The organism is uncultured Capnocytophaga sp. (assembly GCF_937936315.1).
In the GTDB taxonomy this organism is placed as follows: Bacteria; Bacteroidota; Bacteroidia; order Flavobacteriales; family Flavobacteriaceae; genus Capnocytophaga.
This window is the reverse complement of record NZ_CALGWU010000041.1, coordinates 1-56,984: the sequence shown is the minus strand read 5'-3', so window position 1 is coordinate 56,984 and position 56,984 is coordinate 1. Positions and strand designations below refer to the sequence as shown.

The following is a 56,984-nucleotide window of genomic DNA, read 5'->3' as shown; positions in this document are numbered from 1 at the left end:
CGCTGAAATCATCGGGCAAAGCTAAAGAGAGCTTTTGCGCCATACCCCAAGCCGTTGCCCACGCTTTAAACTGACCAAAATCTTGGTCGTTTACGGTATGCAAAGGCAGCGCACATTCAGCTTGTGCAGTAGCCGACAAAAGTTGGTCTACTTCTTTGGCATATTTGCAGAAATCGGGGTAAGTATCAGAGCCAAAGCCGAGTACGCTATAAGCCAAAGGTTGTGCGGGGGGATATTTCACCCATAGTTGCGCAAAGTGAGTCGCATTGATAGGCGCCTCGCCATCGCCATAAGTGCAAGTAAATACAATGAGTTGCTCTGCTTTAGCAAAACGAGTGTAGGCATTCATATCGGTCAGGTAGGAACGCTTGCCCAAACGGAGGAGTTCGTTATGGAAAAGGATAGCAAATTTGCGGGTAGTACCTCCTTCAGTGCCTACTAACACGATATACTCACATTCGCTTTTATCAAACGGATTGTTGATGCCTTTCTTTCGTTTTCTCAGGGTCATCGCAAAGCCAGAGTAGAGGAAGAACAACAGCGCCATACACGAGAGCAACAAGACGGTCGCCCAGAGATAATGCCCTTTGCCGATGTGCAGGGTGCGCACCAAATATGCCAAGCCTTTGTAAGGAGAGGTGGAGGTGCTAATCACCTCGCCCGTAAATTGATTGACTACTATATTTTTATCGATGAAATCTACTTTATAGACCTCTTCTACATCTTCAAAAGCAGGGAATTCCACTTGGCGCACTTCGGCGAGAGACACTTGGAAGGCGGGAAAGTCTTTAGCGGGTTTTGCGGGTGTTTCTTGTAGTGTGCTAACATCGTAATTGTGTTCGGCTTTGAACTTAGGAAACACTCCCACTGTTTCGAGCATCATATACACCCCCGTGAGGGCAATGATAAAGATGGGCACGAGCGCCCAGCGCCCCAGCGCACTGTGGTAATGATTGTAGAATTTTTCTTGCGGGAGCTTGTGGAAAAACCTGCCCCAGCGTTGCTGTTTGCGAGCGATGAGCCATATACCCGACAAGGCTACTACACACAAACACAAGGCTGTAAGCCCCATAATCACCCGTCCCGTTTTGCCCATATAGAGCGAGCGATGTAGCGTTTTGACGAACTGTATAAACTTCGAGGGTTTATAATCCCCTTGGATTACCTCCCCCGATTGCGGATGGATAAAGAGTTTTTTACCCTCAGTCGTCTCCACCTGTACAAAGTGATTGCGGTCGATAGAGAGTTTGAGCGCATCTATATTCTTTTCCTTTAAAACAGCAATGGTTTGGGAAAGGGTAGTGCTTTCAAACGCTGCACTTTTGTAAGGCAACGTTTGGTTATACACCGATTCACCTGCCAAGATGGCCCCCGTGAGAGCTCCCAGCAATATGAATACCCCTGCTATCAGGGAAAGAATTAAGTGAAGTTTTCTTGCCATTTGTCAATTAGTCACATCTTGGTTCAACAGTTATAACAGCTTCTTCAATTTTTATTTCTTTAAGTTCAATAGGATTTTAGAAGTTTAATATATTTTTTCTCTACAAAATCGTATAAATACCAGATGTCCTTCTCAATTACTATAGCCGCATTTCCTCCTACGTAAAAAGCATAATCATTTTCAGGAGCTACAATTACTTCCCCTTTACGATTGATAAGCCCATAGTTCGCACTTCTCCACATAGCATTCTTGCGATATTTAGCTACACCATTTTTGAACTCTTCTACCTCTCCCTCAAATTGAAAAGGGATTACTATCTCATTCTTAAGATTTACATAACCCCATTTGCCATTTTTGCATACAGGGGCTAATCCTTCTCCAAATTTATTAGCAAGATCGTATTCTAATGGAATTACGAGTTTGCCTTTGGCATCTATGTATCCCCATTTATTATTTCTTTTAACAGCAAAAAAAGGAGCTACTTCATTTGATATAAAGCTATCATAAGTATCTAATAGTTTCCCTTGAAAATCGTAAATTAAACTTCCCTCATAATTACGTACAGATATGATTTCCATATCTGGGTGATCAAAAGTAGAATCTATCATATTTGAAAACCCTTCAACAATTTTTTCTCCTTTTGTGTTGATATAAAATCCTTCACCTTCATCATAATCACCTCCTTTTTCAAAACCAACATGGGCAAAACCTTTTTGGAAAGGGGTAGCATAATCATATATAGGAGCAATTATCCATTCATTTTGGATATTAATGAAACCTACTTTTCTCTCAGTAGTTTCTACACAGATAGGAATATTCTCATCAATTTCTTCAGCGATAATACTTCTGTACTGTATAGGGATAATCATCTCTCCTTTTGATGAGAAAAAACCTTCTTTCTTGTTGTTTTCTACTATGTAACCATTTTTAATAGGAAATATAGAATCGTATTCAAAAGGGATAATGACTTCTTCATTATCAGTTACCACTCCAAATCTTTCTGCTGCATTCACAACAGCATATTGTCCTTTAATTTTTGCCTTGCGGATATGGTCATATCTTCCTCTAAAAACAACGTTTAATTCTTGATCGTAAATAGTTGTAAATTCACCTTCAGTTGCATCAAAATAAGGAGGAAATTCAAGCAATGAATCAAAAACAGCTTCTAATGCCACATTGCCTTGTAAATCTACCAACCCTAGTTTGTCATTCTCTTCAAAAATAACATACTTTTGAGAAGAAACAGATTGTTCTGTACCTGTTGTAACTACACAACATAATAATGGGGTCTTTGTTAGTTGTCTCATATTATCGTTTTTAATAATTTACTAATCGACAAATTGGCAAATTGACAAATTGGCAAATCCTCTAATTGCCCAATTTGCTCATTAATTCAAATCGTATTTTTTTAGCATTTTTTAGCGCCTCGTGGCTGATAAAATAGGATTTGTAAGGTTTGTCGTCGATGTAAATGTTCTTAATGAAAATGTTCTCAGGCGAAGCATTACTTTCTATTACCAAATCACCAGCTGGATAGTATTGTGGGTTGCGTTTGAGAGTGATTTTGGTAAACTTAGGCGAGGTAAAAGTATAGTTAGGCTCAGCAGGAGTGATAGGGTAGAAGCCTGCCATTCCATAAATGAGCCAAGCCGACATTACCCCTGTATCTTCATTGCCTGGGAGTCCCGCAGGTTTGTTTTGGAAATACTCATTGATGAGTTGGTCTACTTTCTGTTGGGTCTTCCACTCTTTGCCTTTAAGGAAGTTGTAGAGATATGGATAAGCAATATCGGGTTCGTTTGCCATATCGTACTGTTTACTGTCGAAAATATGGTCGAGTTGCTTTTCAAAAGGTTTTTCACCGCCCATTAGCTTGATCATTCCTTTCACATCGTGAGTTACCATATACACGTACTGCCACGCATTGCCCTCGATATAACCCACATTTTCTTCAAAGTTAGCTCCACTTTCAGGGTTGAAAGGCGCATACCACTTGCCATTGGCGTGACGCGGACGCAATAAATGGGTTTCTTTGTCGAATAGTTTTCTATACGAATAGGCTTGTTTGTTAAACTTCTCGTAATCGGCTTTTTTGCCTAATTTTTTAGCAATTTGCGCAATAGCGAAGTCGGCAGCATTGTACTCTTGGGTAGTAGATACAGGTCCTCTTACCCCTCCGTCTACACTCAGGTAACCCAATTTCCAATACTCTTTCACCCCTGGGCGTATAGGGTTATTTTCAAGCGTATTTGCCCCTTTGAGCATCGCCTCGTAAGCCGTTTGTATGTCAAAATCAGTAAGACCGCGCAGATAAGTGTCTGCCAGTACTATGCTCGCAGGGTCGCCTACCATCGTAAAGGTTTCGGTAGAATTAAGTTCCCATTTAGGCAGCCAGCCGCTTTCTTTGTAGATGTCGAGCATCGTGCGCACCATTCGCAGTTGCTGTTCGGGGTAGAGCAGGGTGAGCAATTGGTGGTAATTGCGATAGGTATCCCAAAGCGAGAACACCGTATAACGCTGGTGATTTTTGCCTATTTTGTTAGTCTTGCTCTCAGGGTAATCGCCATTCACATCGTTGAGGAGATTCGGGTGAATAAGCGCGTGATAGAGCGCTGTGTAGAATATGGTTTTTTGGTCGTCGGTACCGCCTTCTACGGTAGCGCGGAGGGCATCGTTCCACGTTTGGCGTGTGGTGGTATACACCTCGTCGAAAGTGCGGTTGCCTATTTCTTTTTCAAGGTTTTCACGGGCGTTGGCAATGCTCACGTATGAGATACCCACCTTGAGTTCCACGACTTCCTCTTTATCAAATTTATAACGGAAATACGCCCCTATACTATCGCCTACTACCTCGCGGGCAAATTGTTCTTTCAGGCGAGTTTCGCCGTTGTACCACATCCATTGAGCTTCCACCCCTTGGTGTTTTTCTGGCTGATGCCAAACGCCATAAGAAGGGGCTACTTTGTTTACTTTGGCTACGAAATACACCGGATATGCCAGCTCCGGACTGTTATAGCAGAAAGTCCCTACCATACGCATTCCTTCCACTTCGGTAGGCGATACGAATTTCAGCATTGCGCCTTTCTCATTGGTGAGTCCGAGTCCGAGATTGATGAGTAAATTAGCTTCTCCTTTAGGGAAGTGATAGCGAGTAATACCTGCGCGGGTGGTAGCAGTAGCTTCGGTTTTGATGTTGTATTTAGTGAGGAAATTGCTGTAATAACCCGCTTTGGAGATTTCTTTTTGGTAAGTAGAGCCGTATTTTAGATGATTTACCTCCAATTTACCAGTGGTAGGCATCGCGATAATCACCCCGAGTTCTGGGCAACCAACACCGCTGAGGTTCACGTGGGTGAGACCTGTGAAGAATTTATTTTCATTTACATAAGGATTAGAAAGCCAGCGACTATCTTTTTCGAGCGGAGCTTTCACTCCCGTAGTGTCAAAAGCCACATTAAAGGGTGAAATGCTAAGCATACCGCGAGGAGCAATGGCTCCAGGGTGAGTAGCGCCAAAGTTAGAAGTACCAATCAGCGGATTGATATAATCCACTGGTTGTTGTTGTGCGTGTAGTGATAAAGCCACCCACAAAGTGGCAAAAGAAAGAAGTTTCTTCATTCGTTTAGAACTCTAAATGGTTAATCAGGCTACAAATGTACGATTATTTTTTGAAGTTACAACCTTGTAACCTTCTTTTTAGTAATTCGTAATTCGTCTTTATTTACTATCTTTGCCCCGTGAAACATTATTTTTTTAATATTATGACAGAAGTCCAAACACTCAAGCATATCATTACCTCTCGCAAAAGCGTGTATCCACCCGAATATAGCGATACCCCTATACCCGAAGAAGTCTTACAAGAGATTATTAGTTCTGCAGATGAAGCTCCTAACCACAAACGCACTAAACCTTGGCGATTAAAAGTGTATAAAGGTGATGAGAAAGTGCGTTTGGGAGAAGAATTAGTGCGTTTATACAAAGAAAATGTACCGGCAGAGAGCTTTTCTGAGATAAAAATGAATGAAATAGCGAAAAAAGTAGCTAAATCTTATGTCGTAGTTACTATCAGTGTTCATTTTAGTGGTAAAGTAGCCGAATGGGAAGAAATAGCTGCTACAGCAATGGCAGTACAGAATATGTATCTCACCTGCACTGCCCACGCGGTAGGCTGTTATTGGGGTACCCCTGGTTTTATGTTTCAACTGAAAGATTTTCTACAATTAGAAGAAAATGAACGCTGTTATGGTCTCTTCTTTATGGGAAAGAAAAGATAAAGACCTGCAATTACCTATTGTGTTACAATTGCTTGTCGTGCTACTACCAAAATCGTTTTACTTCTAAAGGTAAACCTTTTTTTCGTTTGTATAGAATAGTCCCAATGATTATCAGTACTGCAGGGACTGCTACAAAGAGCCAAGTGATATAGTGTAAGAGTCCGTCTCCAAAAACAAATGCTATGTAATAACTAATTAACAATCGCACCCCAAAAACCAACCAAAAATTGTGTTTCCACTCTACATAAAGCCAAAAATAAAAACAGGAAGATATAAAAATAACGCAGAAGTTAGTCAAATAGTTCAAAGCGTAATAAGGTAGAAAATCGGAGGGGGCTTCAATGATATTGTCTAAAGAAGAATAGATGAGAAAAGCTAAATAAATAACTGTATAAATCAAGGTATTGCGCAAAATTCCCCACGAGGTATAGTTGCAAAGATTGCGAAAAAAGAATACTCGCAAGCATATTTCAGCTAAAAAGATGTTCAATATCCACACAGTTCCTTTAGTGTTCAGAAAATGTAAGAAGTTGCTAAAGTTATAGATAAAAAAGGGAGAAAATAATAAAGTTAATAGTCCTGTAACTATCAGAGCCTCTTTGATGTTGCTACCAAGTTCTAATCGCTGCCAATAACTTTTTCCGTCGTTTAGTAACGCATTGCCCACCCATATTGGGGAGGTAATCAGTAAATTCGCAATACAGTTTGAAATGAAGCGCATAGATAGTATAAACTCTAAGTTTTTAACAAAAGTATGTAGATAATGGCTTAAACCTATATACAACCCAAAGCAAATGAGTATAATAATAACATTTTGATAATTATTTTTTAAATCTGTTGCGGTCATTTTTTTATGGTTTGGTGAAAAAAATCAAAATCTTTATGATAATCAATCACTTTTAGAGTATGTTATGTAAGGGCGTTTTGCAAACGCCCTTACAAATAGAACTTTTCAGATCTCTGAGCCTCTTTAAGTCTTTTTATATTAATCCACAAAATTGTTATAAGCGTTAATCAACTGGTTGTGGTGAGAGTTCAGTTCCATGTAATCACTTTCCGAAAATTCCTTTGCTTCTTTCGCATTGCGTATCAATTTGCGTGCTGCACCTAAATACTCTCTTACATTTTTATTGAAAAAATCAAAACTGCTTTTTTTTCTCACATAATCTTTGTCCTTAATTTCTAATTTTTCATTTTTAGCAACTTGTTCTTCAATAGCATTATACATATTTTGTAGTTTGTCAATGTCTAATCGATTGTTTTCAGCTTGAGTTACTACCTCATCTATAAAGCCTTCCGTTTGTGCAGCCAATTTTTTAGATGAAAGGATTTGATCTTTTAGCGGATGATCTTCTAAAGTGATTTCTTCAGCTTGAGTCACAGTAGGTTTCATTATGTCGAGAAGTGTTCTGGCGTTTTTGCTAAATTCTAAAGCTTGAGCCTCGGCTACTTTTTTGTTTTCTTTGAGTTTTTCGCCTTTGTCACCTTTGTAGTCTTCAGCATCTAAGTATGATTCGGTAGCATCGGCTAAATTGCGTATTGCTTGAACGTTGAGCTGCATACCTTCCATTGCTTTTTTGATAGCTTCTTGTTTATCGCCAAAACTTTTAGGAACTTCTTTATTTTCTTTAGTACGAGGAATTATCATAAAAACAGGGCTCAAAGGCTTGATAGCTATAGGAGAGTTTGCTGCTTTTCTCTCTATAAAAATCTGGGCGTTCTCTATGTACTTCATCCCTTCTTTGATGTACGAGTTATTATAAGTTCTATACAGATCTAAAGCGTTGTTATAATACTCAATGATCTCGTTGGCCTCTTGTAACCTTTTTTTTGAGTCTCCAAAAGGATTGTTGCTGTTATTGTTTTTGCAACCTACAAAAAATAGTGTTATTAGCGCCCATACAAAGGTAAATTTTTTCATGTTGATTTTATTTAAATGAATAATCCTTGGCAAAAGTAAATGAAAAATAGGAGATTACCAAAATTTATTTACGAGTTTAAATATACTCTATTTTAGTTTTGAACTCATTGTTAAAATCTACACTATATCTCACGCAAAAGGGTATTCTTTTCTCAGTTAGATAAAAATGTAATAAAAAAGAGTAAAATATAAGTTTTTTTTAATAAAATTGATTTTGAGATGAAAAATCATCAAAAAAATATAGTTTTTTATAAGAAATAGTAAATAATAAACCTGCTTTAAAAATGTTAAAAAAACTCTAAATACGTTAAATATTCGTTTTTTTTTACTCAAATAGTAGTGTAACACAAAAAAAATAAATATCTTTGCTGAAAATTTTGCGAATTATACCTATATATTAAAGAGGTGTTTTGCAAAATCAAAATTGAGTATTATAGCAATTTAATAGTTTAATTTTATCAACAATGAAAAAAATAGTTTTGTTTGTTTTAGCAGTATGTGCTTTTGCTCCAAAAGCCTTCTCTCAAGAGCTAAATTTACCACAACAAAATCAGTATTTGGCAGATAGCGAATTCTTAATCGCACCTACCTACGCTGGTATTGGTGACTTCGTACGTATTCGTCTCTCTGGGGTTACCCAATGGGTGGGTGTGAAAAATGCCCCCGATTATCAATCACTCGCTGGTGATATGCGCCTCGGTGAACGAAGTGGAGCAGGGGTGATGCTCTATAACGACCGCAATGGTTTTACTAAACAAATGGGTGGTAAAGCTACCTTCGCTCACCACCTTACTCTCGACCGCTACGACAACCACTTCGTGTCTTTCGGTATCTCTTACGCTTTGAATACCTTTAGAATAGATATAGATAAATTCGATAGAACCATATCAGGTAACGATCCCCATGTAACTAATGACCGCTTCACTGTAAACCACAACTTCGACGTAGCTGCCCTTTATCGTTATAAAAATTGGTGGATCAACTTTACCGCTCTTAATATCCTCAACAAAGATATCGAGCGTTTCTATAAAGAAGAACCTAAAGCACTCCGTAACTATATGGTATATGGAGGTTACCGCTACAAACGCGACAAAAATAGCCGTTTTGAAATCGAACCTTCTCTCCTCTATCAATACTATGAAAGTGACGGGCGTTCTACAACCGATTTTAATATCAAATTCCGTTGGCTTGATGTAGAAGATTACTACTGGGTAGGCCTTAACTATCGCTCTCTCAACGACCAAATTTTCCGCCCTCTCAATATAGGACCTATGGCAGGCGCTAAATTCGGAATGTTCTACGCCGCTTATTCTTATCAAGTTACCCTCAATGAACTTATAGGGTATAACTCTGGTACTCATATGCTTACTTTAGGTCTCGACTTGTTCCAAGGAGTTAGTAACTGTAAGTGTGCTCAACGATAAAAAATGGAAGAAATTATCCTAAAAAATATACGCCTCTACGCCTATCACGGCTGCCTTACCGAAGAAGGTATCATTGGTAGCGACTATCGCGTCGACTTGAAAGTATATGCCGATTTGAAAAAATCTATCCAAACTGACGAACTCGTCGATACTGTAGATTATGTACATCTGAACAAAATAGTGAAAGAAGAAATGGCTATACGCGCTAAATTACTAGAAAATGTAGCAGGCCGTATTTCCGATAAAATCTTCTCAGAACTACCACAGGTTCAGAAACTAAAGTTAAAAATCGCTAAGGTTAATCCGCCTATAGGAGGCGACGTAGCTCAGGTGATTATAAAAATAAAACGCAAAAGATTTGGTAGTTAAAAAAAATAATTCTACCTTTGCGCCCTGAACAATAAAAGGCATCGTGGCCGAGGGGTTAGGCGGAGGTCTGCAAAACCTTATACAGCGGTTCAAATCCGCTCGATGCCTCACTTATTTTTTCATTTAATAATTAATAAAAAAAAACTTACAAGACAATGACAAATGTTTTAGACAAATTCATTCAGGATATGAAAACCAACGTTCCTGGATTTATCGCTGTTTCAGTTACTGAAGTACGCTCTGGTGTTTCTTATGGAGCAGAATCAGTAGATCCTAGTTTCGACCCTAACTTAGCTTCTGCTTATAACCTAGAAGTAGTAAAGGCTAAACAAAACGCCCTCCAAGCGCTCGGTTTAGCTTCTAAGGAAAAAATCGTGGATATCCTTATTACCCTTACTGGCCAAATCCACATCATCGATATCGCTGCAAATGGCGGTTACTTCATCTACTTAGTAGTAGATTCTACAAAAGCAAACCTCGGTCTTACCCGTGCATTGCTCGCTAAATACAAAAAAGACTTGACAGCAATCTTTTAATAAAGATCTGTGACATAATAAAATTTTAAGATTAATACTCAAAAACCATCCCTAAAGGATGGTTTTTTTGCAAATTGTTAATCGTTAATCCTTAAGTGTTAATTGGAAAAGACTTACACCGTCCAAGAAGCTAAAACTCGTCTCGAAAACTATTGCGCCTATCAAGAAAGATGCCATCGAGAAGTAGTTGCTAAACTCCGTTCTATGGGGATGATCCCCTTAGCGATCGACGATATCGTTGTTCACCTCATTCACTATGGATTTCTCAACGAAGAACGCTACGCCCGAAGTTTTACCCGAGGTAAATTCTATAGCAAAAAGTGGGGAAAACTCCGCATACAGCGTGAACTCAAAGCTCGAGGGCTCACCGATTATAATATCGAAGCTGGATTGAGCGAAATTACCGACGATGACTACTACGAAACCCTTAATCTCTTAGCCGAAAAAAAACAGGCTGCCATCAAAGAAAAAAATCCTTATAAAGCCAAAGCAAAATTAGCCAACTTCCTCCTATACCGCGGCTTTGAACCCGAACTCGTCTACGAAATAGTAGATGAATTATACGACGAATAATATGAAAAGTAGAGCACAAGAATCCACGAACGCCATTGAGCGTATGTATGTAACAATGAGACACCTCTTCTCAAGAGGTTTCTATAAACCTATGGGCATCTCAGGCGAGGCGCTCCGCGAGTCCTTACTCGTTCTACGCCCCGAAATCTATGGCACTATCGCTGAAAGTAAATCTGAACTCAGCGGACTTATCTATGTACTCGACCGCCTTCCCGAGGGTATTGAGCAATGTAAGTACATCAACCTCATCGCCGATGAAGGGTATCGCCAATCACATTTCAAACCTATTATCCCCCCTAAACGCCGCCGTAATTGCTATCGCATTGATCCCGAGCAAATGAATATCGAAATTACTCGCGGTCGTTCCGATATCTACGATGTGCTTACGCACCTCACTTTCCTCTTTATAGAATCTCACAAAATCGCCGACCGTATTTTCTTAGACGATAATAAAATTTCACACGATTGGGCAAAACTCGAATCTAACATTCAAAAAAATAAACTTACCCTTGCCGAACGTGAGGCTACTTTCATACATATTGGTAATCTATTGGGGCGCACTTTTGAAGAGGTGCTCAAAGCCTACAAAGCACTAGCAACTCCCGCACTTCCCGATCGCTTTATCCACATCATCTACTGGTTGGGTAAATTGGCGTTCAATGAGCGTGTAAACGACGATAAGCGTGTGATTACTTTCAGTACCGTATTGCGCGAACGTATTGGTCACCACCTCCACGGCGAAATATGGGCGGAAAATATCAAACATATTCTTCTTAAAAACGGACTCTTAAACTGCCCCTTGCACATTATCAGTGCTAATATGCACAGCGTGATGAATAGCTTGTTTGCCGAAAAAGCTCTTGCAGGCGAAGTGAAAGTAAAATCACGTATCGAACTTTTTGAGCTGCTTAGCTTGCCAGAGAGTGAACCACTGCGCAAAAAGGTGAAGGACTATGCTCACAAACACGGAATGATTTCAGTAGACGATACTTCAGGTACCAATATTGATGTTCAACTCTTTGATACTGCCAAGATAGATTTTGATAATACTCCTTACAAAGTACATCATCTTGAAGAAGATCAAAAACCTGTGATTTTTGTTATGGATTACGCTTTTGGTGAACAGGCTTACGAAACTATCGATGAGCTACTAAAGCCTTATCACAAAGGAGGTAAAACCCATTTTCTCAATGTGATTTCTATTTCTATTATGGGGAAAGCAGGTATTTTGGAAGGCGAAAAAGGCGATTTGATGATTCCTACTTCTCATATTTTTGAAGGTACTGCCGATAACTATCCTTTCCACAACGAGTTTTCTAAAGCCGATTTTGAAGGTAATGGTCTCAAAGTGTTTGAAGGTACAATGGTTACAGTGCTAGGAACTTCTCTCCAAAATAAGGATATCCTGAAATTTTTCCTACACTCTACGTGGAATGCCGTCGGTTTGGAAATGGAAGGGGTTCATTACCAAAAAGCGATACAATCGGCTTCTAAAATACGCAAGAGCATACGCGAAGATGTGAAAGTGCGTTATGCTTACTACGCTTCCGATAACCCCCTTGAAACAGGTAGTACCCTCGCTTCAGGTGGATTAGGTACTACAGGCGTAAAACCTACCTATCTCATCACCTTTAAAATATTGGAACAAATTTTTAATTAACCCCAAAAAGGCTGTTTGATAATGTGTCAAACAGCCTTTTTAGATAAAAATAATTAGTGAAAATTATTTGTTAATAAATTCTTGGTCAGTATACATAGTGCGTATTAGAAATTTGAATGTCGTAGATCTCACTACTAATAACTTAGTTTTAACTTCTAAAAAATCAAAATATCAGTAGTAACTCTACATATTTATCAGTAAAAAACAAGTCTTGATGAGTTTGTTATCTTTTTTTGATATTTTCTTTTAGAGAGGCAATTTGTTCCTCTTTTTCCTTTAAGAGGTTTTCGTATGAAGCTATGAGCTTTTTTAACACCTCTTTATTCTCATTTTTTTCTGGTTCTTCTATATCTAATAGTTTCTTTATAGGAATATCTAAAACTGTTGCTATTTGAAACATTCTCTCTACTAAAAGTTTAGTTTCTCCAGTTTCTATTTTCCTATATCCAGAAGGGCTAAGAGCTAATTCTTCTGCCATATTTTCATAACTATAACCCTTTTTCTTTCTTTTTTTTGTAATTCTTTCTAATATTTTTCTGACCTCCATAATACTATCATTATAGTTATAGGGCAAAAGTAATAAAAAAATAATAATATACAAAATATTTTATACTATAAAAATATCTTTTTTCCCTGAAAAGTAATTTTTTTATTCTTAAAAGTAATTATTTTTCCTCAAAAGTGATGCTATTTTAGTGTTTTTAAGTTGTATCTTTGTCCCGAAGTTTTTAAGCAAGTGTACATAGCTTAAAAAATTATAGTCGGGAAAACCCAAAAGCGACGAAAAACAATAGAGTAGGTTTAAATCTTTAATTTTAATTATATGAAAAAAAGTAGATTTATTTTAGGATTAGTTCTTTTATTAGGACTATTATGCGTTGCAAACTTCTTTAATTCAAAAGAAGTAAATACAACAAATGTCACAGAAGTTCAAGTAGGTTGGGCTCTTTCAAGAGAAGTTGCTCATAATCCCCCTGGAGGTCCTTGGGATACAGCTATAAGAGCTGGTTGGACAGCTACAGGTGGGGTATTAGGAGCTAAATATGGAGCTGCAATAGGCTCTTTTGGAGGTCCTATAGGGCTTGTTGGTGGAGCGATGGTAGGAGCTCTTTAATCTTAAATGAAATAGGTTTGCCTACTTAATAGGCAAACCTATTTATTAATAAATTAATAATAGGTGGATTATGAAATATATATACTTATATATTATTTATGTGATTGCTATTTTTGCTTTGAAAACCTTCGTGGCATACCTTTCATTCAAAATAGACAAAAAGAGAAAATATGCTTTTACAGATCTTTTTATCTGGAAAGACGAGTTGTTTGACAGTGCTGTAGTTTCATTAATCATTATTCTTATAATGTTGTTTTTCAGTCATATACAGTTTGCAAATGCAATGGCTGTGATAGTGTTAGCACTCATCAATTCTTACTATTTTTTGATTGTACCTCTAAGGGCATTATCTCAAAAAAAGAAGTATTTAAAAAATGAAGAAATTGAGTCTTTTTTGCGCAATGAAGGCTACTCGTATCGTATACGCATCATTAAAGGAAAAATTGAAAATGCTTTTGCGACAGGTGTTTTTCCTTTTACTAAAACAATCCTTATAGGAGAACCTCTATGCGAAAAGATGACTAATAATGAACTAAAAGGGGTTGTTTTCCACGAAATAGGACATTTGAAATTAGGACATTTGTACAAAATGTTTTTCCTAAATATGGTAAGCTCTATTATTCTTGTTTTTTTACATAGTTTCTCTATAAATATTATTGAAAAACAGCATTATAGAGATACAATTATGGAACCTGTTATAGTAGCGTTAGTGGGTCTTATCTATGGAGTTATTGCTTTTATACTTATCCCTTATTTTTTTCAACGCCGATTAGAATATCAAGCAGATGCATTTGCTGTGAGAAAAGTAGGAGCAGAGCAATACGTTCAAACACTTGAAAAACTCAATGAAATCACTGAGAACAAGATGATGAAAGGAAGTGTAACTCACCCCTCTCTAAAAAATAGAATTAAAAATGCCTATGAAACTCGTTAGAAAGAACTTAAACAACAGTATTACAAAAGGAATATTATTCTCATTATTATTGTTTTCATTGGGTTTTTTGCATTATACAATTGCTTATAAAAATAACACATTCAGTAAAACAGAATTCTCAGGTAAAAATATAGGATTGTTTAGAACTGAAAAATATGAAGAACATGGAGCTATAGATATTTTTCTTAATAATATGCGAGTAGGATTCTTAATTTCTATTGTAGGATTTGCAACGGGAGGTATTTTAACAGTTCTTATTTTGTATTGGAATGGGTTTCTTATTGCTAATATATTTTTTACTGCAATAGATTTTATTCCTATTCGTACTATTTTTTATTATTTAAAACACGCTCCATTAGAAATTTTTGCTTTGACTTTATTCTCAGTCATTGGGTTTAAGGGTTTTTTCTTCTACAAGAAAATCTTTCTTAAAGAAGATAATCTAAATATTGTAATTCCTAAACCAAAAGATTTTTTACTTCCTACAATATTATTATTTATAGCATCTTTTATTGAAATCTTATGAACCAATATCAACATTTAAAACAAATAAGGTCTGAATTATTATATCTTACCATAATATTTTTCGTAATTTTAATTATTTCAGGAAGTACGAAAGTAGATGCTTCTTTAAAATTATTACCAGCTGAAATTTTAGAGACTACAACATTTCCAGCATACTTATCTCTTACTATTAATTGTGTTTTTTATATAGGGGTAATGACTATCTTATTTGTTATCATTAATTTTATAACTCAATACCACAAATCTGAAGAAGAATACTCTATTTTTCTTGAAGGAATATCCAATGTTATAATCACATTATGCTTTTTTGAAATAATAAAAGTTGCTATAACTTTTATGTTTTTTGATGAAGCTTTACAAAGAGTTACAGATGTAGAGTTAATAAATCAACAGATAAAAGGAAGTTCTTGGTGGAAATATGATAGGATGATAAAAATTATAACTACTATTATTTCTTCTTTGGTATTTTTCATTTCTTGTTATAAAAAGAAAAAAACAATGAAGTTTTTAGTAATGGCAACACTTATTTTTTTTGTTGGAACAATGTTAATTGTTTTACTTTAAATTATTTTGTTATATTACTGTAGAAATGGGATAAATAGTTTTAGTTTAGTCTTTAATGAATACTACCCTCTAAAAACTGGTATTATTTTTGCCTACTTATACTGTCATTAATAAAAAAAACATATATGAGCAAAAATGTATCCGACCAATTGGTCGAAATGTTAGTACAAGCAGGCGTAAAAAGAGTCTATGCTATTACTGGCGATAGCCTCAACCCTGTGAACGACGCCATCCGTCGCGATGGTCGCCTTGAGTGGATACACGTCCGCCACGAGGAATCAGCGGCTTATGCTGCCTCTATGGACGCCGAACTAAACGGCATAGGCTGTTGTATGGGAAGTTCAGGACCTGGACACGTACACCTTATCAACGGACTCTACGATGCTAACCGCTCAGGGAACCCCGTAATTGCCATTGCCAGCACCTGCGCTACCCATAAATTTGGTACCGATTGGTTCCAAGAAACCAACCCCTTCTTGCTCTTCCAAGATTGCAGTAAATATGTGTATGTAGCCAATACCGCCAAGCAATTTACCACAATGATGCAACGCGCCATACAAACGGCTATCAACGAGAAAGGCGTGGCTGTATTAGGACTCCCTGGTGATGTGGCAGGCGCCGACCTTGAAGAGGTTCCTACTGCTACACAAACCTTCTTAGCAAAACCCGTAGTGCGCCCTTCCGATAGTGAGCTTGACAAATTGGCAGCAGTACTCAACGACAACAAAAACAAGAAAATAGCCCTCTACTGCGGTCACGGCTGTCAGTATGCGGTGAAAGAAGTAGAACAGCTTGCCGAAACCCTTAAAGCGCCTATCGTGGCTTCTTTCCGTGGCAAAATATTCTTCGACCGTACCGATAGCCCTTATATAGCGGGAATGAATGGCTTGCTCGGACACCGTTCAGGTTATGATGCTTGCGCCAAAGCCGATGTGCTTGTAATGCTCGGCACTGATTTCCCTTATGCGGAGTTCTTACCTAAGAAAAGTACTATTATCCAAATAGATGAACGCCCCGAGATTATCGGGCGTCGTGCCAAAGTAGATTACGGCTTTGCAGGCGATGTGAAGGACACTATTACCGCCTTATTGCCTAAACTCACCCCTCACACCGACGATAGTTTCCTCAAAGATATTCACAAAGAGTATTTGGAACTCGAAAAATCATTAGATGATTACACCAAAAAGAAAACTGAAGAGAACCAAATAGACCCCGAATATGCGGCTAAACTTTTGGATAAATATGCTGCCAACGATGCTATTTTCACCGTAGATACAGGTATGAATGTAGTGTGGGCAGCGCGTTTTATCAAAGGTACGGGCAAACGTTACCTCACTGGCTCTTTCAACCACGGTTCTATGGCAAACGCCCTCCCAATGGCAATTGGCGCAGCAGCTTCTTCCAATGGCAGACAAGTGGTAGCAATGTGTGGTGACGGCGGTCTATCAATGCTCTTGGGCGACTTGGCTACTCTAATGCAATACCAATACCCTGTGAAGATATTTGTGTTCAACAACCGTTCACTCGCAATGGTAAAACTCGAAATGGAAGTATCGGGCTACCTCGATTGGCAAACCAATATGGTAAACCCACCTTTTGATAAACTCGCCGAGTTGATGAACATCAAAGGCTATGAAGTACGCAAAACCGAAGACCTTGAAGCCACCATAAAAGCAGCTTTCGAGCACGACGGACCTACTTTGGTGAATATCTACACCAATCGCGATACTTTAGCAATGCCCCCTCACATCACTTTTGAACAGATGAAAGGTTTTGCGACCAACATCATCAAAAAAATAGGACAAGGAGACTTTGCAGAAGCTAAAGACAGTATTGCCAACAGTATGAAGCACATCAAAGACGTGTTTTAGAAATTAATTTTGATAATAAAAAGCTGCTGAGCATCTCGCTTAGCAGCTTTTTTTGTTTAATAGGAAAATTATTTATACTTTTGCAAAGTATTAACAATCTAATATATAAATTTATGATAATTAAAAAATTAATTTTTCTGTTTTGTCTCTTAGTGAGTATGAGTATTTATTCACAAAATAGTCTTGAAGAAATGAAAGAACCTTATGTAAAGGTTGTTGAAAACAAGTTTGTTGTAGAGAATTACACTCTGTATACAGACAAAATCAATAGTAATTCATTACAAGTAAAAGTAAAGGCAGAAACTCCAAAGGATTTGATGCATCGCGATTATTTTGTAGGACTTGTTACAGCTACAGAATTGCTGGTTCTTTACCCAATTCTAGATGAGGTAAAAATAAATATAGAAAAGATGAAACAAAAAACACTTAAAGAACCTATAGGTCAAGTAGATATTGAAATAAGACTCATTTTCACTAAAGAGGGTATGCAAATGTCTCTTATAGGACCTAGTAGAGAAAGGATTAATCAAACAGTTACTTGGAAAGAGATTTTTGAACAATAAATTTATAAAAAGCTGTCTTTTTAGATAGCTTTTTTTATATATTAAAACAGCGATAACTGTCCAGTGAAGAGTTCTTTGTGCTTGTTATGGCTATTGGCGATGAGCAAATGGCGGAGTTTTGTGGGTTCCATAGTGCCTGCTAATGGGGTTGCCCCGCTGCAAGTAATGAAGTATTTGGCTCGGCTAAGGGTTACTCCTATCTGTTTGAGACTGTAATAGGTGAGTTTTTGAAAGGTACGTGCTGTGAGTATCTTCTGTACCGACCGAACGCCTACCCCTGGAATGCGCAAAAGCATCTCACGAGGTGCCGTGTTCACATCTACCGGAAAGAGGTGTGGGTGGCGCAATGCCCAAGCGAGTTTGGGGTCTATTTCTAAATCGAGAAAGGGCTGACGTGTATCTAAAATCTCATCGGGAGCAAAGCCGTAGTAACGCATTAGCCAATCGGCTTGATAGAGACGATTTTCACGCACTACAGGCACCTGAGAGTGAATAGAAGGCAATCGGCTGTCTTGCAATACCGGTACATATCCCGAATAGTACACCCGCTTCATCTCTAACTTATCATACATATAACTGGCGACTTTTATAATCTTCTGGTCAGTTTCATCAGTAGCGCCTATAATCATTTGGGTAGTTTGTCCGGCAGGGGCGAATTTTGGCGTATGCTTGAATTTCTTCTTTTCTACTGAGTGGATAGCCAATTCATTTTTCAGCTGCTGCATAGGGGTGAGCATCTGCTGGTGATCTTTTTCGGGTGCAAGCAACTTAAGTCCTTCTTTGGTGGGGATTTCGAGGTTGATAGAAAGGCGGTCGGCATAGAGTCCTGCCTCGTGAATAAGGGTTTCACTGGCACCTGGAATCGTTTTTAGGTGGATATAACCATTGAAACGCTCTTCTAAGCGCAACTTTTTAGCTACGCGCACCAATCGTTCCATTGTGGTATCGGGGTCTTTGAACACTCCCGAGCTGAGGAACAAACCCTCTATATAATTTCGGCGGTAAAAGTTGATGGTGAGGTCTACCACCTCTTGCACACTGAAGGCAGCGCGCTGTATGTCGTTACTGCGTCGCGATACGCAGTACACACAATCGTAGATACAATGATTGGTAAGGAGTATTTTGAGCAGAGAAATACACCTGCCGTCCTCGGTAAACGAGTGGCAGATGCCAAAATTGGCTGCGTTGCCCAATTCGCCTTTCACTGCCTTGCGAGAGCTTCCGCTACTGGAGCAAGAAACATCGTATTTGGCAGCATCGGCGAGGATCGCCAATTTTTCTTTGATACGTTCAAAATCCATATAATTAGGGGTTAGGAATTAGGGGATAGGAGTTAGTAGATTTTAGGATTCCATTGTTCAGGATATTTGGGAGTGATATCCTTGTAGTAATCCTGAATTTCCTGCATAATACTCTCTTGAGAGCGCGTTTGCAGGTCGGTGAGGGAGATGGTTTTGCCTATGTATATTTTCTTTTTCTTAAAATCGCCAGCCCCTAAAACCACAGGCACTTGGGCAGAAAGAGCGATGTGGTAGAAGCCCATACGCCATTTGTTTACGCGAGAGCGCGTGCCTTCGGGGGTTACCACCAAGCTGAAACTATCTTCTTTAAAGCGCTGAGTGATAAACTCAACGAGGTGATTGTGTTGAGAGCGGTCGATACCTATGCCCCCCAATTTGCGTACGATCCAGCCATACCACGCTTTGGTGTGTGCATCTTTGATAATGAGTTTGATAGGTTTTTCGAGCTTCCAATAAGCTAAAATTCCGAGAACGAATTCCCAGTTGGTAGTATGCGGAGCTACTACCAACACACAGCGATTAAGGTTTTCTTTATCGCCTTGTAGTTCTATTTTCCAACCCGTCACCCACAAGGCGAAAGAGCCAATCCATTTTTTAATCATAAACTGTCAATTTGCTGATTTATTGTATAACTTCTGATTTCTGAATCCTAACCCTTGACTCCTGAGACCTCTATTTCACACGCACGCGTGATGAGGCTACTAATGAGGCTAAAATGCCTAATACTACTATCGTAGCGAAAACAATTACTATATTTAGCGCTGTAATAGCAACGGGGTAGGGGAGGGTAGGACTTATCTTCACAAACTCAAAATGTTGTTGTAATAACACAATGGTTGCTCCTAATACAATCCCTAAAATAGCTCCTAATACTGATGCCATTGTACCTTGCCAAAAGAATATTTGTCGCATCTGCTGTTCGTTCATACCAAGGGCATAGAGTGTTTGTAAATCGTCTTTTTTGTCTAATATCATCATAATAATTGCCCCTACAAGATTGAAAAGTGCAATGATAAGCACCAAAATAAAAATGAGATATACTGCAATATTTTCGGTGTTGAGCATACGGTAAAGCGCATCATTTAGCTGTACGCGGTTCTTTACTATTACGGGTTCTTGAAAGAGTTTTAGGAGTTGTTCGGTTACTTCTTTTTCATTAGCATTAGGGGCTAATTTCACTTCTATAGCCGAGACTTGTTTCTTCTTCACTCCTAATAAAAATTGCGCCTGGTCTAAGGACGAAAATACGTATTTTTTATCTAAATCTTCCGTAAGTTGGTAGATGCCTTGCACTACCGAAAAGGCTTGTCGGTAAGGCATAGGGTCATTGAGGATACTGCCTTTTCCTGCTTTGGGGACGACAATTTGCAAAGGAGAAGATCCATCGGCGAGGTTCAAACCTAAGTTGTTGAAGATGGTACCTCCTACAATTACACTAGGGGGAGTGAGTTCCCAATTGCCTAATACGAGGATACTATCCACTGCATTTACTAATGGATACTCAGTATCCACCCCTTTGATATAGGCAATGTGGTTCTTTTGGTTATGAGTGAGAAAAACCTGTTCTTCTAATACTTTAGTGAAATGAGCAACTGAGGAAAGTTGGCGTAAGTTTAGAGTATCTTGTTTGGTAATCGATAGGTATTTGCCTGTTTTGGGGAATATTTTCAGGTCGGGGTCGAAGGTAGAGGAGAAGGAGAGGGTAAATTCTTTGAGTCCGGCAAATCCTGCGAGCACGATAAAGAGGGCAGCGCCACCCAGCACCACAACAAAGGCTGTAACCCTATTGATGATGTTGATAACGTTCTGTGAACTTTTGGCGAACATATAGCGCCTTGCTATGTAGAGAATGGGAGACATTTTTTAGGTAACAGGTAACAAGTAAAGCCAGCAAGGGCTCACAGCTAGGGTGTGAGTAATAATTGGGGCAAAGGTAGCAATAATTTGCTAATTGGCAAATAGCTAAATCAACTCATTTAGAAAAGCGTCTATACTACTCTGAAATATTCCATTACTGCTTTGTATTCATCTTGATTGTATAGCAAAAATCTATTTGAGTGCGGTGGTAGATACCGCCCTTCAATTGAGATGTTTGTTCTTGTAATAAGCGTTCTAAAAGCATATTTTATTCATAGTATGTCAATACACGAGTCTCTATTCTAAAAGGTTTTTTTATTCCTTCATAGTCAGTTAAATACATAATGCGCTTTGTCCAATTCTTATGTGTGTCAAAAGAAATGTATTGGTATTGTGTGGTCTCTATCAAATCACCATCTTCATAGAGTATTTCTTTTTCTAAATGTCCCTCTTTGTTATAAGTGTATTTAGTAATCCGCTGTCCTCCTGATAAATTAGCGACAATCAATCTTCTTGAAGAGTCGTATTTCAGACTAACGCTATAATCGATATCCTGCTTGCATTCCCCCACTCCTATAGATTTTTTCTCGATAGGGTCTCCTTGTGCGTTGTATTTGTAAGTATCAATACAACAGAGGTCTCCCAAATATATTTTTTCAATATATTTCCCTTGTGTATAACTATACTCCGAAGCGAGCGTTAACATTCCACCATTATTAGACTCTTGTTTTTTTAATTTCCTACCTTTTTCGTCGTAGAGGTATTTTTCTAAAGAAATAATATTAGCTATTTCTTTAAAAGTTAGTAGGTTACCATCTTTGTTGTAGAAAGCCTCTTTTGAGGAATTGTTTTTAGAATTGTTATCAAGCACTACTTTTCCATTTTTATAAATAACCTTATAGTAGGTAGTAACTGTTGTTTTTACCTTTCCTTTTAAATTTTCTTCTTGAAGATCAGTTCTCATTTTCTGTCCGAAAACAGTAAAAGGCACTAAAAATAAGCAAAATAGAAGTGTTCTCATACTAATCTCTTGGTTTTGATAGCTGCTTCTAACTGATATATGTAAAAAGGCTTCTTTTCTTTTCCTAAACCCAAAAACTTTATAAACCAAAGGTATGGAACCTTTGATTCACTATAAAAATAATCATCAAAAGGGAAGTCGCTGATGTCTACCTCAAAAGCCTCACTGAATGCGACCAACAAATCCTCAGCATCATCACCCTCAATATGCAGCTCTTTATTAAGGGCAGTTTGTGAAGAAAAAGGTTCTTTCCCTACAAACCTTTCAATGAGTTGTTGCAATTCATCCCTCATAACTATCGCCTGATTCCTATGTCATTTTTCTCTTGTAGAGCAAATCACGGTTTTCAATAGGGTTTTCTTCTTCTTTGAGTGATTGTTCAATACCCTCGATGTATTGCAATGAGTCATCTATATAGAAGAATAATTCCGGCATACGACGGAACTGGTGTTTGGTGATTTGCGAGAGTTCGTGTTTGATGAGGGGAGCGTTAGAAGTCACCCCTTTGAGCACCTCGGCAGCTTTTGCCTCAGGGAATACGCTGAGGTATACTTTAGCCACCGATAAATCTACGGTTACATTTACTTTAGTTACCGAAATGAGTAAATTTTGTTGTCCTGCATCGCGTATGGATTGCTGCAACACTTTGGCTAATTCTTCTTGAATAATGCCTGCTATTTTTTTCTGTCTGTTGTTTTCCATTGTATATTTAATTAATTTGTCAATTAGCTGATTTGTGGGGCTTTCACACCTTCGCCGAAAGTCACTTCGCTTTTGTAGATACGCATTTCGTCGTATAAACCTGCATTGATAAATTGTTGCAGGGTGTATGCGCCTCCTTCTACTATAAGGCTTTGGATATTGTGCTGGTAGAGCAGGTCACAGATTTGTTGAGGTACGTTGTGGGTGAAGTCGATGCCTATTATTTCTGTTTGTACCCCATAGTTTTTATCACTTACTTTTTCCTTGTTAGTTATGAAAAGCGTTGGTTGCAAGTCGTTCCATACTTTAAACTCCTTAGGAGAGCGCAGGTGAGGGTCGATAATTACCCGTAGCGGATTTTTGCCATACCAATCACGGGTGTCGAGCGAAGGATTGTCGGCTAATACAGTGCCCACGCCTACTAATATAGCCTGTTCTTCACTGCGCATTTTGTGTACTTCTTGGCGCGTATAGGCATCGGTAATCCACACGGGGGCAAGCGTATCTTTGTAAGCAGGAGCGATAAAACCATCGGCGGTTTCTGCCCATTTGAGGAAGATATAAGGGCGTTTTTTCTCGTGAAAGGTAAAAAAACGTTTGTTGAGTTCCCTACATTCTTTTTCCATCACCCCTACTGTTACTTCACAGCCTGCAGCCCGCAGTTTTTCAATACCACGCCCAGCCACTTTGGCAAAGGGGTCGGTAGTGCCAATCACTACGCGAGGAATGCGGTGTGTGATAATCAAATCGGCACAAGGGGGCGTTTTGCCATAATGACTGCAAGGCTCTAAACTCACATAGAGTGTACTTTCAGCCAGTAGCGATTTGTCTTTCACTGAGGCTATAGCACGTACTTCGGCGTGAGGTTCACCTGCTTTTTGGTGCCAGCCCTCACCGATGATTTTGCCATCGTGCACTATCACACAACCTACTAAGGGATTAGGGTAAGTAGTGCCAAGGCCATTATAAGCTAATTGAATGCAGCGTTTTATCATAGATATTAGGGGGTAGGATTTAGGGGATAGCGGTTAGAGTTTAAGGATTAGATGTTTTTGCAAAGAGTTGATGATTTTTCCAATTTCTTGAATGAGAGAAATTGATTTTTCAATATCTTCTGATATCTGACACCTATCCCCTAATACCTAAATCCTTAAAACAAATCGTTTTCGGTGATGCTCTTGTCGTGTTTGGTATAGGCGGTAGGACGTTTGGCAAAGAAATCGTCGAGTTCGTTGCTAAATACCTCTTCTTCAAACCACATCATAGGTTTAGCCTCATCACCACTGATGTTGAAAGGCTTGTCTAAACCGAGTTGGGTAAGCGAGTCGTCAAGGCGGTAACGCATATAGTTAGCGAGGTCTTTTTTGCTGAAGAATTCTAACTCGCCTTGTTCAAAAATCCAGTCGAGCATCTTGTCTTCTAAAAGGATGTAGTTGCGGATGAAATTAGTAGCTTCGCGCTTGGCAACGGTTTTCATTTCGGGGCGTTCTTCAAATATTTTTTTGAGGATATAAATACCAGCATTGGCGTGCAATTGCTCATCAATAGAAGTCCAAGCGATGATGTTGGCTACATTTTTCAAATAACCTTTGAAACGTGTGAACGACAAAATAGTAGCAAACTGACTGAACAAAGAGGCGTTCTCTATAATAAGGGTGAAGAAAAGGATGCGCTCCATAGCATTCTCGCGGTTTTTAGCGAGGTATTCTTTTAGTATGTTGTTGCGCTCTTTGAAGATAGGCACTTCAAGAAGATTTTCAAACTCGTTGTTGTAACCCAATACCTCTAATAAACGAGCATAGGCTTCGCTGTGGCGGAACTCACACTCGGCAAAGGTAGCGCCTAAGCCATTAAATTCAGGTTTTGGAAAAAGGTCGTAGAGGTCACCCCAAAAGGTTTTTACCGATACTTCTACTTGCGCAATACCTAATAAGGCACGCTTTACGGCTTCTTGCTCTACAGTTGATAAGTTGGATTTAAAATCCTGAATATCGGCTGTAAATTCTACTTCAGAATGCACCCAAAATGATTTGTGCATAGCGTTTACAAACTCCATAACCTCTGGATACTCAAAAGGTTTGTAGTTTTCTCGTTTGTCAAATATTCCCATTTCTATATAGCGTTTTTAATAAATATTTCTGGGGCAAAGATAGGTATAATTTGTTAATTAGCCAATTTGTCAATCAGTAAATAATGGCAAAATTAGCGCCTTATTCAATTTATTCTTGCAAAAATTCTTTAATTCATTCAATAAATCTATGCTCTTTTCATCTTACTTCCTAATTTTCAATTGCTACCTGTTGATAACTTTGTTAATAACCTGTTGATTTTAATTAATAACTATTTCATTGTTGTTTTGCATTTTCTTCATACCTTTGCCCTCGCAAAACAATAGAAAAGTCATTTTAATAAAAAGTTATAAAACTATGGAAGAATTTGTGAAACTAATCGAACAAATTTTGTATATGGAAAACTTCAATACTGAAGTTACATCTGATTTAAAAGAAAAATTTGTAGAGTTGTACAATAACTATGGAGGTAATGTGCCTGATAAATATAAAGGAGATGCAAACAGAATGTACAACAAATATGCTGCAACTACTAATGTAAGTAGTAATGCGTTTAGCTTTAGTTACTAATGAATGTGTTAGTAACAGGAGCTAACGGTCAGTTAGGCTCCGAAATACAAAACAACACACACCGTATAAGCAATTATTATTTTAGCGATGCCGACAGCTTGGACATTACAGATGCCCAAGCTATTCGTGCTTTTGTTCAACAACACGCTATCAACCTCATCGTGAATTGCGCTGCTTATACGAATGTGGACAAAGCAGAAGACGATTGTGCTACCGCCGAAGCTATCAATCACACCGCTGTTGCGCATCTGGCGAGTGTATGTAAGGAATTTCAGTTGCCCCTTATTCATATTTCTACCGATTATGTATTTGGAGGTACTAAAAATACGCCCTATCGTGAAACCGATGCTACTCAACCTCTTGGCGTGTATGGTCGTACCAAATTAGCAGGTGAACAAGCTATTCAAAATATTGGCATTGAACATCTTATCATCCGTACTTCTTGGCTTTACTCTCTTCGTTTTGGCAATAATTTCGTAAAGACGATTCAGCGATTTAGCGGTGAACGCCCTCAATTAAAAGTAGTAGCCGACCAAGTGGGAACGCCTACCAATGCTGCCGATTTAGCCGATTTTATAGTGCAAGCTATAGAAAATGCTTGGTATCGAGGTAAACGAGAAGTGTATCATTTTTCTAATGAGGGGGTATGCTCGTGGTATGATTTTGCGGTAGCTATTGTAGCTGCGACGGGCAACGCTTGTGAGGTGTTACCTTGTACTTCAGCCGAATTTCCTAGCAAAGTAACGCGTCCTTCTTATTCAGTGTTAGACAAGACCAAACTTAAAACCGATTTTGGTTATCGCATTCCGTATTGGAGAGATAGTTTTTTGAAATGATATTTCTCTATGAAGAAATTCCCTCTTATCATATTTGGTATTTTAGGTCTTTTGGCATTTACACTACGCCATAAAGACGATATTTTTGCCGACCCCGAATATATCGCTCAACTGCGAACGATGTATAGTTCTGGCGACCCTACAAAATGGGAAGCTCCTACCTTAGACAGCACTCTTGTAGCTGGTTTTCAAGATATAGGCTCTTTACCTCCAATGCCTTTTCCCGCTGATAATCCTTTCTCCGAAGATAAAAAAACATTAGGCAAACTGCTTTTTTTTGACCCTCGTTTGTCGCGTTCAGCACAAATATCCTGCGCCTCTTGTCACGATTCACAATTGGGCTGGGGTGATGGTCGCAGTGTGTCCTTTGGGCATAATCGCCGTGCAGGGGTACGCAACGCAATGACTATTCTCAACACGGGCTATTACACTTCTTTTTTCTGGGACGGTAGGGCTGCTACTTTAGAGGAACAAGCCTTAGGTCCTATGACCGACCCCGTGGAAATGCACTCTACCCAAGATTTATCCGTAAAACGCATCCGCAAAATTAAAGGCTACAAACCTTACTTTGTGAAAGCTTTTGGCGACGACAAGATTACTATCAATCGCATTATTCAAGCTATTGCTACTTATGAACGCACTATTGTGAGTGGCAAAAGTAAATTTGACCGCTTTATCAGTGGGGATAAAAAACGCTTCACCGATGAGGAAGTTGTAGGCTTACACCTTTTCCGCACCAAAGCACGCTGCATCAATTGTCACAATACCCCTCTGTTCTCCGATAACCAGTTTCACAATGTAGGGCTTTCCTATTACGGACGTATGTACGAGGATTTAGGCAAATACAAACACTCTAAAAAGAAAGAAGATGTGGGGAGTTTTAGAACGCCATCGCTTAGAGAGGTGGCACGCACTGCTCCTTATATGCACAATGGCTTTATGCCCGACCTTGAGGGGATTGTGGAGATGTACAACATAGGAATGCCACGCCCTGAACCTCGCGAAAACCAAAAGAAAGATACACTTTTCCCTACTACCGACCGCCTATTGCAGCCTCTGAACCTCAGTAGAAAGGAAAAAGAAGCCTTGGTAGCTTTTCTCAAAACACTTTCTTCACCAGCTTACCACGAACGAATGCCCGAACTCCCCCAATAATGACTACTATCGACCTACAGAAATACCAGCACTTTTCATTTGATATGTGGCTCACAATCATCCGCTCTCACCCTGCTTTCAAAGAAGAACGAGACCGATGGTTGCGCCGCTATTTTAGCATTACAGCACCTTTAGAAGAGGTGCACAATGCAATACGTACGGTAGATTTGCAAGCTAATGCCGAAAGTGAACGCACGGGGCTGCACATCCCTCAGCAAGTGCTTTTTGAGAGAGTACTCACGTTGCTGAATATTCCCATAGATGAAAAGATTGATTGGGAAGCGTGTTTTGCAGAACAGGAAACACTTTTTTTGCATTATATGCCTCAGTTGTTAGACCCTAAAATAGATGAGCTTTTCGCCAAAATTCAATCGCAAGGGAAGACCATAAGTCTGTTGAGCAATACGGCTTTCATTAAGGGGAAGACCTTGCATAAGGTATTGGCGTACTACGGATTAGCGTCCTATTTTTCGTTTGAACTCTATTCCGATGAGGAAGGGATTGCCAAACCTAACCCCGCGATTTTCCAAAAGGCTTATGAGCTTACTAACGCCTTGCGCCCCGTTGAAAAAACTCAGTGGCTGCACATAGGCGATAACCCTATTGCCGATATACAAGGTGCTACCAATGCAGGTTTGTGCGCCTTTCTTATCTCTTAACTCTTATTTAAATTAAATGAATAAACGTTTTAGTCTGCACTCTATAGAGAGCGCCGAGGCCTGTACTTTTAGCGAAGCCGCCTACAGTAGATTTAAATTTGGCGACACAGCTGTTGCCGAACAATTTGGCAAAGAACTCTTTGCAGGGTTTATCGCCCAACACAGTGATTTTATTTTAGTACAAGATGAAATTGTGCTTTTGCCAAGTCCGTATTACGCAATTCCTACAGCATCCGACTATCTGTGTCATTATTTTAAGAAAGAACTGAACTACTTTCTTTTTCAGCACGACCGCAAATCTTGCGTAACAGCCAAAATACACCGCAATCAAACCTACGTGCAGGATTATGGCAATATGAGCTACGAACAACGCGTAAACCTCATTGCCAATGATACTTATTACATTGATCGCACTTTTATTGAAGGGAAATGCTGCTTGCTGATAGACGATATCAAAATCACTGGTAGTCACGAGCACACCGTGAACCGCATTCTCAAACAATACAACGTACAAGGCGATTTCTTTTTCTTGTACTATGCTGAACTTACCAATAAGGATATAGACCCTAAAATTGAAAATCACTTCAATTATTTTGCTATCAAAACTCCTACTGATCTTATTGAACTGATGAAAAGTGAGCGTTTTGCTTTCAATACGCGCATCATTAAGTATATTTTATTACTTCCTGAAGCTGAATTTGACAAAATGTATAAAACTATAACCGAAACCCAACGAAAAGAGATTTTTGAATGGGCAATTAGCAATAATTATCACCAAATAGCTGAATATAGGACTAATTTACTAAAAATAGCGCCTTAATTTTGAAGATTTTAGTATACGATAGTACTTTTGAAGGCTTCCTCACAGCGGTTTTTGTAGTTTTTGAATACCGTTATGAGGAAGTTGCTATCGTTGCCCAACACCTATTTGCTCCCTCGCTGTTTGAGGAAGCAATAACCGTATACACCGATGCAGCTAAGGCTGAGCGCGTGCTGAACAAAATAGAACAATGTTGGGGAAAAGAAGGAAAAGCAGTGGTTTTGAGGGCTTTCCTATCGGAAGAAGAGGGGATGGAAAACAATCTGTTAGCCGCTATCCGGTTGATGATACAATATCCTGAAGAACAAGTGCTTGAAAACTATGGAAACACAGCTATTGCTGCCATACAAAAGGCTGCCAAAAGTGTAGGCAGAGAAGTACACCGTATGAAAGAGTTTGTGCGTTTTGAGAAGGTAGGCGATTTATATTTCGCCAAAATAGTTCCTGAGTACGATGTGCTGGCTTTGGTAGTTCCTCACTTCAAAAATAGATTTTCTGACCAGCAGTGGGTGCTCTACGACCCGCAACGCGCTTATGGTTTTGCTTACAATTTAAAAGAAGTCTTTCCCTTTACTCCCGCCGATAAACAATTTGGGAAGCTATCCACCTCCCTGTCCGACGGCTATGAAATGCTTTGGAAAACTTATTTCCAGCACATCAACATAGCCGAACGCAAGAACAGCAAGTACCAGCTCAGGAATATGCCTAAGCGTTATTGGCAGTACTTGCCCGAAGTTTAAAACGAAAGGGAAAGAGGTCTATCGGTAGAGAAAATTTGAATACCTTTTTGCGCCCATTCTTTGTAAAGATGGTCACCTTTAGTTGCTGCACGTTTGTCCAAGTTTCCTAAAGTACCCAAAATAGCAGGGATTTTCAGTTCGTTCAAACGTTGGTAGAGCGCATCGGGAGCTACTTTGATACCCGTGAAAGCTACCAATTTTTCTTTGGGGATACCTGTTTGCAATATGCGTTCTAATTCATCGTTGTTACGCACACTTACCGAGAGCAACATCTCTGGAGCCACTCTGTAGAGCGCTTTGGCTTGCTCGGTATTATAACTGATGAGCACCACTTGGGCTTCCATACCTTCAGCGCGTACTAAATCTACTACTTTTTGGTAAGAAATTCCTTTTTTGAAATCGAGCATTAGGTATCCGTGATTGGCTTTACACCACGCTAATACATCTTTTAGATAAGGAATTTTAAACTGAGTTACGTTGCCAAATTCATCTTTTAGATTTTCTTTGAGTAAATCGGCAGTAGACATAGCCGAAACTTCACCTTTGCCCGTTGCAGTACGACCTAAACTGTTGTCGTGCATCAAAAGCAAATCGCCATCGGCACTTTCAAAAATATCAATTTCAAAACTGTGCACTCCCTTAGAAGAAAGATACTGAATGCTTTCCAAGCAGTTTTCGGGGTATCCTTTGAGACCTTCCCCGCCGCCACCGCGGTGAGCCGATACAATAGGTTTGGCAGCAAAGTAGATTTGGTTAGTAATCTCTTGCTGAGCGATAATCTGTCCTGTAGCAGGAGCTGAAGTGTTTTTGCAGGCTATCGCGCAAAAAAGGAGTCCTATAAATGATAAAAATCTCTTCATCAGTGTTTATTTCTTCTTATTTTTCTTAGTAGTTTTAGTATTAGTATTTTGGGTATTTTTAGTATCTAATAAAGGAAGATATTGGCTATAACCTTCTTTTTCCATATCTTCTTTAGGGATAAAGCGCAACGATGCACTATTGATGCAGTAACGCAAGCCGCCTTTATCTTTAGGTCCGTCGTTGAACACGTGCCCTAAGTGAGCATCGCCTAATTTGCTGCGCACTTCGGTACGGGTCATATTGTGAGAAGTATCCGTTTTTTCAGCGATGAGCTTGTTGTCAATAGGTTTAGAGAAACTTGGCCATCCACATCCCGATTCAAACTTATCGGTAGAGACAAAAAGCGGTTCACCAGTGGTGATATCCACGTAAATACCTTCGCGGAACTCATCGTAATAAGCATTAGCAAACGGACGCTCGGTAGCGCTTTCTTGGGTTACAGCGTACTGTTCGGGGGTGAGCTGCTTGCGGAGGTCGGCTTTAGAAGCTTTTTTGAAAGTCTTCTCGGCAGGAGCGGGATTCGCTTGGCGAGCCAACTCAAACAAAGCGGGTGAAATATGGCAATACCCTTGCGGATTTTTGTCTAAATAATCTTGGTGATATTCTTCGGCTTTGTAGAAATTTTTTAGCGGAAGTACCTCTACCACTATGGGTTGGGAGTATTGTTTTGCCACTATGGCAATAGCTTTCTCGATAAGAGGTTTTTCAGCTTCATTTATGTAGTAGATACCCGTGCGGTACTGAGTGCCGTGGTCGTTGCCCTGTTTGTTGAGAGAAGTAGGGTCGATGATTTTGAAATAGAGGTCGAGTAATTGGTTCAGGTTGATGAGTTGGGGATCGTAGGTAACTTTCACCGTTTCGGCAAAACCTGTATCGCCCACACACACTTGGCGGTAGTTAGGCGCTTGCGAGAGGTTGCCATTGGCATAACCTACTTCGGTAGCGAGTACTCCGCGTATTTGCTTGAAGAAGTGTTCAGTGCCCCAAAAGCAGCCTCCAGCAAAATAAATATCGGTAGTATTGGAGTAATTTTGTTCTTTCATCTCGTTGTTGAGGTTCTTGTTGTTAGTTGAAACTTGTTGAGTAGCAGTTCCATTAGCGCATCCTAAAGTGAAGACACTTGCCAAAAGGCTAAAAAAAAAGGTTTTCATTTGCTGTTGTTGATTATTAGTTTTTCAGTTGGCAATTTCCTCAAAAACAATGCCAATACTAATTTTCAAAAACAAACTTTTTTCCGTCTTCAGCTAAAAAAACATTCTTAAAAACCTCTTGGGCTTCTTGTTTAAACATATTTACATCGGGGTAGCGAGAGGAGTAGTGCCCTAAAATAAGCGCTTCAGCCTGAGCATTTTTGGCGACAAGCCCTGCTTGGTAGGCGGTAGCGTGCATTGTTTTGGCAGCGAGTTCTTCATTGATTTTCAAGAAAGTAGATTCGTGGTAAATCACTCTTGTTCCTCGTATTTCGGTTGCCAAATCTTCTAAATAAACCGTGTCGCTGCAATAGGCGTAACTTTGCGGGCGATGAGGTTCGAAAGTAAGCTCAGTATTAGCAATAGTTTTACCATTCTCTAAAGTAATGTCTTTTCCGTTTTTGATATTCTGATAATCACATACTTCAATCTCGGGGTATTGAGCGATAGCATCCATATTCAGGCGGCGTTCACCTTCTTTTTCTTGAAATAGGAAACCATTGGTATAGACGCGGTGTTGTAGCGGAATAGTGCGCACCAGCACTTTATCATCTTCGTATAAGAGTTCAGGATTTTTAGAAGATAGTTCGTGAAAATACAAAGGGAAAGGCGTGTAAGCCCCACCGAGTTTGAGCACGAGTAGCACCGCTTCTTTGATGCCTTTAGGTCCGTAGATATGCATTTCGGCTTCACGACCAAGGAGTTGGAAAGTAGAAATAAGTCCGAAAAGTCCATAGAAATGGTCGCCGTGGAGGTGAGATATGAAGATGTGCTTGATGCGGGAGAATTTGGCATTGGCATTGCGGAGAGCGATTTGGGTAGCCTCTCCACAATCGATGAGGAACAGATGACCACGCATTTCCAGCAGTTGAGCCGAGGGGCGGGCATTAGAGCGAGGGGTTGCACTGTGGCAACCTAAGATAGTTACTTCCATAAGTCGCGTTCTATTTCGTCGAGTTCAATAAGGTCGTAGGCTTCTTGTAGGGTAGGGGCGATGTGCAGGCTGAGTTCAAAATCTTCGAGAGCCAAAGCGCGTTGTACCACCACCACTGATTTTGCTTGTTGCTGGCTGTACTGTTTTGCAAACGAAGCAAGCGGTTTGAGGTCTTTTTTGAGCCAGTGTTCCTCTTCGGGTAGTGTAATGATAATATGCTGAGGTTTTTGGGTAGCGCTGAATGTTGCCAGCCAAGAGGGGAGTTGTGATTTATTGAGGGTAATTTCGGTAGTTTCTTTCATTAGTACAAATTTCCCGCAAAATTATAAATAATATTTTAAAGGACAAAGGAATCTATTAAAAAAGAGGCAAGTGCGCAGATTATTAGAATGCAAGAGTGGAAGTTAAAAATGAATAGGAATAGAATTGAAAATATAAAGTCTCAAAATTACAATATACACTTTGTCAAAGTACTTAACGCTTGTCGTGTTAGAGATTTTAACAAAGCGTAATGATTTAAACTGTAAAACTTTATTGTTTTAGAGTCATTTCAGTGCTGGCATTGTCTATTTTAACTCTGTCTTTTCCCAATTGGTAGCCTATTGCAAAAAGCATAGTTATTGTGAAAGCAACAGAAAATACTAATCTATTTTTTTTGTCTTTAGTGGTTAAAGAATAGATTAGACATACAGCAGAAAAAATTGCGAGTATCCACATAAAATAATAATTTAAGAGGTTGTTTTTTTATTTACCTAAAAAGCCATTTACAAAATCTTGTGGGTACTCAATAACGCTAATAAGTAAATAAGCAACAAAGAGCCCCATAAGTATATGAAAACTTCGCTTTAATACTGATTTTTCCATAGAGAATAGTTTTAAAATTTGTTACAGAGATGGTTTATAATTATATGTTAGTGTGTTAGGTAGTAGATAAATTCTCCTGTAGCTTTTCCAAATTTATAGATAAAGAAAGCTGATAAACAAACGGCGGCAAAGCTTAACCATTTTTTTTTTAATATAAGGAGATGGACATTGTAAAGTTTTTGTGTAAACTTATCCATAATCCAAGTGATTTATAAATTACTTAGTGAGGTTCCCTATAAATTGCCCCAAAGCATAGAAAGCATTATAGAAAAAAAACCACATTAGGACAGCTATAAATACTGTTTTAGTTATGTTTATATTTTTTGTTTTCATATTATAAAGGTATTAATAATTCGCAACAAAGATAGAAATTCTTTTTTTACGAAGCAAGAAAAACTCGATATTTTTTTTCAGAATGAGATAGCTATACAACACAAATGAGATGAGAAAGCTAATTATCTTTTGTTTTTAGAGTCATTGTAAAAATTAAAAAATACAACAAAATTTAGCTTTGGGTATTATTTTCTTTCCTTTTAGTATCGAAATACAATTTTGAGAAAAGAATAACGAATAAGGCTCCTGATAAGATAGGGGCGATTTTTCCTTGATTGTAAAGGTATCCTATAACAGCATAAATGGTATAGCCCAAAGCGAGCAACAGCATTGTGATAATGAGAATTGGTTTTTGGGGATTCATAAAGGTTAAAAAAGGTTTTATAATGGATTAGTTTTTAATTGAAAATGGAGAGTATTACCGGTCTGTTTATCTAAAAACTTACCTTCTATATCAGTAAAAAAAGCGACAAGAGTATTACCTACAAAGAGTTTGCCCATCGCTCCTCCTAAGGCTTCAGCATCTTCAGGTGATAGATATTGCGTTGTATAATGCACAATATCTTCCCTTATGCCCTCTATAACCGATTTTATTTGAGTAATATACCCCTCATCGTTTAGGGTAACCATAAAATAACATTTATCGTTTTTACTTAACTGCATCATCTCTCTTGTCGCCTTGTCGGCACAAGTGAGTTTCCAAGTATTATCGGACACATAATAGGTTTTAAACTTTCCCTTATTATGTGCATCATATTGATAAAGAGAGCTATACATAGCGTTTGAGGTACGCACAGCAAATTTTAGTAATTCTTTAATCTGGTTTATATCTTTTATATTAGTAGGTTCTTGTTCGCTAAGAGTGCAATTTTCTATTTCGTACGTGTTAGAGGAAATTTTAAAATTCCCTTTACAACTTTTTTCGGTATTACCTGTTATTTGCATAGCAAAACTAATTTCTTTTCCATAAAAAACTAAATCTTTAAAATCTAATTTTTCAAAGAAATCTATTTTTTGTGCAAAAGAGGTATTCACTAAACATATTAGCGTAAATAAAAGATGTTTCATTTGAGAAAATAGAGTTACTTATGAACAAATATTATTCTTGTTGTCTTTCTTTTTGTAAAACAAAACCTATAGAAATAGCTGAAAGCAAACATACCAATGCTGTAAGGCTATTGCTTAATACATCTCTACCATTTAAATTTGCAAAACATAGAAAGGCTATTTCTACAAAAAATCCGATGGTTGCTAACACAAATAAGATGCTTTTTACATCTTTTCTTAAAAAAGGTTTCATAATAAATAAGGTATTAAGATTAAAAATTGAGATTGAAGTGAGTTAATACTTTTTTCTCTGGCTGGCAAAATAGCCAATAACAAAAATATTACTAACTAACACTGTGTATGACAATGCTATTAACCATTTATTGAGTTGATATTCAGCAAAACCATTCATATAAATAGGAATAAATGATATAATGGCTATAGTGAGCAATATATAACGTATGGATTTTTTCATATTATGAAGGTTTTAAAATTTCGCTACAAAATTTAGTTTGGATACAGTTACTAAAGTTATTTGATTTTCTTAACAAGAAGATAAACAAAGTAGTAGAAACATACAGTGCTTAAAATTAGCAAAATGTTACCAATAACACTATACTCTCTATAATCTATTTTGATGATTATTCCTGCTAAAGCAGTAAGGGTACTTAGTATAAGAGGAAAGAATAACTTCATAACAGATTAGGTTTAAAATTTCGCTACAAAGTTAGTAATTAGTTTTTTACAAAGCAAGAAAAAAAGGATATTTAACATTTTATCCGTGGTGGGATAGGCTTCTTTTTATTTGTTTTTTACAATATAATCCTGAAACATTGGGTAAAAATTTTCTTCAAAATATTTTCTTTCTTCTACGGTTAAGGATGTTAAAATTTCTTCGTTAATACAATTGTAAATATTGTAATAAACAGCCGTTTTCTCTTTCCATCCTGTTTTAAACGAAGGGGCATAAAAAACTTCTATAACACTCTGTTTCTTGATTTTATCCTTTAATGCTGCTAATGAAAAAAGGTCGACTTGTTGTTCGCTTATCAAAAGCAGATTATCACTATCTTTTATGATTTCACCCATATCGTTTTTGATTGTTTTTTCGTCTGTGAGCAAAGCGTTTGGCAAAGAATGATTGATGTAATCAATTATTGAAGAATCACCATATTTATAGGCGTTTTTAATGAAAAAATGAGGTTTATATAAGAAAAGTTGGTATAAATATAGATTGTAATCTTCTAAATAATAACCTAATGAATGGTCTTTAAAAATATGATTCAAAATATCATATAAAATAGCTTCATCTTTCTCTTGGATGCGAACTAACAATAGTTTTATGAAAAAAACTTGAGCATATTCTTCTTTTTCAAAATCTTGTTCTTTTAAAAAATTGAAAAACTCCAAGCGAAAATCCTTTTTTTGAAAAGTATCTAATTTTAAATCTTCAATATAGGTGTCTTTGTATTTGTATTGTTTTAATTCAATGTTCTTTATGAATGATGCTGAAGTATTTACCCCTTCAATAAGAGTTGAATTACTTATACTATTCTTTGGGGTATTATCGCCTTTCCCCATTGTACATTTTAAAGCAAGAGATAAAATGATGAAAATGGATATTTTGTAAATCATATACTTAATTTTTTATGAAGAAGCTGTTTTAAAAAATAAAAGTTCCCGAAAATTAGTAATTTGTGTTTGAAAAAAAAGAACACCAAAATTCAGGAACTTTATGCAAAGATACAATAAATCATTGGATTATTAGCTTTTTAAGGGTAGAAAAAAGATTTAGCTTTAATAAAGGAGCGCAACCAGATGTTTATTTTCTTAATGTAACTTGAAATGGGAGGTCATTTCCAAGTTGCTAAAAAACGATTAAACTCATTTATTATAAGATTCTATTTACCCAAGTTTCATTCATATGGGTGGTTATTTCATTATAATTTTCATTTTTGGGTGATACAATTTCAAAATCTAAAAACCAATTTTCTAAACCATCAACATACTCATAAATATGCAGTATATCATTATTTGAGAATCTAATGAAATAAGCTATAGCCTCATCTTCCTTTATTTCTTTTATATAAACATCATCCTTTTCTAACTCAGGATACTCTAACTTTGTCCATTTAGATGTTATTAGGTTTGATTTTTCATTTTTCTTAAACAAAAATTTACAAGAATCAAAGTATAAATATTCAGTATCTTCAAACTCTAATATCATTTTAAGTCCATAATGACCTTCTTCTACTAAGTAATAGATGCCTTTTACTTTTTTCATTACTTTAAAATATTCGTTCTTTTGGTGTTTTTATTTCAAACAACACATCTGGGACATTATCGTAATTTTTCTACATATTGTTTTAGTTCTTCTTCAGGAAAGTCAGATGTCCAATAGGCTTGTAATCCGCCACTATCTAATTTTTCCCAACAAAAATAACAATCATATCTCAATGCTTGTGGAGGAAACAGTAGGCTACATTCTAAAAAATAGAACATTCTACCTTCAAATTCTTGTTGTATGATTTCTTTTCCTCCTTCTATTAAAACTACAAAGGATTCTTCTTCAAAAAAATGTTCTTTCCCTGCTCTTAAATCAAACTGATATACTAAATCATCTACTATTTTATAGATCTTGTCATTTTCCAATCCATAGACATCAAAAAACACAAAACCTTTATAATTTACTTTAATTGTCGTGTCAGCTTCTTTATCATTGCTGATAAATATGAAGCCTTTATTATTCTCTTCCATTTTAATATATTTAGAACATTATCAACATACCACAAATGAAAAATCCAATTCTATTTCCTGCATTTCTTTTATCAAATATATAATATACGAAGGAAGCCTAAAACCTCCATTGTCATAAGATGATACAATAGAACAATATATATTTCCTTTTTTTACATTGAATTTTTTACAAAGCTGAATAATTGTATAGACATCTTCTTTGTGATTCATATCTATAATAATGTTTCTATGATCCTCATTCACCTCAAAGTCTAAATCTAAACTTACCATTGAATGTTGTATCTCAACAAATTGATCAAGACTCATATTCAGCATTCTGAAAGCACAATTCACTTCATCAATACCATTTTCTCTTTGTATATTCATCATAAAATTAATTTTCGCTGTATTTTTTGCACCTATTTGTGGAATATTGCTCATCTGGGATATTGCCTATTATTTAAAAATAGATAATATAATTAATACCAAAAGTATTATTATTAGTATAACTGAATCAAATACCCTCGCTATATTCATTGGGTAGTCATCATTTTTCTTCTTTCTTTTATCCTTTATATAAAAAAGTGTAAGAACTATTAATACAATATAAATAGGGATATATTCTTTTGCTATCATTTATTTTATTTTGAATTGTTTTGTCACTTTCTTTTTGAGTTCTTTTATTCTCAGTACAAGCTCCCAACGTGCATTGGCTGGGCGAAATTAGTTATCAATGGTTATTTTTTTTGAAATATATATTTTAAATTAGATAACCTATAATAGAAAAGTTCAAATGTAAAAGATAAAAGAGGAATAAGCATCAGTTGCCTTTTGTAAAAAAGGTTTTATAATGCTTTACTTTTTTACGAAGCAAGAAAAATTATCTTTTTCTCAATTTCAACAATCCATAAGTGAGCAACCCTAACAACAATGAGGCGCTAATTGCTAAAGTAAAACTTCCTACTAAATATTGTAACAAATTGTTTTGGATATATTCCATTGCTGTGAGGTCGCCTTGCGGCAGAATGGTGCCTCCTACAAAAAAAGTACCTATTTTAAGAGAAGAGAAGATAAGCACAGGTATCATTGGGGGGATACTCACATTTGAGCAGATAAAAGCTAAAGTTTTATTCAAATTGAAGAATACTGCCAAAGTGATAGTAAGTATGGTTTGAAAACCCCAAAAAGGCGCAATGCCAAAGAATACACCTAATGCTACTGAACCAGCTTTCACACTGTCGCTGCTGTCGCTTTCTAATATATCTTCTTTGATAAAGCGTTTAAGGCTCTTTTTTTTGGCATCTCTAAAGAAATTACGCGGCTTGATGTAGAAAAGCGCGATGAGTACCAACACGCTGTTGAGCAAGCTGATACGTATAAAATCGCGGAAAGGTCGAAAATGAGAAACGCGTTCCTCGGGGTCGTACAACACTTGTATAGGTACATTTTTTAGTTGTACCCCATTCCAACTGCTGCGCACTAATATTTCTATCTCAAATTCAAACTTTTCGGTATAATATTTTTTAGGGATGTGCTGCAAAGGATACAACCTATATCCCGATTGTGTATCGGGGAGATTGACCCCCGTTTCGAGGTGAAACCAGAAGTTAGAAAATTTATGTCCGAAGCTACTTTTCTTAGGTACGCCATCTTGGGACATATTGCGGCTGCCTACCAGCAGAGTAGGCTCATTTTCAGCTTCTATAGCGGCTATAAATACGGGGATATCATCGGGGTAATGTTGTCCGTCGGAGTCGATGGTAAGGGCGTAGTCGTAGCCTAAATTGCGGGCTTTGTCAAAGCCTATGCGCAGGGCATTGCCTTTGCCTTTGTTCTTGGGAAGATGAATAATAGTGAGCTGGGGGTAACGCGCGAGTATATCGGGAGTAGCATCGGTTGCGCCATCATTCACTATGATAATATGAGAGGTATAGCGCAACACCCCATCAATCACACGCGCGAGGGTTTTAGCATTGTTATAAGTAGGAATTAAAACGCAAATTTTATTCTTCTCCACGATATTCTTCAACTAATTTTTTAACAATATCCAAATCAACTGTATCATATTCTGATTTGTCATAAATAGAAATGAATGCCACCGACATAGTTTCTTGACAGTCTATTTCTACTAATATTTCGTGAGTAATTACTCTTGCTCCACCACTTTTTCCTTTGTTTTTACTGCTTATGTTTAGTCGTATTTTTCTCAATCCTTCACCTAATGATACTCCTATATTAGGATTTGTTTCAATTTCTTCTTTTAATGCCTCAAAATCCTTCTTTAAACTTTTGTGTTTTTTACATAAAGCCTTTAATTCCTTTGCAAAAGAAGGTATATATCCAAACTTATATTTCATTGAGTAAATCGTCTAAATTACCTAATTTTACTTTACCCTCTCTTGCTTCATTTAGCTCATTTAAAGCATTAAAAAGTTTTTTCTTAAACTTTTTCTGTTGTGGATTTAAAGTTTCTTCACTCTTTTTAATATTAGTAACTTCTATAAAATCAAGAGATTTTATAAAATTTATAAAAGCCTCTATTTTAGATGGTTGCGCATTGATATTTATAGTAAGTTCCATATTTTTATGAGTTTATTGCAAATTTAACTTCTTTTTCTCTTCATCGTTAAACACTTTCGACTTCTTCACAAATCCTGCTATATGTTTTTGTAGTTCAGGGGATTGCTGAGCGTAGTGTGCGAGTATAAAATCCTTATCGGCAGTGATATTGTTGCGATAAGGCACTACTTTGGGCAAGTGTTCTTGTACACTGAGGCGTATGAGGTGAAGTTCAGTATTTTGAGGTTGCTGTTTGAGGGCGTTTTCTAACAGCGGTTTGCCCTCTTTGAGTAGGGCAACTCTGCCACCTCCAAATTTAGCCAGTATCATTTTGCTCGCCCCTTTATAGGCACTTAGTACCACATCGGTAGTGGGAGCATTGGCTATCAGCTCTGCAAAAGCTGTAGCGTTCTCTTTGCTATCGGAAGCTGTAATATAGGCAGCGCGCACCTTTTCAAGGCTCTGCGCTTGCAGAGCCCCCAAACTCAAGAATAATATGATGAAGTAGATGTGTTTCATTTAGTCTATAAGTCTTACCTCTTACCTCTTACCTGTTAAATATTGCTCTATACAAGTCGCTACCATTAGCATATAGCAAGATAGCTATGAGGATTACAAATCCTACCATTTGAGCGTATTCTAATACTTTTTGATTAGGAGCTCTACCTGTTACCATTTCGTAGAGGAGGAATACCACGTGTCCGCCGTCTAAAGCAGGTATAGGCAAGATATTCATAAAGGCTAAAGCGATAGAGAGGAAGGCAGTGATTTGCCAGAAAGAAAGCCAGTTCCAATTATCTTGGAAAAGTTTGCCTATAGAGCCAAAGCCTCCTACTTCACTTGCTCCTTTTTTGGTGAATACAAATTTAAATTGAGAAACATAGTCGCGCAATACATTGTAACCATAGGCAGTTCCGTGACTTAAGGCTGCTCCTAAAGAGTAGTTTTTATGCGAAAGCTGTATTTCGCCTTCTCGTTGTCCTGCCGAAATTCCCATTTTTTTCTTTTCGCCGAGGACTATTTTTAGTTCTTTGGCTACTCCATCGCGTTCTATCGTCACACTCACGGGAGTACCCTCAGGAGCCATTGTAAGGGCTGGAGGTACGTCCGAAAAGTAGTAGATAGGTTCTCCACCAATGTTTACCAGTTTGTCGCCTTTTTGCAAGCCTGCTTTAGCTGCTGGCATTTCGGCTATAACGGTATCGATAATAGCTTTTGTTTTGATGCTAAAAGGAGCGGTTTCACCGTGTAAATAAAGAGTTTTACCTATATTTTCGGGGAGAGAAAGAGTGCGTGTATTGCCGTCAATGCCTTGTACTGTAATCTGTTTGGGGTCGCGCAACAAAATGTGTTTGCTGGCTTCCAATACATTCTCCAAAGGCTTGCCATCGATAGCGGTTACAATGTCGCCATTTTGGAAACCATAAGTGCGCATAGTGCGAGTAACTGCAAAACCATCTTTCACACCTTCGGGTTTGAGGTAATCTTGTCCCCAAGCGAAGAGAATCATTGAGTAAATAAAGAATCCTAAGAGCAAATTCACGGTTACCCCACCTATCATAATGATAAGGCGTTGCCACGCAGGTTTAGAGCGGAACTCCCACGGCTGTGGAGGTTGTGCCATTTGCTCTTTGTCCATACTCTCATCAATCATACCGGCAATCTTCACATAGCCACCCAGTGGTAGCCACCCGATGCCGTATACAGTTTCACCTATCTTCTTTTTGAAGAGGGAAAACTTCACATCAAAGAAAAGAAAAAACTTTTCTACTCTTGTTTTGAAGAGTTTAGCAGGGATAAAATGTCCTAATTCGTGTAGGACTACTAAAATTGAAAGACTCAGAATTAGTTGAGCCGCTTTTATTAAAAATACTTCCATGTTCAGGTTTTAGGTAACAGGTAAAGTTAGTGAGTTGGCGTAGCTGGATATGTGATAGATTCTTATGACAATAAGTGATGCAACACAAATGTTATACCACTTTTCACTCTTCACTTTTCACTTTCTTATTCGCTAATTGTCCGCAGGCAGCATCAATATCTTTACCGCGTGAGTGTCGCACGGTTACAGTAATGCCTGCTGCTTCAAGCATTGTTTGGTAAAGTTCAAGTGCTTTAGGGTCGGCTTGTTGAAACGCGCCATCATCTATGGGGTTGTACTCAATGAGATTCACTTTAGAAGGAGCAAACTTACAGAATTTTATCAGCGCTTCTACATCCTTTTTCTGGTCGTTGATACCCTTCCACACCACATACTCGTAGGTGATGCGGTTTTTAGTTTTTTGATACCAATATGCCAAAGCGTCGCGTAGTTCTTCTAACGGGAATTGTTCATTGAAAGGCATAATACCTGTGCGCACACTACTGATAGCCGAGTGCAAAGATACAGCTAATTTGAATTTAACCTCATCATCAGCCATCTTTTTTATCAATTTGGGTATACCCGAAGTGGATAACGTAATGCGTTTAGGCGACATTCCTAAGCCTTCAGGTGAAGTAATCTTGTCAATAGCCTTTAGTACATTGTTGTAGTTCATCAGCGGTTCGCCCATTCCCATAAACACTATGTTAGAAAGCGGACGACCAAAGAAAGCGCGACTCTGCTCATCGATTACCTTCACTTGGTCGAATATCTCATCGGGCAGGAGATTGCGCATACGTTTTAAGCGCGCAGTCGCACAAAACGAACAGTTGAGGCTACATCCCACTTGGCTGGATACGCAAGCAGTGGTGCGGGTATCGGTAGGAATCAACACCGACTCTACTAATAAACCATCGTGCAGGCGCACAGCGTTTTTGATGGTACCATCGTTACTGCGCTGCATCACATCCACTTTGATGTGGTTGATACTGAAGTGTTCAGCGAGCATCTCACGTGTAGCTTTTGGCAGTGAGGTCATCGCCTCGAAAGTATGCACGCCTTTCTGCCACAACCATTCATATACTTGGTTGCCGCGAAAAGCCTTGTCGCCATTACTCTCAAAAAAAGTGCGGAGTTCTTCCTTGGTAAGAGCGCGTATGTCGCGTTTTTGCATCATAATTTAAAATCCTTTACTACATCTTCTAAAGGCAAGCGCGATTTAGGGTGCAAGTGCAACTGATTGCTGTCCTCGGGGTCGCGATACCCTATTGCCACAGCAAAGAGTGTAGTGTATTGAGAGTCGTTTAAAAGTTTGTCGTATTCAGTATTGATAATGCCCTCCATAGGGGTGCTATCAATGCCCATAGAAGCACAAGCGCTGAGGAAAAAACCTAAAGAGATATACACTTGGTTGTTCATCCACGCATAAAGGCTCACATCTCCTTTAGGTTTCTGTACTTTGTGATAAAATCCAACACCTGCTTCGGTAGAGGCTTTAGCGAGTTTTTCTTCAAATGAAGGCAAAGCACTATTCGCCATAAATACCACTAAATGACTTGCTTGCCTAATGCGTTCTTCGTTGAAGAACGATACCTTAGCGAAAGCCTCTTTGGTAGCTTCATCGCTTATGAAAACAAATTGCCAAGGCTGTGAGTTGATAGACGAAGGTGTGAGACGCAATATCTCTTTAAGTTTAGCGATATCACTATCACTCACACGTTTAGAACTGTAGTGTTTAGTAGTGTAGCGGTTTTGTGCTAATTGTAGGAAATCCATAGTGATTGTCTTTTTAGTTTCAGGCGGCAAAGGTACGGCGTAATTAACAAATAACCAAATTATTAATTAGCAGTGAGTTTCATTAGTTTGTTAGTAGCTAAATATTAATAGTTGTAATTTGCGAATTTGCAAATTATTATTATCTTTGCGCCCTAGAAAATGTTTAAAAACAAAAAAATGAAGCTAAATTTATTTTACACATGTTTTTTCTTCTTAACAGCTTCCTTTGTAATGGTAGCACAAAATGTAGACGTTACAGGAACTGTAAAAGATGAAAAAGGAGAGCCTTTATTAGGTGTATTGGTGTTAATCAAAGGTACCCAGCATGGTGCTGCTACCGATATGGATGGAAAGTACAGCATTCAAGTGAAAGTAGGTGATGTCTTGCAATATTCATTTTTGGGAATGAAAGCTGTTGAAAAGAAAATTACAGCAAGTTCTAAGCGATTGGATGTTGTTCTTAAAGACGATGTGCAAGAGCTTGAAGAGATGGTGGTTACCGGTTATGGAGCTCCTAAGGTTGCTAGCCGTACGGTAGCACAAGTAGCACAAGTGCAAGGCAAGGATGTAAGTAATACTCCTGTAGCTAGTGTTTCCGACGCATTACAAGGACGTTTAGCAGGTGTAGTAGTTACTACAAGCTCTGGTCGCCCTGGTAGTAATAGCGAAATTCTCATCCATGGTTATAATAACTTTCAAGGAGCTTTAAGAGGTGACCAAAATCAAACTCCATTATACATAATGGATGGTGTGGCAGTGAGCAGCAGTGTGATGAGTGACTTCAATCCTAATGATATAGAAACTATTACAGTGCTTAAAGATGCAGCTTCAACTTCTATCTATGGAGCGCGTGCCGCTAATGGGGTGATACTTATCACTACTAAAAAAGGACGCCGTAACGAACGTACTAATATTACAATTAGTAATCAACTCGGTTTCTCAGCACTTACCAATGCTAGTCGCAAATTCTTTGATGATATGATGACACCTCGCGAGTATATGGATTTTTGGCTTGAAAGAAGTCCTTCTTCTATTATCTCGGCAGCAGGAATGACAAGATTGGGCAATACACGAGAAATAGCTGAAGCAGCTGCTAATAAAATATTAGCCGAAAACCCTTATAATACTCGTTGGGATAAAGTTTTTTTCCGTGATTTTGTGCCTCTTACACGAACTGATGTCTCTCTATCAGGAGGAACTGAAAGCACATCATATTACCTCTCTTTGGGATATTTCAAACAAGAAGGAACCTCAAACCCTTCTTCCGATTACAAACGTTATACTCTCAATGGTAGTGTCAATACTCAAATTACAAAATGGTTGAAAGCAGGTATTTCTTTCGCAGCAGGACACAATGAACGCGATGGTAGTGGCTCTGACTCTACCATACGTATGAATACATTGCCTTTCTATTCTCCTACTTACGACGACGGAAAAAGAAAAGACTATATTACTAGTATTATAAGCCCCTCCTTAGGTTTTTATCATCCTGAGTACTATGCCGAAAAACACCCAAGATCCACTATTAGTGATGATTTTATGCCCTCAGGATTCGTTACTATTGAACCCATTAAGAATTTGGTGTTCAAAACACAAGGAGGTGTACAATACGGTTATGGAGATGTAGAAAATAAAGAGCTTTCTTCTTTTATTATCTATAGACAGCGCACTCCTGGCCCTACTACTAACCCCTATACACTCTTTAGTAGCAGTAGATCTCTTAGAAAAACTCTTACTAATACATTAGAGTATCGTTTCCTATTAGGAAAAAGAAATCAACATAATTTCAATGTATTGTTAGGTCAAGAATCTACTGAAAATAGCTCAAAATCATTAACAGTAGTAACTTATGGACAACCCTCCGATGGACTTTCTACTCTTTCACATGGTAATAAAAACAAAACAGTAGAAGATGATAAGTCTACTACTACTTTTAATTCCTATTTTGGTCGATTGGAATATTCTTATGGTAGTAAGTACTTTCTAGATCTTTCAGTACGCCGTGATGGCTCATCAGCTTTTGGTAAAAATAATCATTATGGTAATTTCTGGGCTGTAGGAGCTATGTGGAAACTCAAACAAGAGAACTTCTTGAAAAATGTAAAATGGCTTACTGATTTAAATTTACGCTTTAGTACAGGTCTATCAGGTAATGCAGGAGGGGGTAGTTACAATCACCTTACTACTATTCAAGGCGATAGCTATTACCAACAAAATATGGCATATTCCATTTATCGCCTAGGTAATCCTAATTTGCACTGGGAAGAACAACGTAAAACTACTGTAGGCCTCAATATTGTGATTGATCGAGGAACTTCCTTTAATATAGAATACTACGATCGCGAAACCTATGATATGCTTTCTAGCCGAGAGCTCAATACCACTTCTGGACAAAATCAGTTCTATGACAACGCAGGTGGTATGCGCAACCGTGGAATCGATTTTACTTTCTCATCAGTAGTGTATAGAAGTGAAAATAACGACCTCTCTATCCGTCCTTATTTCAACGTAAACTATAACAAACAAGAAGTAACTGCCCTTTTTGGTAATAAAATATCTGATGTAGGAACTAGCTCAGGAGTAGGTTATAAATTAGGTAGACCATTAGAATGGGCAGCTGTTATTCGCAAAGGAGTAAACCCTACAACAGGTCTTACCGAATACTATGTGCCAGGTACAGACCGTATGGAACAAGTAACCGATGATAATAACGTAACCACCTCTTATGACGATAGTAAATTAATACAAACTACAGGCAAAAAAATGCAAGCTCCTGTAAATGGAGGTTTTGGATGGAATGTTAGTTATAAAAACTTTAGCTTAGATATGGCTTTCTCTTTCTCATTAGGTAGATACATAGTAAATAACGATATGAGATATGTAGAAAACCCTGGTAGATTCGGAGTCTACAATATGAGTAGAAAAGTATTTGACTACTGGAAACAAGCTGGTGATGATACCCGCCACCCTAAAGTAAATTCAGATACTTTTATATATAGCTTGGATTCACGACTTATACAAGATGCTTCGTATATGCGCATGAAAAGCATCAGCCTTAGCTATCGATTGCCTAAAGAAATAATTGACCAAATTAAATTCTTTGAAGGTATACGCATTTATACTACCGCTCGCAATATCTTTACACTCACTAAATATGAAGGTGCTGACCCAGAATCATCAGGCGCAATCTCTTTAGGAGGTTATCCCCCTTCTCGACAATTCACACTGGGTATAGATCTTAACTTTTAAAAATATATAACAATGAAAAATTTTTATAAAATACTCGTTTTAATCACGATCCCATTCTTGTTGAACGCTTGCTTCAGTCTTGATCAAGAACCTTATAAAGAGCTCAGTCAGAAAAACTCTTTTAAAAGTCTACAAGACGCACAATTCTGGGTAAATGGAATGTATGCTTCTCTCCGTAACAATATATACGGAAGAGCAATGTATGCTACCGATGCTCAAGCCGATTTCGCAAACTTAGCACGACGCTCATCTAACTCCGACCTCCTTACTGAAATACACAATTGGACTTTACTAACCTCGTCTAATAGTGTAATAGCTGCAATTTGGCAAAATTATTTCAATGCCATTCAAAATATCAATATAGGATTAGAAGGTATCCCTACCATCCCTATATCAGCACAAGGAGCCGCAACTTCTACTACTCAAATCAACCAAAATATGGGAGAACTCTACTTGGCTCGTGCTTTCTATTACACCTACTTAGTAACACACTACTGCCCCGCTTACGACGAAAATTCAGCGTATGGATTGCCTTTGCTCGACAAGCCTACTATCAATGACTTCCCTAACAGAAGCTCTGTAAAAGAAACCTATGAGTTTATCTTAGCCGATATAGCTCGCGCTGAACAACTCTTAGCTAATGTAACAGGTAGCGCTGGTAAAGCTACCTTTTCTAAAGATGCTGTAGCTGCTCTTAAAGCCCGTGTCTTACTCTATAAAGAAGATTGGAATGGGGCTTATCAAGCTGCAAATCAACTGATTTCAGCTAATACTTACCCTCTAACTACCGCCTCCTCTACCTTGCAAAATGTATGGGAAAAAGATGATAGCGCCGAAACCATAACACGCCTATATGCACGATACGATAGAGGAAATACAGCCGAATTACCTAATGGTATGGACGTATATTTAGGAGAAGAAAAAAGTTACTATACACAAAAAGTACTCTACTATTATCCTAAATTAATCCCTACTCAATCATTCGTAGATTTATTCGACGATTCTGATTTTAGAAAAAATATCTATATCAAAAAATTGTTTGCCAACTATTCTAGCACAAAATACAACGATATCTACCTAGTTTCTAAGTATCCTGATAATGATGAATTAAAAAATAGTAGCAGAGATGACGCTACCTACCTCCACCGCCCTAAGGTATTCCGCATCGCCGAAATATACCTCATAGCCGCTGAAGCTGCTTATAAAAAAGGTGATCAAACTAATGCTAAAATCTATTTAGATAGACTACGCGCCGCTCGAGGTATTAGTAGCATAACCTATACCGATCTATGGACAGAAATACAAAACGAACGCAACCGTGAACTCGCCTTCGAAGGATTCCGTATGGCCGATATCAAGCGTTGGGGATTAGGCGTGGTGCGTGGTACTCCTCAAAATGTAAATGCAATAGTGTCTGACCCCGCCGATCAATATTATCAACTCAATATCCCCGCTGGAAATTATAAAATGACTTGGCCTATCCCTCCTAGTGATATCCGCTACGAACAAGGAAAAGCCAATTGGCAACAAAACCCAGGTTGGTAATTTCTTGAAAATCAAAATTAAAAGGCTGTCCTATTTTTTAGGACAGCCTTTGTCGTCTTGCCTCTTACCTCTTACCTCTTACCTGTTCAAAAAATATTTATTTACTAAAAAATTGCTTTTTATAAAAACATATTGTATTTTTGCCCCAAATATACAAAGTTCGCTATTGGATGAGTGATTTAAAACAATTGGTAGCCCTATTAGATGAAAAAGCTATTGCCCTACAAAACCAATTCAAAAACCTTAGGGAAGAAAATGGCAAACTAAAGCAAACCATTGAAGAACTTCGTAGTGAGAAAATAGCTCTTCAAAGCACTATCACTACACTAAAAGAAAAAAATGAAGCTCTCTCCATCGCCAACCGTATATTAGGCAGTAAAGAACACAAGAGAGAAACTAAACTGAAAATCAATACACTCATTCGCGAAATCGATGCCTGTATTGTTCAGCTCACAAAACAATAGCAATGGAACAGGACGAATTGAAAATTAAACTTTCAGTAGCCGATAGGCTATACCCCCTTACCATTGTACCCGCTCAAGAAGAAGGGTTTAGAAAAGCCGCTAAAAGAATAAATGAGATGATTCAAGAATTTGAATCTGTTTATCAATTGCGTGATAAACAAGATGGATTAGCTATGTGTGCCATCACTCTGGCAAGACAAATTGAACAATCCCGCCTCAACGAAATCCATAGCGATGAAACACTCAAAAAAACCTTGCAAAAGGTATACAACTCCCTAAACCAAATAGGGTAACAACACGTTCTTTTCACATAGAAAAACTTACTGCCTATATTGATTGTCCTTTCGGTAAACTCAACATTAACATTTCACAAAAGGGTGAGTTACAGTAGCTAAAGCGCGCCGGCCTTCTCTTGCCGGATACTTGATCTGCTGAGTATCCCTAAACCTGTTTTTCAGAGTTTTACGTGAAACCTATTAATCAATATAGGCATTTTTTTATATCAATATTTTATTTTTTTAAATCAACAAGATGGATAGTACAGTTATTATAAGTATTGCAATTTTTATTATCGCCCTTTTCATAGGGTTCGCTATCGCCAAAGTGCTGGAAAAGAAAAACGCTTCTAAAATCATCCTCAACGCTCAAAATGAAGCCGAGTCTCTTCTGAAAAATGCTAAAGTTGAAGGTGAAAATATTAAAAAAGACAAAATTTTCCAAGCTAAAGAAAAATTCCTCGAACTAAAAGCCGAACACGAAAAAACTATCGCTGCCAAAGATAAAAAAATGGCAGAGGCTGAAAAACGTATCCGTGATAAAGAATCTCAAGTATCCAATGAGTTAGCTCAAAATAAACGATTGAAAGATGAATTGGAAAAGAAAACTGAAGAAGCAGACTTCCGCCTTCAAACCCTCGACAAAAAACAAGAAGAAATAGACCGCCTACACAAAAGCCAAGTACAACAACTCGAAGTCATCTCTGGACTCTCCGCAGAAGAAGCTAAAAAACAACTTACCGACTCTCTTCGCAGTGAGGCTCAAGCTAATGCAATGGCTTATATCCAAAATTCAATCGAAGAAGCTAAACTCACCGCTCATCAAGAAGCTCGAAAAATCATCATCAACACCATTCAACGTATAGGTACTGAAGAAGCTGTAGATAACTGTGTATCAGTATTCAATCTCGAATCCGATGAAGTCAAAGGTCGCATCATCGGTCGTGAAGGTCGCAACATCCGTGCCCTCGAAGCAGCTACAGGGGTCGAAATCATTGTAGATGATACCCCCGAAGCTATTATCCTCTCTTGCTTCGATTCTGTACGCCGCGAAATTGCTCGTTTGTCATTGCACAAACTCGTAACCGATGGGCGTATCCACCCTGCACGTATTGAGGAAGTGGTTGAAAAAACTACCAAACAAATAGAAGAAGAAATCGTTGAAATAGGTAAACGCACCGTAATCGACCTCGGTATCCACGGATTACACCCCGAATTGGTGAAATGTGTGGGTCGTATGAAATACCGTTCTTCTTATGGTCAAAACCTCTTGCAACACTCACGTGAGGTAGCCAAACTCTGCGGGGTAATGGCAGCCGAATTAGGCTTGAACCCTAAACTCGCTAAACGCGCCGGACTCTTGCACGACATAGGTAAAGTGCCACAAGTGGAAACCGAAACTCCTCACGCACTCCTCGGTATGGAATGGGCAGAGAAATATGGTGAAAAACCCGAAGTGTGCAACGCTATTGGGGCGCACCACGATGAAATTGAAATGACTTCTCTCCTTTCACCTATCGTACAAGTATGCGATGCGATTAGTGGAGCACGTCCAGGAGCACGTCGCCAAGTACTCGATTCGTACATCCAACGCCTCAAAGACCTCGAAGATGCAGCCTTCACTTTCCAAGGTGTGAAAAAAGCCTATGCTATTCAAGCAGGTCGTGAGTTGCGCGTAATCGTAGAAAGCGAAAAAGTAACCGACGATAAAGCCGCAGAACTATCATTCAACTTATCACAAAAAATCCAAACCGATATGACCTACCCAGGTCAAGTGAAAGTAACGGTAATCCGTGAAACCCGCGCTGTGAATATAGCGAAATAGAAATGACCTATATACAAAATTACATATACCAAATCATCGCTACTGCCATTGCATTGGTGGTTTTCACTGCCTTGCGCTATTTGGTGAACTCTATTATCGAAAAGTTTGGCAAAAGAGCAGGTTTAGGCGTGAGCCGTACACGTTTGGTTAAAAAGTATATAGATTATTTTATCTATGCATTGGCTATCCTTACTATTGTCTCTATTTGGGGAATAAAAACCGAACAACTCTTCTTGTTCGTTACTTCAATTCTTACGGTAATAGGGGTAGCATTCTTCGCTCAGTGGTCTATACTCAGCAATATTACAGCAGGTATTATTGTGTTTTTCTCTTCTCCTTTTAGAATAGGTGATACTATCAAGATTTTAGATAAAGATTATCCTATTGAGGCTAAAATAATAGATATCAAGTCTTTTTATACCCTTTTGAAAACCGAAGAAGGTGAACAGATAAGTTTGCCAAACAATCTCTTGTTACAAAAGGGAATTGTGATTGTCTCGGAAGAGGAATATGCGATAAAACTAAAACCCTAATACCTCTGTAAATAACTAAAACCTAATTGATATGCTAACCAAAAACATCAAAAGTTCTGTTGTTATAGCCATCGCATTGGTGATCGCACTCTTGCTTTATTGGTTTCTTCCTTATGAAGAACCTACTAAAAAAGGCTTGGCACTACTTGCCTTTGTAGCCATTTTATGGCTTACTGAAGCCTTACATATCACTGTTACAGCACTGTTAGTGCCTGTATTGGCAATACTTTTAGGCTTAGAGAGTACTAAAAGTGCACTACAGGCTTTTGCAAACCCTACAATCTTCTTGTTTTTTGGTGGTTTTGCCATTGCTACTGCCTTAAGCGTCCAAAAACTCGACCAATATATTGCCCATAAGGTGATTTCTTTGGCGAGAGGTAATTTCCTATTAGCGGTATTCTTGCTGTTTTTAGTTACAGCTGTGCTCTCTATGGGTATCAGCAATACAGCTACAGCAGCGATGATTATCCCTTTGGCTATTGGCTTGCTCAAAAATATCGACTATGAGAGCAATAAAGGCACTTATGCCTTTGTGATATTAGGGGTGGCTTATAGTGCGAGTATAGGGGGGATGGGTACTTTGGTGGGTAGCCCTCCTAATGCGATTGTAGCTTCTCAATTGAACATCACTTTCGCCCAATGGTTGCGCTATGGTATGCCTACAGTTTTAGGCTTGTTCCCTTTGATGATTGGAGCTATGTTTGTGGTATTTCGCCCTAAACTGAACATCAAGATAGAGAGTGAAACAATGACTGAAAAACTGAACACTAAACAATATCTCACTATTCTCATCTTTTTAATTACAGCTCTTTGCTGGATATTTGGCGACGTAATCAATGAGGTGATTACTTCTTTCTTGCATATCGAAAAAATAAAAGATTTTGATGCTGTGGTAGCAATGATTGCCGCCGTGTTTGTGTGTTTGTTTGGCGTTGCCGAATGGAAACAAATACAAGAAAACACCGATTGGGGCGTGCTAATGCTCTTTGGAGGCGGACTTTCATTAAGTGTAATCCTCACTCAATCGGGAGCGAGCAAGGCATTGGTAGATTCGGTGCAGTTCCTCATTTCTGATAGTAGTTACTTTATCATTGGAGTTGTGGTGGCTACTTTTATCATCTTCCTCACCGAGTTCACTAGCAATACCGCCAGTGCAGCACTATTGGTGCCTATCTTCATTTCGGTAGCCGAAAATATGGGACTTGATCCGTTAGGGCTTTCACTCATCATAGGTTTAGGAGCATCTTGTGCCTTTATGTTGCCCGTTGCAACTCCGCCTAATGCCATTGCTTATGGTACCGGTAAAGTGCTTCAGAAGGATATGGTGAAGGCTGGTTTTGTACTGAATATATTATGTATTATTTTTATATCACTAATGGCTTTCTCCTTTTGGAAATAATAAACAGAAAATATTAAAAAAAGCTGCCTGAACACAATGTTCAGACAGCTTTTTCTTTTATCTCTTACTTATTCAAAACTCTTTTTAAGGTGAAAGTAGCTAATACTAAATACACTAAACAGAGTCCCCACATTCCCAGCCAATAAGGCATAATGGTAGTGAGATGAGACCCCATTTGGGTGATAGAAATAAATCCTTTTGCCCCTAAGGTAGTAGGCACGATATACGAAAAGATATTTAGCCAATCGGGCATTGCTTCAGTAGGCCAAGAAAAGCCAGTGAGCATTACTGCTGGCAGCGAGGTGTACATAATGAGCATAATCGCATCTTCACGTCGGCGTAGAAAGTTGAGCAAGCAAAGCCCCATAAACACTATCGAAAGGATAAAAGGTATCATAAATACCAAAGTACTGAGCATTGAACTGCGTACTGGAATACCAAACAATGGCATTATAATTCCTAAGATAATGAGCAAAATTACGGTTGAAAATCCTAAATAGGTAGTAGCTTTACCCATTACAATAGGTACTGCTCCCCAAAAGCTATGTGAATTGGGGTATATTTTGCGTAGTTTGTTACCTTCGCGCATTGTACCTCCTAAAATACCCACAGCTGTGAGAATGGTGGTTTGGAAGATAATCACCAATACTATGGGGATTAGGAAAGTAGCATAACCCGACGAAGGGTTGTATAAACTCACTACTTTAGCGCTTACAGGCATAGCTTCCTCACGTGCTTGGGTAGGGAGTTTACCTTGTGCCGACGAGCGCTTCATCTCCACACCTGCATTGAGATAGGCTGCCGAGAGTTTGGCAGCAGTAAGCACTTGCTTGTAATAGAGCATATAGGAAGCATCGGCGTAGACGGATATAGAGGGTTGTTCCCCGCGTTGTAGGTCGCGTGCAAAACCATTAGGGATGGTTACGATACCGCGTATTTGCTCGCGCTGGAAAGCCTTTTCTGCTTCGCTGAGGTTGAGATAGCTGCTGTAGATAGCTACGCCACTATTGGCATCTATCATACGCAATAGCTGGCGACTTTGCGCTGTATTATCTTCATCAACTACTCCAATAGGGAGCTTTTGTAGCGTTTCTTCAGAATAGAGGTAGGTATACAAGAAAGAGACTACTACCGCTACGATAACAAACGAAAAGAACACCGCTTTGTCGCGGAATATGTATTTGGCTTCCCAGAGCATTGCACGGGTGAAGTCGGCTGAACTTTGATATATATAACTTCTAAATTGTTTCATATCCTCCTGATTTTATTTTCTTTACAAATATAGGGTAGGCAACTATCAGCAATAAGCCGAAGAGCAATAAGGCTAAAAGCGGTTGCCACGTCATTTCCACAGGGATTCCTTTGATCGCACGATTTACGTAGTATTTCATAAAATGAGCATAGGGGAAAATTTGCGCTAAATACTGCATACTCTTTGGCAATCCTTCCATCGGAAAAGTATAAGCGGCAAATGAGAAGGCAATCGCTGTGAAACCACTGCCGATGGTGAGTGCCGACCTGAAATTAGGTAGGAGAGAGACCAGTGTAATCCCGATAATTTGATAAATGATGACTAAGGCAAAGGTGATGAGCACTACGTTGAACATCGGGATATGGAGGGGAGCACCTATAAGCCCAAAGAGGAGATAGTTCATCCACCACGCGACAAAGAGGAGCGTTAAGGTATAAGGCAGAAGTTTGCCAATTAAGGCTTTTAGCGGACTGCCACCAGCCTTTTTGAGCCATTGTTTCCCCCGACGGTAACGGAATTCTATTCCTAATACATACACCGTTACCATCATCACAATCATTTGGAGCATCATCGGCAAGAGTGCTGTGAGGAGGTAATAGGCATAGTTAGCATAAGGGTTAAACAATCCGTGGTCGTCTACCTTTACGGTTTGAGCCTCAGCGCGTACCTTCTCTGTCTGTTGCCCTTTTTGCATTTTCTTCTTCATTACCAGTCCGGCAGAGAACATTCCTACAGTAGTTTGAAAATCCTTTTGGATAAGACTTGCCCCCAGCATAAACTGACTATTGGTATAGCAAATCACCGATTGGTTTTCACCTTTGAAGAGTTTTTGCTGAAAGTCGGCAGGGATAACGATAAAACCCATAATCTGCTGTTGCTGGATAAGTCGTTGGGCTTCTTTTTCATCGGTGAGTTTGATTTTCAGGTCGATGTTTGGGGTAGCATCGAGCATACGCAAGAGGTTTTCGGACAGCTGACTTTGGTCGTAATTGATATACGCCATAGGCAGGTCGCGAGGCACGCCTTTGTAGAAAATAGCCGCAAAGAACCCAAAGATAACCAAAGGGAACACCAAAACGTAAAACAGTCGTTTGGGTGATAGGAAAAGGTTCTTGCATTCGGTTTTAAAATATTTCATAGTATAATTAGCAAGTTAGGTTTATTCTTTTTCTTCCAAAGTAGCTTCTGAAAGTAATTCATCAAAGCTATTAGCTATTTTGTGAGTAGATTTATCGTCAAGCCAATAGTCCCAAACTGACCCATCGGAGAGGTTGAAGTATAGTCTGGAGTCATCACCTAGACTACCAAAAACAAAAGTGTTTTCAGTATTAGGTTTATCAAGATATTGTAGTAATTGCCACGCTTGATAGTCTCTGCTCAGCTTTTCAAAAAGGAGGTTACGATTTTTAATATCCAAATCTTTACCTTTGTACTGATAAAGGCAATATAAATCAAAACTGCTGAGGATTTCCTTGTAAAAAGCAGGAAGTTCAAAGGAATGTTTTTGCTCTGTTTCTGTAATTCTGTTCATACTTTTTTATTTATTAAATAATCTAAGTTAATTATATTTCTTCAGCGTCTTCTAAGTTTTCTATTAGGATAGGTTCTTCATCTTTAAAATGAAAAGAAACGCCATAAGGTTCGCAAAAGCTGAAACTACCTCCAGCGAAATGCAATATCCACTCTTTGTTGTCATAGAACAGGAACTGAGGACTTTCAAAAGGAACTTCCTGCAAGGGAACGCTTAGCAATTGTTTTTCTTCTTCTGAAAGATGAAAGCCTTCTGAGCATATCAGCAGTTGTTCTTGAAAATAAGAAAGTGCTTTGGCTACCAACTTATCTGCGCTGATAAGAATCTGTTCAATAAAAGCAATAGTATCAGGGGTGATGGTTTCACTTTTGCTAAACACAGAAAAAGGTAGCTGTAAAGTTTCTTTGTAGAAATCACTTTTCCAGAGGTATGAAGCCTCCCAAAAATACTCGTCTCCCACTTTTTGAGAGAAAGCAAAAGTGCCAAACTTGGTGTTATAATGTGATATGTTCATTGTTTTAACCAATTAATTTCCTCGTTACTAAGGAGAAAATATTTATATACAAAATTTTCGCAGGCTTCTTGTTCATTATCAAAAGATTGTTCATCAGAGAAACTATGCCAATCGGCAAGGCATACGACCCATTGGTTTTCTCGTTGCAGAAAACAAGTGTTGCTCACGGCCAGACTGCCGCTCTCAAAAGTATCTGTCTTGAAATAGCACCAAGAAGGGTCGTAGTTTAGAGCTTCTAAAGTTAGCAGCAACTCTTTAAATGATGGGATAGGGAACTGTTCTTTTATTTGGGCTAAAAGCTGTTGTCTTTTCATTTTTTCTTGTTTTTTTATTTGATAACCAAAATAGAATAAATATCCAAGCTAAAACGGCTATCAATGGAGAGACAAGTAAATCGTAATTCACAAGAGCAAAACTGTATTTTTTAAATATTCTTTATTTTATATAATCACACTCTTCCATTTTTCAGGGTCTCTGTTTTCAGGCAAATACTGTTCTTTGATAGTATCTAATAGCCAGCGATTTTCTATGAGTTTGTACTTGTATTCGCGCTTGTAATTCATTCTTGCATACTCTCTATCGGTAAAGATAGAGGCTTTTTTACCTGTGATTTGTACTTCGGTAATGGTTTCTTTAGAAGGGTCGTAATTAGGAGGAAAGATGTGACTAGTGTACTCAGCACCACCATATTTGCGTTCGCGTTCGGTGATGTATTCCTTATAAATAGGGATACGAAGCTC

At 38.3% G+C, this 56,984-nt stretch carries 63 protein-coding genes, 1 tRNA gene and 1 other RNA gene (1 of these 65 running past the window's edge); 27 read left to right on the top strand and 38 right to left on the bottom strand.

Features of this window, described 5'->3' with window-relative positions; genetic code table 11:
* The 3 genes from Q0162_RS07985 to Q0162_RS07975 all read right to left on the bottom strand — a co-directional run.
* On the bottom strand, window positions 1-1,441 hold the 5' portion of the coding sequence (locus Q0162_RS07985; RefSeq protein ID WP_297890834.1) for a PepSY domain-containing protein. Its footprint begins 719 nt before the window's first position; only the first 1,441 of its 2,160 coding nucleotides appear in the window; its start codon is at window positions 1,439-1,441; its stop codon lies beyond the left edge, outside the window.
* 65 nt (window positions 1,442-1,506) lie between these two features.
* A complete protein-coding gene (locus Q0162_RS07980) occupies window positions 1,507-2,748 on the bottom strand; it encodes a WG repeat-containing protein (RefSeq protein ID WP_297890833.1) in 1,242 nt (413 codons plus the stop codon).
* Between the two features lie 61 nt (window positions 2,749-2,809).
* Entirely contained in the window at window positions 2,810-5,059 is a 2,250-nt protein-coding gene (locus Q0162_RS07975; RefSeq protein WP_297890832.1) for a GH92 family glycosyl hydrolase, read from the bottom strand.
* A gap of 143 nt (window positions 5,060-5,202) precedes the next feature.
* Here Q0162_RS07975 and Q0162_RS07970 point away from each other — a divergent pair, with 143 nt between their 5' ends.
* A complete protein-coding gene (locus Q0162_RS07970) occupies window positions 5,203-5,715 on the top strand; it encodes a nitroreductase (protein ID WP_297890831.1) in 513 nt (170 codons plus the stop codon).
* A 43-nt stretch (window positions 5,716-5,758) separates the two neighbouring features.
* Here the strand turns inward: Q0162_RS07970 and Q0162_RS07965 are convergent, their stop codons facing one another.
* On the bottom strand, window positions 5,759-6,562 hold the full coding sequence (locus Q0162_RS07965; RefSeq protein WP_297890830.1) for a hypothetical protein: 804 nt from the start codon (window positions 6,560-6,562) through the stop codon (window positions 5,759-5,761).
* A 138-nt stretch (window positions 6,563-6,700) separates the two neighbouring features.
* Entirely contained in the window at window positions 6,701-7,636 is a 936-nt protein-coding gene (locus Q0162_RS07960) for a DUF3829 domain-containing protein (RefSeq protein ID WP_297890829.1), read from the bottom strand.
* A gap of 464 nt (window positions 7,637-8,100) precedes the next feature.
* Here Q0162_RS07960 and Q0162_RS07955 point away from each other — a divergent pair, with 464 nt between their 5' ends.
* From Q0162_RS07955 to Q0162_RS07930, 6 genes are all read left to right on the top strand, one after another.
* Window positions 8,101-9,060 carry a type IX secretion system membrane protein PorP/SprF gene (locus Q0162_RS07955; protein WP_297890828.1) on the top strand — a complete coding sequence of 320 codons (960 nt, stop codon included), beginning with the start codon at window positions 8,101-8,103 and terminating at the stop codon, window positions 9,058-9,060.
* A gap of 3 nt (window positions 9,061-9,063) precedes the next feature.
* On the top strand, window positions 9,064-9,429 hold the full coding sequence (gene folB / locus Q0162_RS07950; protein WP_297890827.1) for a dihydroneopterin aldolase: 366 nt from the start codon (window positions 9,064-9,066) through the stop codon (window positions 9,427-9,429).
* 37 nt (window positions 9,430-9,466) lie between these two features.
* Window positions 9,467-9,537: transfer RNA gene (locus Q0162_RS07945), tRNA-Cys, on the top strand.
* A gap of 47 nt (window positions 9,538-9,584) precedes the next feature.
* Entirely contained in the window at window positions 9,585-9,965 is a 381-nt protein-coding gene (locus Q0162_RS07940) for a hypothetical protein (protein WP_297890826.1), read from the top strand.
* Window positions 9,966-10,067: 102 nt separating this feature from the next.
* The gene (locus Q0162_RS07935) at window positions 10,068-10,538 is read left to right on the top strand and encodes a regulatory protein RecX (RefSeq protein ID WP_297890825.1); all 471 of its coding nucleotides are present in this window, start codon (window positions 10,068-10,070) and stop codon (window positions 10,536-10,538) included.
* A 1-nt stretch (window position 10,539) separates the two neighbouring features.
* The gene (locus tag Q0162_RS07930; protein ID WP_297890824.1) at window positions 10,540-12,198 is read left to right on the top strand and encodes a hypothetical protein; all 1,659 of its coding nucleotides are present in this window, start codon (window positions 10,540-10,542) and stop codon (window positions 12,196-12,198) included.
* Between the two features lie 223 nt (window positions 12,199-12,421).
* Here the strand turns inward: Q0162_RS07930 and Q0162_RS07925 are convergent, their stop codons facing one another.
* Window positions 12,422-12,745 (bottom strand): helix-turn-helix domain-containing protein, encoded by a 324-nt coding sequence (locus tag Q0162_RS07925; RefSeq protein WP_088593547.1) that lies wholly within the window; start codon window positions 12,743-12,745, stop codon window positions 12,422-12,424.
* A 276-nt stretch (window positions 12,746-13,021) separates the two neighbouring features.
* On the opposite strand from Q0162_RS07925, the gene Q0162_RS07920 reads away from it, so the two are divergent.
* The 6 genes from Q0162_RS07920 to Q0162_RS07895 all read left to right on the top strand — a co-directional run bounded on the left by Q0162_RS07920 (window position 13,022) and on the right by Q0162_RS07895 (window position 17,769).
* Window positions 13,022-13,312, top strand: a complete 291-nt coding sequence (locus tag Q0162_RS07920; RefSeq protein WP_297890823.1) for a hypothetical protein — start codon at window positions 13,022-13,024, stop codon at window positions 13,310-13,312.
* Between the two features lie 70 nt (window positions 13,313-13,382).
* On the top strand, window positions 13,383-14,246 hold the full coding sequence (locus tag Q0162_RS07915) for a M48 family metalloprotease (protein WP_297890822.1): 864 nt from the start codon (window positions 13,383-13,385) through the stop codon (window positions 14,244-14,246).
* Complete coding sequence (locus tag Q0162_RS07910) at window positions 14,227-14,772, top strand: stage II sporulation protein M (RefSeq protein ID WP_297890821.1); 546 nt, start codon at window positions 14,227-14,229, stop codon at window positions 14,770-14,772. The genes Q0162_RS07915 and Q0162_RS07910 overlap by 20 nt, the downstream gene beginning before the upstream one ends.
* Window positions 14,769-15,335 (top strand): hypothetical protein, encoded by a 567-nt coding sequence (locus Q0162_RS07905; protein ID WP_297890820.1) that lies wholly within the window; start codon window positions 14,769-14,771, stop codon window positions 15,333-15,335. Before Q0162_RS07910 ends, Q0162_RS07905 begins: the two co-directional genes overlap by 4 nt.
* A gap of 125 nt (window positions 15,336-15,460) precedes the next feature.
* Window positions 15,461-17,206, top strand: a complete 1,746-nt coding sequence (locus Q0162_RS07900) for a thiamine pyrophosphate-dependent enzyme (protein WP_297890819.1) — start codon at window positions 15,461-15,463, stop codon at window positions 17,204-17,206.
* Window positions 17,207-17,397: 191 nt separating this feature from the next.
* Window positions 17,398-17,769: a hypothetical protein gene (locus tag Q0162_RS07895; RefSeq protein WP_297890818.1), complete on the top strand. Its 372-nt coding sequence runs from the start codon at window positions 17,398-17,400 to the stop codon at window positions 17,767-17,769.
* Between the two features lie 41 nt (window positions 17,770-17,810).
* Here Q0162_RS07895 and Q0162_RS07890 read toward each other — a convergent pair whose 3' ends face one another.
* The 8 genes from Q0162_RS07890 to Q0162_RS07855 form a co-directional block, all read right to left on the bottom strand.
* Window positions 17,811-19,070: a putative DNA modification/repair radical SAM protein gene (locus tag Q0162_RS07890; protein ID WP_297890817.1), complete on the bottom strand. Its 1,260-nt coding sequence runs from the start codon at window positions 19,068-19,070 to the stop codon at window positions 17,811-17,813.
* A gap of 32 nt (window positions 19,071-19,102) precedes the next feature.
* Window positions 19,103-19,669: a 1-acyl-sn-glycerol-3-phosphate acyltransferase gene (locus Q0162_RS07885; RefSeq protein WP_205702243.1), complete on the bottom strand. Its 567-nt coding sequence runs from the start codon at window positions 19,667-19,669 to the stop codon at window positions 19,103-19,105.
* A gap of 73 nt (window positions 19,670-19,742) precedes the next feature.
* Entirely contained in the window at window positions 19,743-20,897 is a 1,155-nt protein-coding gene (locus Q0162_RS07880) for an FtsX-like permease family protein (protein WP_297890899.1), read from the bottom strand.
* 298 nt (window positions 20,898-21,195) lie between these two features.
* Window positions 21,196-21,891 carry a hypothetical protein gene (locus Q0162_RS07875; RefSeq protein ID WP_297890816.1) on the bottom strand — a complete coding sequence of 232 codons (696 nt, stop codon included), beginning with the start codon at window positions 21,889-21,891 and terminating at the stop codon, window positions 21,196-21,198.
* A gap of 53 nt (window positions 21,892-21,944) precedes the next feature.
* Window positions 21,945-22,241, bottom strand: coding sequence for a DUF1493 family protein (locus Q0162_RS07870; protein ID WP_297890815.1), 297 nt, complete (start codon window positions 22,239-22,241; stop codon window positions 21,945-21,947).
* A gap of 16 nt (window positions 22,242-22,257) precedes the next feature.
* On the bottom strand, window positions 22,258-22,650 hold the full coding sequence (gene rbfA, locus Q0162_RS07865; protein WP_009417134.1) for a 30S ribosome-binding factor RbfA: 393 nt from the start codon (window positions 22,648-22,650) through the stop codon (window positions 22,258-22,260).
* A gap of 23 nt (window positions 22,651-22,673) precedes the next feature.
* A complete protein-coding gene (gene ribD, locus Q0162_RS07860; RefSeq protein WP_297890813.1) occupies window positions 22,674-23,645 on the bottom strand; it encodes a bifunctional diaminohydroxyphosphoribosylaminopyrimidine deaminase/5-amino-6-(5-phosphoribosylamino)uracil reductase RibD in 972 nt (323 codons plus the stop codon).
* Between the two features lie 155 nt (window positions 23,646-23,800).
* Window positions 23,801-24,760: a ribonucleotide-diphosphate reductase subunit beta gene (locus Q0162_RS07855; protein ID WP_297890811.1), complete on the bottom strand. Its 960-nt coding sequence runs from the start codon at window positions 24,758-24,760 to the stop codon at window positions 23,801-23,803.
* A 355-nt stretch (window positions 24,761-25,115) separates the two neighbouring features.
* Between Q0162_RS07855 and Q0162_RS07850 the strand changes: the two genes are divergently transcribed.
* The 6 genes from Q0162_RS07850 to Q0162_RS07825 are packed head-to-tail and all read left to right on the top strand — an operon-like array spanning window position 25,116 to window position 29,499.
* On the top strand, window positions 25,116-25,289 hold the full coding sequence (locus Q0162_RS07850) for a deoxynucleoside kinase (RefSeq protein ID WP_297890810.1): 174 nt from the start codon (window positions 25,116-25,118) through the stop codon (window positions 25,287-25,289).
* A complete protein-coding gene (gene rfbD, locus Q0162_RS07845; protein ID WP_297890809.1) occupies window positions 25,289-26,125 on the top strand; it encodes a dTDP-4-dehydrorhamnose reductase in 837 nt (278 codons plus the stop codon). Before Q0162_RS07850 ends, rfbD begins: the two co-directional genes overlap by 1 nt.
* A 9-nt stretch (window positions 26,126-26,134) precedes the next feature.
* A complete protein-coding gene (locus Q0162_RS07840) occupies window positions 26,135-27,280 on the top strand; it encodes a cytochrome c peroxidase (RefSeq protein WP_297890807.1) in 1,146 nt (381 codons plus the stop codon).
* Window positions 27,280-27,939, top strand: coding sequence for an HAD family hydrolase (locus Q0162_RS07835; protein WP_297890803.1), 660 nt, complete (start codon window positions 27,280-27,282; stop codon window positions 27,937-27,939). Before Q0162_RS07840 ends, Q0162_RS07835 begins: the two co-directional genes overlap by 1 nt.
* A gap of 16 nt (window positions 27,940-27,955) precedes the next feature.
* A complete protein-coding gene (locus tag Q0162_RS07830; RefSeq protein WP_297890802.1) occupies window positions 27,956-28,759 on the top strand; it encodes a phosphoribosyltransferase family protein in 804 nt (267 codons plus the stop codon).
* 2 nt (window positions 28,760-28,761) lie between these two features.
* On the top strand, window positions 28,762-29,499 hold the full coding sequence (locus Q0162_RS07825) for a TIGR03915 family putative DNA repair protein (protein WP_297890801.1): 738 nt from the start codon (window positions 28,762-28,764) through the stop codon (window positions 29,497-29,499).
* Here the strand turns inward: Q0162_RS07825 and Q0162_RS07820 are convergent.
* The 18 genes from Q0162_RS07820 to Q0162_RS07735 all read right to left on the bottom strand — a co-directional run bounded on the left by Q0162_RS07820 (window position 29,496) and on the right by Q0162_RS07735 (window position 43,657).
* Window positions 29,496-30,359, bottom strand: a complete 864-nt coding sequence (locus tag Q0162_RS07820; RefSeq protein WP_297890800.1) for a glycerophosphodiester phosphodiesterase family protein — start codon at window positions 30,357-30,359, stop codon at window positions 29,496-29,498. The genes Q0162_RS07825 and Q0162_RS07820 overlap by 4 nt on opposite strands.
* A gap of 6 nt (window positions 30,360-30,365) precedes the next feature.
* Window positions 30,366-31,511, bottom strand: coding sequence for a peptide-methionine (R)-S-oxide reductase MsrB (msrB, locus tag Q0162_RS07815; RefSeq protein WP_297890799.1), 1,146 nt, complete (start codon window positions 31,509-31,511; stop codon window positions 30,366-30,368).
* Between the two features lie 58 nt (window positions 31,512-31,569).
* Complete coding sequence (locus Q0162_RS07810) at window positions 31,570-32,484, bottom strand: ribonuclease Z (protein ID WP_297890798.1); 915 nt, start codon at window positions 32,482-32,484, stop codon at window positions 31,570-31,572.
* A complete protein-coding gene (locus tag Q0162_RS07805; protein WP_002678453.1) occupies window positions 32,475-32,786 on the bottom strand; it encodes a hypothetical protein in 312 nt (103 codons plus the stop codon). Before Q0162_RS07805 ends, Q0162_RS07810 begins: the two co-directional genes overlap by 10 nt.
* A 1,067-nt stretch (window positions 32,787-33,853) precedes the next feature.
* Entirely contained in the window at window positions 33,854-34,045 is a 192-nt protein-coding gene (locus Q0162_RS07800; protein ID WP_126370638.1) for a hypothetical protein, read from the bottom strand.
* A 17-nt stretch (window positions 34,046-34,062) separates the two neighbouring features.
* The gene (locus Q0162_RS07795; protein WP_297890797.1) at window positions 34,063-34,749 is read right to left on the bottom strand and encodes a hypothetical protein; all 687 of its coding nucleotides are present in this window, start codon (window positions 34,747-34,749) and stop codon (window positions 34,063-34,065) included.
* 31 nt (window positions 34,750-34,780) lie between these two features.
* On the bottom strand, window positions 34,781-34,981 hold the full coding sequence (locus tag Q0162_RS07790) for a hypothetical protein (RefSeq protein ID WP_096088626.1): 201 nt from the start codon (window positions 34,979-34,981) through the stop codon (window positions 34,781-34,783).
* A gap of 548 nt (window positions 34,982-35,529) precedes the next feature.
* On the bottom strand, window positions 35,530-36,363 hold the full coding sequence (locus Q0162_RS07785; protein ID WP_297890796.1) for a hypothetical protein: 834 nt from the start codon (window positions 36,361-36,363) through the stop codon (window positions 35,530-35,532).
* Between the two features lie 256 nt (window positions 36,364-36,619).
* Window positions 36,620-37,012, bottom strand: a complete 393-nt coding sequence (locus Q0162_RS07780) for a hypothetical protein (RefSeq protein WP_297890795.1) — start codon at window positions 37,010-37,012, stop codon at window positions 36,620-36,622.
* A 56-nt stretch (window positions 37,013-37,068) separates the two neighbouring features.
* Window positions 37,069-37,485, bottom strand: coding sequence for a hypothetical protein (locus Q0162_RS07775; RefSeq protein ID WP_297890794.1), 417 nt, complete (start codon window positions 37,483-37,485; stop codon window positions 37,069-37,071).
* Between the two features lie 21 nt (window positions 37,486-37,506).
* Window positions 37,507-37,905: a hypothetical protein gene (locus tag Q0162_RS07770; RefSeq protein ID WP_297890793.1), complete on the bottom strand. Its 399-nt coding sequence runs from the start codon at window positions 37,903-37,905 to the stop codon at window positions 37,507-37,509.
* 439 nt (window positions 37,906-38,344) lie between these two features.
* Window positions 38,345-39,493 (bottom strand): DUF2062 domain-containing protein, encoded by a 1,149-nt coding sequence (locus tag Q0162_RS07765; RefSeq protein WP_297890792.1) that lies wholly within the window; start codon window positions 39,491-39,493, stop codon window positions 38,345-38,347.
* Window positions 39,468-39,821, bottom strand: a complete 354-nt coding sequence (locus tag Q0162_RS07760) for a toxin (RefSeq protein WP_297890791.1) — start codon at window positions 39,819-39,821, stop codon at window positions 39,468-39,470. The genes Q0162_RS07765 and Q0162_RS07760 overlap by 26 nt, the downstream gene beginning before the upstream one ends.
* On the bottom strand, window positions 39,811-40,044 hold the full coding sequence (locus Q0162_RS07755; RefSeq protein WP_297890790.1) for a hypothetical protein: 234 nt from the start codon (window positions 40,042-40,044) through the stop codon (window positions 39,811-39,813). Before Q0162_RS07755 ends, Q0162_RS07760 begins: the two co-directional genes overlap by 11 nt.
* A gap of 12 nt (window positions 40,045-40,056) precedes the next feature.
* Window positions 40,057-40,542 carry a hypothetical protein gene (locus Q0162_RS07750; RefSeq protein WP_297890789.1) on the bottom strand — a complete coding sequence of 162 codons (486 nt, stop codon included), beginning with the start codon at window positions 40,540-40,542 and terminating at the stop codon, window positions 40,057-40,059.
* Between the two features lie 28 nt (window positions 40,543-40,570).
* Entirely contained in the window at window positions 40,571-41,902 is a 1,332-nt protein-coding gene (gene rseP / locus Q0162_RS07745; RefSeq protein WP_297890788.1) for an RIP metalloprotease RseP, read from the bottom strand.
* A gap of 103 nt (window positions 41,903-42,005) precedes the next feature.
* Window positions 42,006-43,058: a 23S rRNA (adenine(2503)-C(2))-methyltransferase RlmN gene (rlmN, locus tag Q0162_RS07740; RefSeq protein ID WP_297890787.1), complete on the bottom strand. Its 1,053-nt coding sequence runs from the start codon at window positions 43,056-43,058 to the stop codon at window positions 42,006-42,008.
* Window positions 43,055-43,657 carry a nitroreductase family protein gene (locus tag Q0162_RS07735; protein WP_297890786.1) on the bottom strand — a complete coding sequence of 201 codons (603 nt, stop codon included), beginning with the start codon at window positions 43,655-43,657 and terminating at the stop codon, window positions 43,055-43,057. Before Q0162_RS07735 ends, rlmN begins: the two co-directional genes overlap by 4 nt.
* Window positions 43,658-43,834: 177 nt before the next feature.
* Between Q0162_RS07735 and Q0162_RS07730 the strand changes: the two genes are divergently transcribed.
* The 8 genes from Q0162_RS07730 (at window position 43,835) to Q0162_RS07695 (ending at window position 52,947) form a co-directional block, all read left to right on the top strand.
* Window positions 43,835-46,906: a SusC/RagA family TonB-linked outer membrane protein gene (locus Q0162_RS07730; RefSeq protein ID WP_297890785.1), complete on the top strand. Its 3,072-nt coding sequence runs from the start codon at window positions 43,835-43,837 to the stop codon at window positions 46,904-46,906.
* Between the two features lie 12 nt (window positions 46,907-46,918).
* Entirely contained in the window at window positions 46,919-48,451 is a 1,533-nt protein-coding gene (locus tag Q0162_RS07725) for a RagB/SusD family nutrient uptake outer membrane protein (protein ID WP_297890784.1), read from the top strand.
* A 170-nt stretch (window positions 48,452-48,621) separates the two neighbouring features.
* Window positions 48,622-48,915, top strand: a complete 294-nt coding sequence (locus Q0162_RS07720) for a hypothetical protein (protein ID WP_297890783.1) — start codon at window positions 48,622-48,624, stop codon at window positions 48,913-48,915.
* Between the two features lie 2 nt (window positions 48,916-48,917).
* Entirely contained in the window at window positions 48,918-49,208 is a 291-nt protein-coding gene (locus Q0162_RS07715) for a cell division protein ZapA (RefSeq protein ID WP_297890782.1), read from the top strand.
* 58 nt (window positions 49,209-49,266) lie between these two features.
* A non-coding RNA gene (gene ssrS, locus Q0162_RS07710) (6S RNA) lies at window positions 49,267-49,378 on the top strand.
* A 68-nt stretch (window positions 49,379-49,446) separates the two neighbouring features.
* A complete protein-coding gene (rny, locus tag Q0162_RS07705; RefSeq protein ID WP_297890781.1) occupies window positions 49,447-51,015 on the top strand; it encodes a ribonuclease Y in 1,569 nt (522 codons plus the stop codon).
* Window positions 51,016-51,017: 2 nt separating this feature from the next.
* Complete coding sequence (locus Q0162_RS07700; protein ID WP_278638723.1) at window positions 51,018-51,548, top strand: mechanosensitive ion channel family protein; 531 nt, start codon at window positions 51,018-51,020, stop codon at window positions 51,546-51,548.
* 31 nt (window positions 51,549-51,579) lie between these two features.
* Complete coding sequence (locus Q0162_RS07695) at window positions 51,580-52,947, top strand: DASS family sodium-coupled anion symporter (RefSeq protein ID WP_297890780.1); 1,368 nt, start codon at window positions 51,580-51,582, stop codon at window positions 52,945-52,947.
* A 64-nt stretch (window positions 52,948-53,011) separates the two neighbouring features.
* Here the strand turns inward: Q0162_RS07695 and Q0162_RS07690 are convergent, their stop codons facing one another.
* The 6 genes from Q0162_RS07690 to Q0162_RS07665 form a co-directional block, all read right to left on the bottom strand.
* Entirely contained in the window at window positions 53,012-54,199 is a 1,188-nt protein-coding gene (locus Q0162_RS07690; RefSeq protein WP_297890779.1) for an ABC transporter permease, read from the bottom strand.
* Window positions 54,186-55,337, bottom strand: coding sequence for an ABC transporter permease (locus Q0162_RS07685; RefSeq protein ID WP_297890778.1), 1,152 nt, complete (start codon window positions 55,335-55,337; stop codon window positions 54,186-54,188). The genes Q0162_RS07690 and Q0162_RS07685 overlap by 14 nt, the downstream gene beginning before the upstream one ends.
* A 21-nt stretch (window positions 55,338-55,358) precedes the next feature.
* Window positions 55,359-55,730 (bottom strand): SMI1/KNR4 family protein, encoded by a 372-nt coding sequence (locus Q0162_RS07680; RefSeq protein WP_297890777.1) that lies wholly within the window; start codon window positions 55,728-55,730, stop codon window positions 55,359-55,361.
* A gap of 31 nt (window positions 55,731-55,761) precedes the next feature.
* Entirely contained in the window at window positions 55,762-56,244 is a 483-nt protein-coding gene (locus tag Q0162_RS07675) for a hypothetical protein (RefSeq protein WP_297890776.1), read from the bottom strand.
* Window positions 56,241-56,558, bottom strand: coding sequence for a hypothetical protein (locus tag Q0162_RS07670; RefSeq protein WP_276987684.1), 318 nt, complete (start codon window positions 56,556-56,558; stop codon window positions 56,241-56,243). Before Q0162_RS07670 ends, Q0162_RS07675 begins: the two co-directional genes overlap by 4 nt.
* Window positions 56,559-56,684: 126 nt before the next feature.
* The coding region (locus Q0162_RS07665; RefSeq protein WP_297890775.1) for an NTF2 fold immunity protein at window positions 56,685-56,984 on the bottom strand (300 nt) is incomplete at its 5' end.

Bases quoted from the DNA above. Each gene is read 5' to 3' on its own strand.
- Q0162_RS07980 (WP_297890833.1), bottom strand. From the start codon at position 2,748: ATGAGACAACTAACAAAGACCCCATTATTATGTTGTGTAGTTACAACA.
- Q0162_RS07975 (WP_297890832.1), bottom strand. From the start codon at position 5,059: ATGAAGAAACTTCTTTCTTTTGCCACTTTGTGGGTGGCTTTATCACTA.
- Q0162_RS07970 (WP_297890831.1), top strand. From the start codon at position 5,203: ATGACAGAAGTCCAAACACTCAAGCATATCATTACCTCTCGCAAAAGC.
- Q0162_RS07965 (WP_297890830.1), bottom strand. From the start codon at position 6,562: ATGACCGCAACAGATTTAAAAAATAATTATCAAAATGTTATTATTATA.
- Q0162_RS07960 (WP_297890829.1), bottom strand. From the start codon at position 7,636: ATGAAAAAATTTACCTTTGTATGGGCGCTAATAACACTATTTTTTGTA.
- Q0162_RS07955 (WP_297890828.1), top strand. From the start codon at position 8,101: ATGAAAAAAATAGTTTTGTTTGTTTTAGCAGTATGTGCTTTTGCTCCA.
- folB (WP_297890827.1), top strand. From the start codon at position 9,064: ATGGAAGAAATTATCCTAAAAAATATACGCCTCTACGCCTATCACGGC.
- Q0162_RS07940 (WP_297890826.1), top strand. From the start codon at position 9,585: ATGACAAATGTTTTAGACAAATTCATTCAGGATATGAAAACCAACGTT.
- Q0162_RS07930 (WP_297890824.1), top strand. From the start codon at position 10,540: ATGAAAAGTAGAGCACAAGAATCCACGAACGCCATTGAGCGTATGTAT.
- Q0162_RS07925 (WP_088593547.1), bottom strand. From the start codon at position 12,745: ATGGAGGTCAGAAAAATATTAGAAAGAATTACAAAAAAAAGAAAGAAA.
- Q0162_RS07920 (WP_297890823.1), top strand. From the start codon at position 13,022: ATGAAAAAAAGTAGATTTATTTTAGGATTAGTTCTTTTATTAGGACTA.
- Q0162_RS07915 (WP_297890822.1), top strand. From the start codon at position 13,383: ATGAAATATATATACTTATATATTATTTATGTGATTGCTATTTTTGCT.
- Q0162_RS07910 (WP_297890821.1), top strand. From the start codon at position 14,227: ATGCCTATGAAACTCGTTAGAAAGAACTTAAACAACAGTATTACAAAA.
- Q0162_RS07905 (WP_297890820.1), top strand. From the start codon at position 14,769: ATGAACCAATATCAACATTTAAAACAAATAAGGTCTGAATTATTATAT.
- Q0162_RS07900 (WP_297890819.1), top strand. From the start codon at position 15,461: ATGAGCAAAAATGTATCCGACCAATTGGTCGAAATGTTAGTACAAGCA.
- Q0162_RS07895 (WP_297890818.1), top strand. From the start codon at position 17,398: ATGAAAGAACCTTATGTAAAGGTTGTTGAAAACAAGTTTGTTGTAGAG.
- Q0162_RS07890 (WP_297890817.1), bottom strand. From the start codon at position 19,070: ATGGATTTTGAACGTATCAAAGAAAAATTGGCGATCCTCGCCGATGCT.
- Q0162_RS07880 (WP_297890899.1), bottom strand. From the start codon at position 20,897: ATGTTCGCCAAAAGTTCACAGAACGTTATCAACATCATCAATAGGGTT.
- Q0162_RS07875 (WP_297890816.1), bottom strand. From the start codon at position 21,891: ATGAGAACTGATCTTCAAGAAGAAAATTTAAAAGGAAAGGTAAAAACA.
- Q0162_RS07870 (WP_297890815.1), bottom strand. From the start codon at position 22,241: ATGAGGGATGAATTGCAACAACTCATTGAAAGGTTTGTAGGGAAAGAA.
- rbfA (WP_009417134.1), bottom strand. From the start codon at position 22,650: ATGGAAAACAACAGACAGAAAAAAATAGCAGGCATTATTCAAGAAGAA.
- ribD (WP_297890813.1), bottom strand. From the start codon at position 23,645: ATGATAAAACGCTGCATTCAATTAGCTTATAATGGCCTTGGCACTACT.
- Q0162_RS07855 (WP_297890811.1), bottom strand. From the start codon at position 24,760: ATGGGAATATTTGACAAACGAGAAAACTACAAACCTTTTGAGTATCCA.
- Q0162_RS07850 (WP_297890810.1), top strand. From the start codon at position 25,116: ATGGAAAACTTCAATACTGAAGTTACATCTGATTTAAAAGAAAAATTT.
- rfbD (WP_297890809.1), top strand. From the start codon at position 25,289: ATGAATGTGTTAGTAACAGGAGCTAACGGTCAGTTAGGCTCCGAAATA.
- Q0162_RS07840 (WP_297890807.1), top strand. From the start codon at position 26,135: ATGAAGAAATTCCCTCTTATCATATTTGGTATTTTAGGTCTTTTGGCA.
- Q0162_RS07835 (WP_297890803.1), top strand. From the start codon at position 27,280: ATGACTACTATCGACCTACAGAAATACCAGCACTTTTCATTTGATATG.
- Q0162_RS07830 (WP_297890802.1), top strand. From the start codon at position 27,956: ATGAATAAACGTTTTAGTCTGCACTCTATAGAGAGCGCCGAGGCCTGT.
- Q0162_RS07820 (WP_297890800.1), bottom strand. From the start codon at position 30,359: ATGAAGAGATTTTTATCATTTATAGGACTCCTTTTTTGCGCGATAGCC.
- msrB (WP_297890799.1), bottom strand. From the start codon at position 31,511: ATGAAAACCTTTTTTTTTAGCCTTTTGGCAAGTGTCTTCACTTTAGGA.
- Q0162_RS07810 (WP_297890798.1), bottom strand. From the start codon at position 32,484: ATGGAAGTAACTATCTTAGGTTGCCACAGTGCAACCCCTCGCTCTAAT.
- Q0162_RS07805 (WP_002678453.1), bottom strand. From the start codon at position 32,786: ATGAAAGAAACTACCGAAATTACCCTCAATAAATCACAACTCCCCTCT.
- Q0162_RS07800 (WP_126370638.1), bottom strand. From the start codon at position 34,045: ATGAATCCCCAAAAACCAATTCTCATTATCACAATGCTGTTGCTCGCT.
- Q0162_RS07795 (WP_297890797.1), bottom strand. From the start codon at position 34,749: ATGAAACATCTTTTATTTACGCTAATATGTTTAGTGAATACCTCTTTT.
- Q0162_RS07790 (WP_096088626.1), bottom strand. From the start codon at position 34,981: ATGAAACCTTTTTTAAGAAAAGATGTAAAAAGCATCTTATTTGTGTTA.
- Q0162_RS07785 (WP_297890796.1), bottom strand. From the start codon at position 36,363: ATGATTTACAAAATATCCATTTTCATCATTTTATCTCTTGCTTTAAAA.
- Q0162_RS07780 (WP_297890795.1), bottom strand. From the start codon at position 37,012: ATGAAAAAAGTAAAAGGCATCTATTACTTAGTAGAAGAAGGTCATTAT.
- Q0162_RS07775 (WP_297890794.1), bottom strand. From the start codon at position 37,485: ATGGAAGAGAATAATAAAGGCTTCATATTTATCAGCAATGATAAAGAA.
- Q0162_RS07770 (WP_297890793.1), bottom strand. From the start codon at position 37,905: ATGAGCAATATTCCACAAATAGGTGCAAAAAATACAGCGAAAATTAAT.
- Q0162_RS07760 (WP_297890791.1), bottom strand. From the start codon at position 39,821: ATGAAATATAAGTTTGGATATATACCTTCTTTTGCAAAGGAATTAAAG.
- Q0162_RS07755 (WP_297890790.1), bottom strand. From the start codon at position 40,044: ATGGAACTTACTATAAATATCAATGCGCAACCATCTAAAATAGAGGCT.
- Q0162_RS07750 (WP_297890789.1), bottom strand. From the start codon at position 40,542: ATGAAACACATCTACTTCATCATATTATTCTTGAGTTTGGGGGCTCTG.
- rseP (WP_297890788.1), bottom strand. From the start codon at position 41,902: ATGGAAGTATTTTTAATAAAAGCGGCTCAACTAATTCTGAGTCTTTCA.
- rlmN (WP_297890787.1), bottom strand. From the start codon at position 43,058: ATGATGCAAAAACGCGACATACGCGCTCTTACCAAGGAAGAACTCCGC.
- Q0162_RS07735 (WP_297890786.1), bottom strand. From the start codon at position 43,657: ATGGATTTCCTACAATTAGCACAAAACCGCTACACTACTAAACACTAC.
- Q0162_RS07730 (WP_297890785.1), top strand. From the start codon at position 43,835: ATGAAGCTAAATTTATTTTACACATGTTTTTTCTTCTTAACAGCTTCC.
- Q0162_RS07725 (WP_297890784.1), top strand. From the start codon at position 46,919: ATGAAAAATTTTTATAAAATACTCGTTTTAATCACGATCCCATTCTTG.
- Q0162_RS07720 (WP_297890783.1), top strand. From the start codon at position 48,622: ATGAGTGATTTAAAACAATTGGTAGCCCTATTAGATGAAAAAGCTATT.
- Q0162_RS07715 (WP_297890782.1), top strand. From the start codon at position 48,918: ATGGAACAGGACGAATTGAAAATTAAACTTTCAGTAGCCGATAGGCTA.
- rny (WP_297890781.1), top strand. From the start codon at position 49,447: ATGGATAGTACAGTTATTATAAGTATTGCAATTTTTATTATCGCCCTT.
- Q0162_RS07700 (WP_278638723.1), top strand. From the start codon at position 51,018: ATGACCTATATACAAAATTACATATACCAAATCATCGCTACTGCCATT.
- Q0162_RS07695 (WP_297890780.1), top strand. From the start codon at position 51,580: ATGCTAACCAAAAACATCAAAAGTTCTGTTGTTATAGCCATCGCATTG.
- Q0162_RS07690 (WP_297890779.1), bottom strand. From the start codon at position 54,199: ATGAAACAATTTAGAAGTTATATATATCAAAGTTCAGCCGACTTCACC.
- Q0162_RS07685 (WP_297890778.1), bottom strand. From the start codon at position 55,337: ATGAAATATTTTAAAACCGAATGCAAGAACCTTTTCCTATCACCCAAA.
- Q0162_RS07680 (WP_297890777.1), bottom strand. From the start codon at position 55,730: ATGAACAGAATTACAGAAACAGAGCAAAAACATTCCTTTGAACTTCCT.
- Q0162_RS07675 (WP_297890776.1), bottom strand. From the start codon at position 56,244: ATGAACATATCACATTATAACACCAAGTTTGGCACTTTTGCTTTCTCT.
- Q0162_RS07670 (WP_276987684.1), bottom strand. From the start codon at position 56,558: ATGAAAAGACAACAGCTTTTAGCCCAAATAAAAGAACAGTTCCCTATC.